The organism is Actinoplanes nipponensis (genome assembly GCF_016862275.1).
GTDB lineage: Bacteria > Actinomycetota > Actinomycetes > Mycobacteriales > Micromonosporaceae > Actinoplanes > Actinoplanes nipponensis.
Genome location: NZ_BOMQ01000011.1, coordinates 1 through 55,808 on the forward strand (window position 1 = coordinate 1; position 55,808 = coordinate 55,808).

Sequence of the window (55,808 nt, forward strand, 5' to 3'; positions counted from 1 at the left end):
CTGGTGCCCCGCGCGGTGTCCTGGATCGTCGTCACGCCCGCGGGCGGCGTCGCGGCCTTGTAGAGCGCCTGGTACTTCGCCGACGCCAGCGGCATGTTCACCGGGTTCCACAGCGAGTTGCGGCCGTCGTTGCCGTCGTTGCCGAAGTACGCCTCGTAGGCGATGTCCGCGGCGTTCTGCCGGAAGAAGTCGTACATGTGCTGGATGTAGCCGGGCTGGTCGCCGTGGCCGGGCGCCGCCTCGCCGTCCTCGTAGGTAGTGGTGTAGAGGCCCCATTCCGGGAAGGAGAGCTTCTTGCCGTGCCGGCGGGCGAACGCCAGCCAGGCGTTCATGCCCTGCTCGGGGTCGTTGAGCGCCCAGTTCCAGTCGACCCAGCTGTCGTAGGTGTCGACGCCGATGATGTCGACGTACTCGTCGCCCGGGTAGGCCACGTCCTGCAGCTCGGCGGTGTCCGGGATGCCGTTGCTCTGCCCCCGGTTGACGTTCCAGTCGAACTTGAGGTCCGGCGCGACCGCCCGGACCGCGGTGACCACTCGCCGGAAACAGTCCCGGTACGCCACGGCGTCGCCGCCCCAGCGGAACCAGGCGCCGTTCATCTCCCAGCCCAGGCGGATGACGGAGGAGCCCAGGCCGGCGTCGGTCAGGGTGTGGCCGAACGTCGTCCATTTCTGGTCGTACTCACCGGCCGCGCACCGGTCCAGGGACGCGTCCTCCTGCTCGGGAATGGGCGGGATGCCGTAGACCATGGTGTACGGCTGTCCGGTGAAACTCGAGTACGCCGGGCCCGGTTCGACGAAGTCGTCCCAGGTCGCCCGGGACGGAAAGGTCGAGACGAGGTCGAGTGGCCGCTGCCGGTACTGGCCGAAGGCGGCATAGCGCTGCGTGTCGTAGCCGGGAACGAATACGCCACTGGCCCAGGCGCCGCCGGATCGGCTCGGCATCTTGTAGCCGTCATTGCCGGCGGCCGCCGCGCTCGTACCGCCGAAGGCCGCACCGGTGGCCATCGCGGCGAGCGTCACGATCGCGACCAGCGCGCGCCGGGCGGACGGTTTCCTGCGTGAAGACATCAGGCTGCTCCTGGAGTGCATGAGGGGACGGGCGGCCGGCCGACATGCCCCTGTTGCCGTCATTCACCCCGGCCGGCTCGTGCTGCGGCGACAGCGTCGCAGGACCCGCCGACGGCTCGGCTGCGGAATTGCTGAGGTCCCGGCTGGGCAGGGCAGATGCGCCGGGGTCAGCTCGTGTACCGCGCCCAGTCCACGTGCGCGGTCACCTGATCGGGCGTGGCCGGATTCGGCGCCGGGACCGGACCCTCCGGTCCGGGAATGACCTGTACGTACAGGAACATCGGGACCGTCGGAATGGCCACCCGGGTGGGCAGGGTGCGGGTGTCGAAGATGACCGCGCCATTGAGGGAGACGGTGACGAATGTGGCCCGCCATTCGATGGCGTACGTGTTCCAGGCGGTGAAGTCCCCGGCCACCGCAGCGCCGTCGATCGGGCTGCCACCCGCGCCGCGCACGACCGGATACATGATTCTGCGCGCGCCGTCGTCGAGCCTGGCCAAGGTCAGGAAACCCCAGCCCGCGGTGTGCTCGTCCACCTCCGAGTACAGCCCGATGACCGGTGCGTAACCGGCGCCGGCGTCGAACTTGGCCCGCACCTCCCACTTTCCGTAGGTGCGTTTGACGCCGTGCTCCAGGCACCAGCACACCGAGCCGGCCATGTTGCCGGTCCCGGTCGCGCTGCGGCCCACCCCGTTGATCTGCAGCTCGCCCCCGCTGACCCGCACCATGCTGGGTGACCACGACGATCCGTTGTGCTGCTGCGTCTCGTGGGCGTCCCACTGCTGCGGCGCCAGCCCGGTGCCGGAGAAGTCCTCGGTGACGGTGAAGTGGTCCGGGCCGGGCGGGCCGGCGGGCCGGTCGGCCGGCCGGAGCAGGGCGACGGCGCCGAAGGCGACGGCGAGGGTGACCACCAGGGCGAAAGCCCCGGCGAGCAGGCGCCGCCGGGCGGGACGGGCCCGTGCCGGTTCCGCGGGCGCCGGGGTGTCCGGCGCCTCGGACTGCTTCGCCGGCGGGGCGGCGGCCGGCGGGGTGGCGGCCGGCGGGGCGTCGGCGCGCAGGATGCTCTCGTAGAGCTGCATCAGTTGCGGGCTCGGGTCGGTGCCGTACTCGGTGGCGAGAAGCTGCCGGTGCGAGCGGCACCGCTCCAGCGCCTCGGTCGGCCGGCCCGTCGCCGCCAGCGCCCGCACCAACGCCAGGACCAGCGGTTCCACCAGGGGATGGGCCTCGGCCAGCGTGGTCAGGGGGGCCAGCACCGCCGTCGCGTGGCCGGCGGCCACCTCCGCCTCGGCCCACTCCGCCCGGGCCGTCAGCAGTTCCCCGGTCAGCTGTTCACGGGTGCGCACCGCCCAGGCGCCCTGCACCCCGGTCAGCGGGTCGCCGCGGTGCAGCTCCACGGCCTGCCGCAGGAGAGCGGCGCGCTCCTCGGGCGTACCGGACGGCATCCGGGCCCGAACGACCAGCTCGCGGAAGCGGAAGAGGTCGACCTGATCCGGCCGGGCGGCCAGCCGGTAACCGCCCGGCTGGTTGATCACGGTGACCGTCGCGTCGACGAAGGAGGTCTCCAGCATCCGGCGGAGCCGGGTGATGTAGGTGCCCAGGGTCCGGGCCGCCTGCCCGGGCGGGCCGTCACCCCAGACCCGGTCGATCAGGGTCGTCGTCGACACCACGCGGCCCGCGTCGACCGTCAACGCCGCCAGCACCGCCAGGCGGCGCGGCTCGCCGGTGTGGACGACGCCGTCGTCGGCGACGACTTCCACCGGTCCGAGCAGCCGCAGCTGCGCCACCGTGCCACCTCCCCGTTCGAACCGCCGGAAGCCCGCACGGCCCGCGCCACCCTAGCAACCGGTGGACGGCGGGGGCCGGTCCCGCACCGCCGATGGTCGCGGCCGGGTCGGAGCGGTCGCTTGCGTTATTGACAAGCGGCAATGTGCATGCGTCATTTCACGATAGGGATGCGGCCGGGAAAAGTGTTACAGCGCATCCGCCGAGGAAGTCGGTAAAGCCTTTCCGACTGACGCTCTTGAATGTCTGGAAACATTCTGGCAATGTCCGGGTGCAGGCGTCACCGCTGTCGCCGCACCGTGACCTCGGCCCGGCCCGGCAGCGATGGACGGGCGTGTGACGGTGCCGCTCCCGATCCCCACCCTTTCCTCCGACCGGCCGGCACCGGCCCGCCGGGCAGCCACCCGCGCGGGCAGACGGCACCGCCGCGCCCCGATCCGACCACACCGAGCAGGGAGTACACATGAAACGCCGCTCCGCCTCCGGGCATACCCACCGTCGCTGGCGCCGGGTCGCGCACGGCATCGTCACCGCGCTGGCCACGGCGACCGGGATCGTCGCGCTGAGCATCACCGGCCTGGCCGGCCCGGCCGGCGCGAGCGCCGCCGCGCCGAGCGCCGCGGCGGTCTCCGAGGTGGCCACCGGTTACGGGCACACCTGCGCGATCCGCGTCGACGGCAGCCTGTGGTGCTGGGGCAGCAACTACCTGGGCGAGCTGGGCGACGGCGGCACCACGGCCCGGACCGCCCCGGTACGCGTCGGCACGGCCACCACCTGGGCCAGCATCGACGCCGGCACCAGCTACACCTGCGCGATCCGCGTCGACGGCAGCCTGTGGTGCTGGGGCAACAACTTCCGGGGCCAGCTCGGCGACGGCACCACCACGAACCGGACCAGCCCGGTACGCGTCGGCACGGCCACCACCTGGGCCAGTGTCAGCGCCGGCGACAGCCACACCTGCGCCACCCGCACCGACGGCACCCTGTGGTGCTGGGGCTTCAACCGTTTCGCGCAACTGGGCATCGGGTCCGACCCCTACTACGCCACTGCTCCGGTGCAGGTCGGCACGGCCACCACCTGGGCCGGTGTCACCACCGGTTATGCGCACACCTGCGCCGTCCGTACCGACGGCACCCTGTGGTGCTGGGGCAACGCCACGGACGGACAGCTCGGCCTCGGCGACCTGACCTACCGGGACACCCCCACGCGGGTCGGCACCGCGACCACCTGGACCGGCGTCACCGCCGGCTACGCCTACACCTGCGCGGTCCGCGCCGAGGGCACCCTGTGGTGCTGGGGCGAGAACGGGTACGGCCAACTGGGCGTCAGCGGCACGCACCAGGTCACCCCGATCCAGGTCGGCACGACCACCACGTGGAGCACCGTCCGGGCGAGCTTCGACACGGCCTGCGCGGTCCGGACCGACGGCAGCCTGTGGTGCTGGGGCAACAACTCGACCGGGCAGCTGGGCGACGGGACCACGACCCACCGGTCCGCCCCCACCCGGATCGGCACGGCCACCACCTGGACGCGTGACTTCGCGACCGGCTACCACATCTGCGGCTTCCAGGCCGACGACAGCCTGTGGTGCTGGGGAAACAACGCCAACGGGCAGCTGGGCGACAACACCACCACCCAGCGTCCGGCCCCGGGCCGGGTGACCCTCCCGGCCTGACCGGCGTACCCGCGTGAGCGGGCCCGGCCGGGCCCGCTCACCCACCCCGCTTCGATCCACCACCTCCGACGGGAGTCCGCTCATGTCCTCCTCCGCTTTCAGCCGCCGTCGCCTGCTCCAGGCCACCGGCGCCGCCGCGCTGGTCACCACGGCCGGCGCCGGCGTCGTGGACGCCCGGCCCGCCGCGGCCGCGGTCGTGCCGCCGGTCCGCCCGGACCTCGGCGCGGCGGCGTTCGCCTTCCAGCCGGGCGAGGTGCGGCTGACCGCGGGCCGGTTCCTGGACAATCAGACCCGGACGCTGAACTACCTGAGGTTCGTCGACGTCGACCGGCTGCTCTACGTCTTCCGGGCCAACCACCGGCTGGCCACCAACGGGGCGGCGGCCAACGGCGGCTGGGACGCGCCGTCCTTCCCGTTCCGCTCCCACGTGCAGGGCCACTTCCTGACCGCCTGGGCGCAGGCGTACGCGGTGCTCGGCGACACCACCTGCCGGGACAAGGCCGCCCAGATGGTCGCCGAGCTGGCCCGGTGCCAGGCCAACAACGCCGCCGCCGGATTCGCCGCGGGCTACCTGTCGGGCTTCCCGGAATCGGACTTCACCGCGCTCGAGGCCCGCACCCTGTCGAACGGCAACGTGCCCTACTACTGCGTCCACAAGACCCTCGCGGGCCTGCTCGACGTCTGGCGGCACACCGGCAACGACCAGGCCCGGACCGTGCTGCTCGGGCTGGCCGGCTGGGTCGACACCCGCACCGCGCGGCTCAGCGCCGCCCAGCTGCAGGCCATGCTGGGCACCGAGTTCGGCGGGATGAACGAGGTGCTGGCGGACATCTACCAGCAGACCGGCGACGCGCGCTGGCTGGCCGCCGCGCGGCGGTTCGACCACGCGGCCGCGTTCGACCCGCTCGCCGCCGGGGCCGATCAGCTCAACGGGCTGCACGCCAACACCCAGGTGCCCAAGTGGATCGGCGCGGCCCGCGAGTACAAGGCGACCGGGGTCACCCGCTACCGCGACATCGCGGCCAACGCCTGGGCCATCACCACCCGGGCGCACACGTACGCGATCGGCGGCAACAGCCAGGCCGAGCACTTCCGCGCCCCGAACGCCATCGCCGGCTACCTGAGCAACGACACCTGCGAGCACTGCAACACGTACAACATGCTGAAGCTGACCCGGGAGCTGTGGCTGCTTGACCCGGACAACGCCGGCTACTTCGACTTCTACGAGCGGGCGCTGCTCAACCACCTGATCGGCGCGCAGAACCCGGCCGACAGCCACGGCGGCGTCACCTACTTCACGCCGCTGAAGCCGGGCGGGCGCCGCGGGGTCGGCCCGGCCTGGGGCGGCGGCACCTACTCGACCGACTACAACTCGTTCTGGTGCTGCCAGGGCACCGGCATCGAGACCAACACCAAGCTGATGGACTCCGTCTACTTCTTCGCCGGCACCACCCTGACCGTGAACCTCTTCGTGCCCTCGACGCTGAACTGGTCGCAGCGCGGCATCACGGTCACCCAGGCCACGACCTACCCGGTCGGCGACACCACCACCCTGACCCTGTCCGGGGCCATGAGCGGGGCCTGGAGCATCCGGGTACGGATTCCGGCCTGGACGCAGAACCCGGTCCTCGCCGTCAACGGCGCCACCCAGGCGGTCACCGCGACGCCGGGCAGTTACGCGACCATCACCCGCACCTGGGCCGCCGGGGACACGCTGACGGTCACCCTGCCGATGCGGGTGGTCATGCGGGCGGCCAACGACAACGCGGCCGTCCAGGCGATCACCTACGGGCCCGCGGTGCTCTGCGGCAACTACGGCAATACCGCGCTGTCCTCGCCGCCGTCCCTGACCGTCTCGTCCATCACCCGGACCAGCTCGTCGAGCCTGGCCTTCACCGCGACGGCCGGCGGCACCACCGTGCCGCTCGGGCCGTTCCACGACGCGCACGGCTTCAACTACGCCGTGTACTGGAACACCGGCGACAGCACCGGGGGCGCCACGACCTACAAGCTGGTCAACGTCGGCACCGGGCTGGTCCTCGGGGTGAAGGACATGTCCACCGCCGACGGCGGGCTCGCCGTGGTGTGGGGCGACACCGGGACAGCCGACCACAACTGGGTCAGGGTCGCCGACGGCGGCGCCGTCCGGTTCCGCAACGTCCACAGCGGCCGGGTCCTCGGCGTCGAGAACATGTCGACCGCCGACAACGCCCGGGTCCTGCAGTGGTCGGACAACGGCACCGCCGACCACCGCTGGACGCTGATCGACCTGGGCGGCAACACCTACCGGATCCGCAACGTCAACAGCGGGAAGCTGCTGGCCATCCTCGACGGCGCGAGCGCCTGGGGCGCCCAGGTCGTCCAGGATGCCGACAACGGCACCGCCGACAACGTGTGGCGGCTGGTCCCCCTCGGCTGACCGGCGTCACGCCGAGCGGGACCGGCCGTCCGCGTCAGGCGCCGCCGGCGCGGAAGGCCACCCAGGCGTCGCTCATCCGGTCGGCCTGGCCGGCGGTGAACATGTTCATGCAGGAGTCCTGGGTGTAGTCCATGAAGTTGTGGATCGGGTCCAGGCCCGGCGCCGTGCAGGTGTCGGCGCCCACCGGGCAGTCGAACTGCGGCGCCGCCTCGGGGGCGGTGTCGGCCACGAAGTCGCCCGAGGCCGAGCAGCCGTGGGCGAACGTGTGCTCCAGCATGAGCCAGTGGCCGACCTCGTGGGTCAGGGTGTCACCCTCGGCGTACTTGCCGGCGGTGCCGCCGGGCATCGACTCGTCGAGCATCACGACGCCGTCGATGAAGTCGCGGCCGTTGTTGTAGGCCTTCGGGAAGTACGCCCAGCCGAGCAGGCCGCCGCCGATGTCGGCCGCGTACACGTTGAGGGTGCGGGCATCGCCGGTGTAGAGGGCGCTCTTCATGTCGCGCTCGTTCTTCCCCGGCTCCACGGTGTACCAGGCGCTGTTGACGGTCCACGTGGTGTTCGACAGGGCGAACCGGAACGGCGTGGCCGATGCGTTGGCCGCCGTGCGGCCCGCGTACGCGTCGTTCAGCACGGTCATCTGGTTGGCGATGAGGGTGTTCCACCGGTTCTTCTCGGCCGCGCTGAAGGCGTGGTCGGAGATCATGTGGAAGACCGTGGGGACGGTGACGCTGCCGTCGCGCAGGCGCGGCGAGTCCTTGATCACCCCGTAGGCGTTGGCCTCGTTCTTCGGGTAGAGCGCCGGCTCCTGGGCGGTGGCGCCCGCCTTCACCCGGGCCGCGCTGCCTTCGGCGCAGGGCGCGGCGCTGTCGGGCCCGGCAGCGGCGGGCGCCCCGCCGGTCGCCGCTACGGTCAGCACGGCCGCGCTCATCAGGGCGAGCCGCATCCTCAGGGTCGTGTGCATGGTGATCGCGCCTTCCGGCTGCACCGGCCGAACCGGTCAGCGCTGTTTCGACGGGCATCTTCCTTCTCGGTATCAGACCACGCGACCGGCACCGCGAAAACGGCCTTTCGGCTGATGACGGGCCGCAGGGCGCCCAGTTCGCTACGCAGTCGTAGCGTAAGCTGGGGGCATGTCCTCCGGTACCCGGCCCGCCGTTGAGCGCGTGCGACCCCCGAAAGCCCCCTACCGCGTGGTGAACCGCGTGATGAGGTGGCTCCTGTCCTCGCCCGGCCGCGCGCGAGGTGTCGGCCGGCACCTGATGCTGCTGCACGTCACCGGCCGCCGGTCCGGCCGCCGGTTCGTGTTCCCGGTGGCCTACCGCGACAACGGCGACGGCCGCCTGCTGGTGCTGACGAACTCGCCGTGGCGGGCCAACCTGCGCGATCGTCCCGACGTCGCCGTGACCCTGGGCGGGAGCCACCGCCCGGCCCGCGCGCACCTGGTCGAGGACCCCGACCGGGTGGCCCCGGTCTACCTGCGACTCATCGAGGAGGCCGGGCCCGCGAAGGCCGGCCGTCGCCTGGGCATCCGGATCAACGTGCCCCGCCCGCCGACCCTCGCCGAGCTGGCCGACGCGGTCCGCCGCGACGGGCTCGCGGTCATCTACCTGGACGTCGCCGACCGGCCATGACGGTCGTCCTCAGCCCTGGAGGTCCCGACGCCGGTAGCCCGCGGCGCCGGCCGCCACCAGCGCGACGGCGAGCGTTGTCATGATCAGGGTGGCGGCCCAGGCGACGGCGGTCAGCGGGACGGGGGCCAGGTGGGCGAACGGCGACAGCTGCCGCACCCAGCGCGGCGCGCCGGCGCTCTCGGCGATCACCAGCAGCAGGAAGCCCCCGGTGGCGGGCAGCGATCCGGCCAGGGCGGCCGCCCGCGGCGCCCAGCCGGTGGCCAGCACGGCCGCACCCAGGCTGAGGAGCACGATGGGCAGCGTGTTCCAGGCCCCGGCCAGGGCGGCGGGCAGCCCGAGCCGGCCCCCGGTGGCGGCGAGGCCGGCCCAGACGGCGACCCCGGCCACGGTGACCAGGGCGAGCGCGCCGCCGACGGTGGCGGCCAGCTCGGCGGCGAGCAGCCGGAGCCGGCTGATCGGCTGGGCGGTCAGCAGCGTCAGGTGGCGGCTGTTCTCGGCGGCGACGAAGGCCGACAGGCGGACCGCCACGAAACCGCCGACGGGCACGGCCAGCAACGCGAACAGGGTCGCGGCGAACCCCTCGACGGCGTCCAGGCCGGCGAACCCGGCCCGGGCCGCCTGACCGGCGAGGGCGGGGTTGTCCGCCAGGAAGCCGGTGACCGACCTCGTGGTGAAGCCGATGAGCAGGTAGTACGCGCCGACACCCAGGGCCCAGCCGGTCAGCGGCCGCAGCAGCCGCCGGGCCGCGAACGCCTCCACGCTGGTCAGCGAGCTCAGCCGGGGGCGCCGGCCGGCCGGGCCGGCCACCAGGCCACCCCCGGCATCGCGGCGGCCGGCGGCGGCGAGCGCCGCGCCGGTCACCACCGCGGCCGCGGCCAGCAGGAGCAGCAGCGGCAGGACCCGGTTCCGGCCGTACGGCTCGCTGAGGGCGAGCAGCCCGAACGGCGTCAGCCAGCGCAGCCACCCCAGCTCGGTGAGACCGTCGCCGACCATCCGCGCGAGCAGCCCGGCGCCCAGCACCGCCACGGCCGTGCCGGTCGCGGTCGCCCGGGCCGGGAACACCTGCGCCGCGAGCCCGGCGGCAGCGACGAAGAACAACCCGAGAACGCCGAGGCCCGCGCCGTGCACCACCGCGCCGGCCGGCTCGGTGCCGCTGAGCAGCAGCACGGAGGTCACCGCGGCCCCCGCGGCAACCGGGACGATCATGACCGCGGCGAGGTGCCGGGCCACCGTCGCGCGCAGGGTCACCCGCCCGGCCAGCAGCAGCGCCCACCGGCCGGCGTCCTCCTCGCCGCGGGTGATGCGGGTGGTGGCCAGGATCGCCCACGCGGCCAGCAGGACGGCGATGAAGGTGCCGACCCGCCACACCGTGAAGCCGCCGGCCCGGTCGAGCGCGACCGGCTCGCCGAACAGCGTACGGATGGCCGGGTTGGCGGCGAGCCGGCCGATGCTGCCCGCGGCGGCCGGATCGGCCATGACCCTCGTATAGGTGGCCGCCACCAGCGCCGGCAGGCCCGCGCAGAGTCCCACCACGAGGAGGCCGCCCCGGCGCACCTGGCGGACCGCCACCCCGGTGACCGCCGTCGCCGGGTTGGCCGGCCTTCCGGCGCTCATCGGCTTTCCGGCGTGCCGTAGTAGTCGAGGAAGATCTCTTCCAGGCTGGCCTCCCGGACGGCCAGAGCGGTGACCTCGGCGGCGGCGAGCGCCCGCAACGCGGGTGCCGGCGCGCCGATGAGCGAGAACCGCAGCCGGCCGGCGCCGACCTGCTCGACCGAGTCGACGCCGGGAACCGTGTCCAGTCCGGACGGTGGGGCGCCGGTGTAGGACACGGTCACCTCGGTGCGGTGCAGGCCCCGCAGCTGGTCGATGGCGGCGATCTCGGCCAGCCGGCCGGCCCGCAGGATCGCGACGCGGTCGCACACCGCCTCGACCTCGGCGAGCTGGTGGGAGCTGAGGAACACGGTCTGCCCGCGCTCACGGGCCTGGGCCACGGCGGCGCGGAACTCCCTTTCCATCAGCGGATCGAGGCCGCTGGTGGGCTCGTCCAGGACCAGCAGCGGCGCCCGGGTGGCGAACGCCGCGACGAGCGCGACCTTCTGCCGGTTGCCGCTCGAGTAGGTGCGGGCCGGCTTGCTCGGGTCCAGGGCGAAGCGTTCCACGAGCTCGGCGCGGTAGGACGGATCGATGCCGGGGCCGGTGGACGCCTGCAGGTGCAGGATCTCCGCCCCGGTCAGCTGCGGCCACAACGCCACGTCGGCGGGCACGTACGCCAGCCGCCGGTGGGCCCGGGCGACGTCGGCGGCGTCGGTGTCGAACACCCAGGCGCGGCCGGCGGTCGGGCGGGCCTGTCCCAGCAGCATCCGGATGGTGGTCGACTTCCCGGCGCCGTTGGGGCCGAGGAAACCGAACACCTCCCCGGCCGCCACCTCCAGGCAGAGGTCGTCGACGGCCACCACACGGCCGTACCGTTTGCCGAGATTGACGGTGCGCAGCGCAGCACTGCTCATGGCGGAGGTCCTTACCGGCCGACGTGGATATGACCGCCGACCAGACTTCCCGGCACACCAGGGCTCACCGTACCCCCCGGCCTCCACCCCGCGGGCGCGCCGGTCTATCCATCCACCGCCATCGAACCCTACTCTCCGGTACATGCCTCGAATCCCCAGTGCCCTGGCGGCCGTCGTCACCCTCGCCGGCGCCTGCGTCGCGGTCCTGACCGCCGCCCCGGCCGCCCTCGCCGCGAGCGGCGCCTTCACCGCGCTGACCTACAACGTCGCCGGGCTCCCGGAGGGCCTGTCCAGCGCGCCGACCCCGCGCGCCTCCGCGACCACCGCGATCGGCCAGCGCCTCGGGCCGTACGACGTCGTGCACGTCCAGGAGGACTTCAACTACCACGCCGCGCTGTACGCCGCGGACAGCCACCCCCATCGGACGCCGACCAGCGGCGGCGCCGGCATCGGCAGCGGACTCAACACGCTGTCCGGCCTCTCCTCCGACACGGACGACTTCGAGCGCGTGCGCTGGAACTCCTGCCGGCTCGACTCCGGCGACTGCCTGACCCCGAAGGGGTTCAGCTTCCAGCGCGCGCGCCTGGCCGAGGGCGTGTTCGCCGACTTCTACAACCTGCACACCAACGCCGGCACCAGCGCCGGGGACCAGGCGGCCCGGGCCGACAACCTCCACCAGCTCAGCGCGTTCATCGCGACGCACTCGGCCGGCAACGCCGTGCTGGTCATGGGTGACACGAACACCCGATACACGCGCGCCGCGGACACCATCGCCGAGTTCGCCGCGGCCAACGGGCTCACCGACGCCTGGGTGCAACGCGAGCGCGGCGGGGTGGCGCCGGCGAAGGGCAGCGACGCGCTGCTCTGCGACGAGAACGCGGTCACCGACGCCTGCGAGGTGGTCGACAAGGTCCTCTACCGCGGCAACCGGCTCGTCACGCTGAACGCCCTGGACTACCACAACCAGCACGCCGCCTTCCGGGACGACAACGGCCGCAGGCTGTCCGACCACGACCCGATCAGCGTCACGTTCTCCTGGTCGGCCAACCCCGCGTACCGGATGAGCGAGCAGTTCGGCGGCCCGCACGGCGGCTTCTACACCGACCTCGACCGCGTCCCGGCCGGCGCCCGGGCCACCTCCCTCAGCCTGCGGTCCGGCTCCCGGGTGGACCAGATCGGCCTCACCCTGAGCGACGGCGCCGTGCTCGCCCACGGCGGCGCCGGCGGGACCGCCGCGACCCTCGCCCTGGGCCCGGAAGAGTACGTGAGCTCGGTCCGGCTCTGCCGGGGCCGGCACGACAACACGACGCGGATCTTCTTCGCGCAGTTCACCACCAGCGCCGGCCGCACCCTGGCCGGCGGCGCCACGACCGGGGACTGCGTCACCCGCACGACGCCGGACGGCTGGGCCCTGGCCGGTTTCCACGGCCGCTCCGGCGACGAGGTGGACAAGCTCGGCCTCGTCTACACGAAGCGGCCCTGATGGCCATCAGGTGAACAGCCGCCCGCGGGGCTTGTCCGGGACAACAAGCTCAGTGATTATTGAGTCAATGAGCACTGAGCGGCAGCGGGTGGGGGAGCGGGCGCGGATCCACGCCGCGCTGGGTGACCCGGCGCGCCTGGCGATCGTGGACGCGCTGAGCCTCGGCGATGCCTCGCCGGGCGAGATCGCCCACGACCTCGCCCTGCCGACGAACCTGGTCGCGCACCACGTCAAGGTCCTGGCCGCGGCCGGGTTGGTGGAACGCACCCGCTCCGAGGCCGACCGCCGCCGCACCTACCTGCGGCTGCGCCCCGAGACCCTGGGCCTGCTGGCCGGGCCCCGGCTGCCCGACGCCGACCGGGTCGTCTTCGTGTGCACCCACAACTCGGCCCGTTCCCAGCTGGCCGCCGCGTTGTGGGCCGACCGCACCCACCGGCCCGCCGCGTCCGCCGGGACCCACCCGGCGCCGCGGGTCCACCCGCGGGCGGTCCGGGTCGCCCGCCGGCACGGGCTGCGGCTGAACCCGGCCGGCCCCGCGCACGTCGCCGACGTGGTCACCGACCAGGACCTGGTCATCGCGGTCTGCGACAACGCCCACGAGGACCTGACCGGCGCCGTCCGGCCGCGGCTGCACTGGTCGGTGCCCGACCCGGTGCGGGCCGGCACCGACGCGGCCTTCGAGGCCGCCTACGCCGACCTCGCCGGGCGCATCGAGCGTCTCGCGCCGCCCGGTCCGCCGGCCCCACCCGTACGTCCCGCCTGACCTGCCCACCACCTGGAGAAACCGTACTCATGAACCCTGTTGCGACCTGGCGGCGCCTGCTCGCCGAGTTCGCCGGCACCGCGCTGCTGGTGACCGCCGTCGTCGGCTCGGGCGTCATGGCGACCACCCTGTCGCCGGACGACGTCGGGCTGCAGCTGCTGGAGAACTCGGTCGCGACCGCGTTCGCCCTCGGCGCGCTGATCCTCACCTTCGGGCCGGTCTCCGGCGCGCACTTCAACCCGGTCGTCTCGGCCGCCGACTGGTTCCTCGGCCGCCGCGCCGGCACCGGCCTGACCGCCGGCGACCTCGGCGGCTACGCCCTGGCCCAGACCCTGGGCGCGATCGCCGGGTCGATCCTGGCGAACCTCATGTTCGACCTGGCCGCCGTCGACTTCTCCGGCCGGGACCGTTCCGCCGGTCACCTGTGGCTGGGCGAGGTCGTCGCCACCGCCGGGCTGATCCTGCTGATCTTCGCCCTGGCCCGCTCCGGCCGGTCCGCGGTCGCCCCGGCCGCGGTCGGCGCCTACATCGGCGCCGCGTACTGGTTCACCAGCAGCACCAGCTTCGCCAACCCCGCGGTCACGATCGGCCGCGCCTTCACCGACACCTTCGCCGGGATCGCCCCGGCGTCCGTGCCCGGCTTCGTCGTCGCGCAGCTCGTCGGTCTCGCGGCCGGGGCCGCCCTGACCCTGGCCCTCTACCCCGGCGTGGGCCAGGCGGCCGACGAGGTGGTCGTCGCCCACGACGGGGGCACCGCGCCCACCCACGCCGGCCGGCCCTGACCGCGCCGCCGCCCCACCCCGACAACCACACCAGGAGATGTCTCCGATGAGCAAGCCCAGCGTCCTGTTCGTCTGCGTGCACAATGCCGGCCGTTCCCAGATGGCCGCCGGCTGGCTACGCCACCTCGCCGGCGACACCGTCGAGGTCCGCTCGGCCGGCTCCGCGCCCGCCGAGGCCGTCAATCCGGCCGCCGTCCAGGCCATGGCCGAGGTCGGCATCGACATCACCGGCCAGACCCCGAGGAAGCTCGCCTGGGAGACCGCCGAATCCTCCGACGTGATCATCACCATGGGCTGCGGCGACGCCTGCCCGGTCTTCCCCGGCAAGCGCTACGAGGACTGGAAGCTCGAGGACCCGGCCGGCCGGGGCGTCGAGGCCGTACGCCCGATCCGCGACGAGATCAGGACCCGGGTCGAGCACCTGCTCACGGAGCTGGCCCCGGCCACCTGACCGGCCCGTGCCGCCGCGTGGGGTGTCCTGTCAGGGCTTCGACGTCACCCGGGGTGCGGATGCGGCTCACCGTCGCGTGGGTCTGCCGAGCGGGGCGATCCGGTGTCCTGTCCGGGTGGCGTGTACCGCAGGCAGACCAGGACGATGTCGTCGTCGGTGGGGGAGTCGTCGGTCATGCGCGCGACGATGCCGTCGGCGACGGCCGGCAGGGTCCGGGCGGTCAGACCGGCGGCGACCGTCTCGAGGCGGGCGATGCCGGCGGTGAGGGTGGTGCGGCGGCGTTCGATGAGGCCGTCGGAGTACATGACGATCAGAGCGCCGGGCTCCAGCGTGATCTCTGCCCTGGGGCGGCGCCGGGTGTCGCGGTCGTCGTGGTACCGGTAGATCGCGGGGGCCCGGGCGTGCTCGAGCCGTTGCGGGGGCCGGCCGGGGGCGAGCACGAGCGGCGGCGGGTGCCCGGCCGACGAGTACGTGAGCACGCCGGAACGCGGGTCGATGATGACGCAGACGGCGCTGACCAGCTCGGCGCCGCTCGGTCCGCAGGCGTACTCCTCGAGGGCGTCGAGAACGGCGGCCGGGTCGGCCGGGGTGTGGGGTACGAAGGCGGCGGTGACGGCCCGGAGCCGGCCCATGATGATCGCCGCGTCCATGGTGTGCCCGGCCACGTCGCCGATGACCACGCCGATGCGGCCGTCCGGCCAGGCGAACGTGTCGTACCAGTCGCCGCCGACCTCCAGGAGCTCGTCGCCGGCCCGGTAGCGGGCCTCGATGCCCAGGTGGGGATGGGACTCGACCCGGTCGGGCAGCATGGACCGCTGGAGCCGGACGGCGATGTCGTGTTCCCGCTGGCGGATGTGCGCCGACATCAGGACCACGCCGATGCGCCGGGCCAGGTCCTCGAAGAAGGCCAGATCGTCGGGCCGGTACGGCGCGCGCCCGGGCTCGCTGAGCCCGATCATGAGCGCTCCCGACTTCGCGTCGCTGAGCGCCAGTGGCACGGCCAGGTGCGAGCGGGTGCCCAGCCGGGCGAGCAGCTGGGTCGCGTCGGGGGAATACCGGGCGTACTCCGCGATCATGTCCGGGGCGATGCTCAGGAGCTGGGCAGTCCCGGCCGCGGCGGCGTGCAGCGAATCGGGCTGTCCGGCGCCGAGCCGGTGCTCGGTCCGCAGGCGGCGCAGGATCTGCGCCTTCTCATGGTCGCGGTGGGTGAGCGCGAGGAGGAAGTCGTCCTCGCCGGGCGCCTCCACCGTCGCGTAGTCGGCGACCCGGGGCACCAGGACATCGGTCAGAGCTTGCACCTGGGCCGCGACCGTGTGGTGGCGTTCCAGGGTGCTGAGCACGTCGACGACCAGTTGCGCACGAGCGTGCCGATCGTGCCGGGCCTGCTCCTCCGCGGCCTTGCGGATCGCCGCCCAGGTGCGCTCGGCGGCATCGGTGATCAGCGTCAGGTCGTCGGGAACCCAGCTCCGCGGCTCGAGGTCGTGCACCGCCACGGCGGCCACCGGGCGGTTCTGCCGCACCACGGGCACGACGACGTAGGCCCCGGCGCCGAAACCGGCGGGCGACTCGGGGCCGGCCGCGTCGACGACGACGGGCTGCCCGGCCCGGAACGCCGTCATACGGTCCGCCCCGTAGTCGTCCAAGGGGTGCCGGGTCCGCAGGCCGGGCAGGTCCGGACAGTGCTCGGCCAGCACGGTCGCGTACTCGACGTGCTCGTCGATCTCCAGGTAGCGGACCCGGCCGGCGCGCAGGTGCCGGGCCAGGGTCCGGGCCGCCCCGGCGGCGATCTGCGCCGGGTCCGTCAACGACTCCAGCACGTCGGCCAGCCGCGTGCGGAAGGCGTTGATCGCCGCGGCGGCGTTCAGCGTGAGCTGGGCCAGTTTCCGTTCGGTGACGTCGGCGCTGGTTCCGACGTAACCGAGGAACACGCCGTCCGGGCCGATCCGGGGGCTGCCCCACGATTCCAGCCAGCGCCACTGCCCGTCCGCGTGCCGGACGCGGACCTCGCCGTGGAAGGGGCGGCGTTCGGCGACGGCGGCGAGGAAGTCGCGCCCGTACTGCCGACCGTCGTCGGGGTGGGTCAGCATCTGCCACCGCTCCGCCCGCATCTGGTGGCGGCTGACGCCGAAGAACGAGCAGAAGGTGGCATTGACCCACTCCTGCCGGCCGGCGGAGTCGTGCTGCCAGATCAGCAACGGCAGGTTGTCGGCCATGGTGCGGAACCGTTCCTCGCTCTCCCGCAGGGCCGCCTGCGAGGCGAGGCGTTCGGAGACGTCGATGGACAGCCCGACGACGCCGACGAGCTCGTCACCGCGGATGATCGGGCTGTTGACGACCATCGCGGTGAAGGTGGAACCGTCCTTGCGCTGAACCTCGAACTCCCCGCGCCAGCTGTCGCCCCGGCGCAGCGCCGACATGATCGAGCGGGCCTGGTCCGCCGTCGTCAACGTCGGGGTCACCTCGATGATCGATCGCCCGATGACCTCGGCCGCCGTCCACCCGTACATGACCTCGGCGAAACGGTTCCAGACGACGATGCGCCCGTCGAGGTCGGTGGCGATGATGCCCTGTTCCGCCGCGTTCAGCAGGAGAGCCGCCAGTCCCGTGTCGGCCCCGCTCGCGGCGGTCCGCTCAGCTCCGAAGACGTCCATCTCAACCATGGCCCGACCCCTCCCCGCCCGCCGGTTCGCCGATGGCCATGGCGAAGCGGACCGTCGTGCCGTCGGCGGCGAAGCGGGTGCGTACCAGGTCGGTCATCAGGTTGACCAGCAGCAGCCCGCGCCCGGACAGTTGCGTGGGCGGCACCGGCCGCCGGCCCGCCAGCGGGTCGTCGAGCCGGCCCCGGTCGCGCACGTCGCCGGTCAACATCCCGTCGCCGGTCCAGATCCGGAGCGTTCCGCCGCCCCCGCCGTGCTTGATCGCGTTCGTGGCCAGCTCGCTCACCACGACAGCCACCGTGTTCACCCGGCGCTCGGGCATCCCGGAGCGGCGGGCCTGCGCCACGGCCGCCTGTCTGACCCGGCCCAGGTTGGCCAGATCGAACGACATGTGCAGCGCCCCGACCGGCTCGGGCAGGGGCCGGTCGGCAGCGGCCAGCACGTCCGTGGCGGCGTAGCGTTCGCTGCGGAGCAGGCCCTCTCCCTGGATCACCGTCGGGTGGGTGGCCAGCACGTCGGCCAGCGCCGCCTCGTCGAGCGCCGGCCGGGCGTAGGGGCACATGATGGCGATCGGGCGCTCGGCGAGCGCCAGGTTGACGAGAGCCTCGTGCTGCACGCAGGCGGCGAGCTCCTCGGGCGTGCGGCCGGGCCACACCGGCTCGCTGACGATGCGCACGCGGTCGGCGGGGAAGGCGTCGGCGAAGGCGTACAGCACCGCCGGGAGGATCCGTCCCGGATTGCGGCCGACGTCGGTCATGTCGATCAGGCGCACCCGGCCGGCGTCCCCGCGCAGGGCGTCCTCGATCATCACGAGGTGGGCCGGCGGCACGGCGACGGCGACCGGCTCCCCCGCGGCGAGTCCGCCGCGGACGAACCCCATCACCTCGACCAGGTATTCCTCGGCGCTCGCGTACAGCAGAGCCGAGTGACAGCAGACCTCGGACGGGGCCATGGCGGCAACGACCTCCTGCTCGGCGAACGCGGCGACCGCCGGGGCAGCGCCTGTCACCGCCGAGACAACCACAAAGGCCGCCGCAACCGCACACCTGGACGGCCCGCGGATGGCGCCACCGGCCGTTCCCGCCACCGGAAACGCACAGCGAGTCCGTTCCTCGCGCCGCCGGGCCGTCCTACCGTGGCGCTGACCATCGCTGTCGTCCCACGACTCCACCGGCGGCACGCGACCTCCACTACCGACTCGAGGCGACGTGCCTGAGCTACCCGAATCGATCCGATCCCCGGCGACCGCAGCCGTCGTTCCCCTGCTGGAGCGCACGTTCGACCGGAACGCCCTCACCCTCATCCGTCGCGAGCTGGGCCGCTACGGCCGGGCGGCGGGGCTCAACGACCGGCTGCTGTCGAACCTCATCCTCGCGGTCAACGAGATCACCACCAACGCCGTCCGCCACGGCGGCGGTGTGGGGCATCTGCGCCTGTGGCAGGACGGCACCAGCCTCTGGTGTGCCATCGAGGATCAGGGACCGGGCATCTCCGCCGAGCTCCTCGAACGCTCCTACCGGCGGCAGCCGGGGTACGTGGGCGGCCACGGCCTGTGGCTCACCCGGCACATCTGCGACGCGGTCGACATCCAGGCCATCTGGCCGCGGGGCACCTGCGTCACCTTGCGCTACGAACGGCCGGCGAAGCTCGGGTGACGGCGATGGGGGAGCAGCCGATGGACCCCACGGACGCGGTTCCCCTGCCGGAGGTGCGGTTCGGGCCCCCGGTGCGGGATGCGGGCGGCCTGCACATCAGCGTCGGCGGCGACATCGACATGACCACCGGCGACCTGTTCACCCGTACGCTGCACGACGTTCTCGTCGAGACCGACGTCGCCGCCGTCACGCTCGACATCGGGCAGCTCCACTTCATCGACTCCAACGGCGTCACCGCGCTCATCCGAAGCCAGTGGGCGGCCCGCGAGCGCGGCATCCGCCTGACGATCAGCAACGCCTGTGGTCCCGTCCGCGAGATCCTCGAGATGCTCGACGTCTACGAGACGCTGAGCGGGGGCACTCCACCGGCTCCGCACGAGCGGTGAACCGCTCGAGCCCGTCGCCGATCGGCTTCATCGGCCTGTAAGGATTTCGCCAGGGCGCTCGGACGTATGGTCGGTGCACCATACGCCGGACGAGAGGTGGCGGACGATCGTGATGCGCAGGCTGGTTCTTCTCGGCGTGGTCATGGCCGTGGTGCTGAGCGGCTGCGGCTCGGGCGGTGACCGCACCGGCCCGACGGGAGACACGGGCCCGAGCGGCGCGGCCGGTCCCGGAGCGGGCGGTTCGCTCCTCGCCTTCTCCGGCACCACCATCGACGGCAAACCGTTCGACGGGAAGTCGCTGGCCGGCAAGCCGGCGGTGCTGTGGTTCTGGGCGCCGTGGTGCCCCGTATGCCTGCAGCAGGCGCCGGGGGTACGGGCCGCCGTCGAGCAGTACGGCGACCGGGTCACCATCGTCGGGGTGGCCGGCCTGGACAAGGCCGCCGCGATGCCCGAGTTCGTCCGCCTGGCGAAGGTGGAGTCGATCACCAACCTCTCCGACGAGGCCGGCGCGGTGTGGAAGCACTTCGGCATCACCTCCCAGAGCACCTTCGTGCTGCTCGACGCGGCCGGGCAGCCGACCGGCCGGGGCGTGCTCAGCGCGGACCAGGTGCCCGGCAAGGTCAAAGAGCTGCTGGACGCCCCGTGACCGGGCGGGGCCCCGCGCTGCCGGTACGCAACGGCGATCCGACATGACCGAGGTGCCGTTCGCGCTGGCGGTCGCCGCGGGCACGCTCGCCGCGCTCAACCCCTGCGGTTTCGCGCTGCTGCCGGTGTATCTGACCATCCTGGTCACCGAGGACCAGCAGTCCCGGGCCAGCGCGGTGGCCCGGGCCGCGATCAGCACGGCGGCCATCGTGAGCGGGTTCGTGGCCGTGTTCGCGCTGTTCGGGCTGGCGCTCGCCCCGGTCGCCGGGGTCGTGCAGGCGCGGCTGCCGTGGTTCACGATCGTGCTGGGCCTGGCCCTGGTCGGGCTCGGCGGGTGGCTGCTCGGCGGCCGGAGCCTGCCCGGGATCAGCCGGCTGGCCCGGCGCGGGCCGGCGGCGACCCGGACCATCCCGGCCATGGCCGCCTTCGGCGCGAGCTACGCGCTCACGTCGCTGAGCTGCACCATCGGGCCGTTCCTGGCGATCGTCGTGTCCAGCTTCCGGGCCGGGTCGCCGCTGGCCGGGCTGCTGCTCTTCCTCGGGTACGCGGCCGGCATGGGCATGGTCGTCGGCATCGCGGCGCTCGCCCTGGCCCTGGCGCGCACCTCGCTGATCGGCCGGATGCGCCGGCTCGCGCCGCTGGTCTCGCGGGCCGGTGGCCTGGTGATCGCGCTCGCCGGCGCCTACGTCGCCTACTACGGCTGGTTCGAGCTGCGGGTGCTGCGTGGCGACCCGGCGGACGACCCGGTCATCGGGGCCGCCCTCACGGTGCAGGGGTGGTTCTCGGGCGCGGTCGCCGAGCTGGGCGTGCCGGTTGTCGTGATGGCCTTCGCCGCTGTGCTGGGGGTGGCGGGCGCTGCCGTCTGGCGGTCCCGGTCGCGCAGACGGGTACGGCAGCAGACCGGTTGACGACCGGTCGGCGGGCGCCCGCCGCCGCTGCTTGCCCGCTGATCGCCGTCCGCCGTCCGCCGTCCGCCGCTTGTTCGCCGCCGCCTGCTGCCCGTTGCTCGCCGCCGCCTGCGCGCCCGCCGCTGCCTGCCGCCCGTCACGCGCCGCTGCCCGCGCGCCCGTTGCTCGCCGCCGTCCGCCGTCCGCCGTCCGCCGCCTGCCGTTCGCCGCCGCCTGCCGTCCGCCGCTTGCTCGCCGTCATCCGCCGCGCGCGCCCGCCGCTTGCTCGCCGCCCGTCGCCGCCTGTAGCCCGCCCCCCTGTCGCCCGGCTTGCTCGCCGCCGCTCGCCCGCTGCTGTCGGGTCAGGTCTCGACCCGGGCGGATCCAGCGGGCCGACGCAACGATTTACATAGATGTCATTGATTGTTACCGTTCACAGCACTGGTGCTCAAGCGGAGGTGGCGGCATGGTCCGGTCACGAAGGTATGCGGGCTGGCGCACCGTGGTCGCGGCGGTCCCGATGCTCGCGCTCGCGGTGACGGCAGGCGGCGCGATGGCCGGCGAGGCGGCCGTTGCCGCACCCGCACCCCCCGTGGCCGCGCCGCCCGCGGTGGCCGCACCCGCGCCCGCTCCGGCGGTGGCCGCCGTGGCCACGCCTCCCATGGGCTGGGCGTCGTGGAACAGCTTCGCCGCGCAGATCAACTACTCCGTCATCAAGGCGCAGGCGGATGCGATGGTGTCCACCGGTCTCAAGGACGCCGGCTACCAGTACGTCAACATCGACGAGGGCTGGTGGCAGGGCACCCGGGACGCCGCCGGCAACATCACGGTCGACACCAACGAGTGGCCGGGTGGCATGAAAGCCATCGCCGACTACATCCACGGCAAGGGCCTCAAGGCCGGCATCTACACCGACGCCGGCCGCGACGGGTGCGGCTACTACTACCCGACCGGGCGACCGGCCGCGCCCGGCAGCGGCAGTGAAGGCCACTACGCGCAGGACTTCCTCCAGTTCTCCCAGTGGGGCTTCGACTTCGTCAAGGTGGACTGGTGCGGTGGCAGCGCCGAAGGGCTGGACGCCCGTACGGCGTACCAGGCGATCAGCGCGGCGATCGACCGGGCGGCGGCCCAGACCGGACGGCCCCTCGTGCTGTCGGTGTGCAACTGGGGCGAGCAGAGCCCGTGGACCTGGGCCCCCGCGCTGTCCACGATGTGGCGCACCAGCCAGGACATCATCTACTGGGGGCAGAGCCCGTCGATGGACCGGGTGCTCGGCAACTTCGACGCCGCGCAGCACCCCGCGGCCCAGAGCGCCGGGCACTACAACGACCCCGACATGCTCGTCGTCGGCATGCCCGGCTTCACCGCCGCGCAGAACCGGACCCACATGGGCCTGTGGGCCATCTCCGGCGCCCCGCTGCTGGCCGGCAACAAGCTCACCGAGATGAGCGGTGACACCCGTTCCGTGCTGACGAATCGGGAGGTCATCGCCGTCGACCAGGACCCGCTGGGACGGCAGGGCGGCAAGGTCGCGGAGGCGCAGGCGGGCCTGCAGGTGTACAGCAAGACGTTGTCCGGCTCCGGCCGGCGGGCCGTGCTGCTGCTCAACCGCACCGGTTCCTCGGCCCCCGTCACCGCCCGGTGGGCGGACCTGGGCCTCACCGGGCCGGCGGCCGTACGTGATCTCTGGCGGGCGGCCGACGTGGGCCGGTTCGACGGCAGCTACACCGCGACGGTGCCGGCGCACGAGGCTGTGCTGCTCACCGTGACCGGCACCGATGGCGGCGGGGGAGGCCAGACCGCCGCGCGCAGCATCGTGGGCGCCGTGTCGGGACGGTGCGTCGACATCAACAACTTCGCCACCGCCAACGGCACCCAGGCCCAGCTGTGGGACTGCAACAGCCAGTCGAACCAGGCCTGGACGTACACCTCGGCCGGCCGGCAGCTGACGATCTACGGCGCCAAGTGCCTGGACGCGTACAACCAGGGCCGCGCCAACGGCACCGCCGTGGTGATCTGGGACTGCAACAACCAGGCCAACCAGCAGTGGAACGTCAACACCGACGGCACCATCAGGGGCGTGCAGTCCGGGCTGTGCCTGGACGCGGCCAACGCCGGCACGGCCAACGGCACCAAGCTGGTGCTGTGGAGCTGCAACGGCTCGGCCGGTCAGCGGTGGACACTGCGGTAACGAACGCCCGGCGAACGTCGCTACCACACGGAGTTGCGCGCCGGCGGGTCTGCAACTGCTGCGCAGAAGGTTGACACCGGACGAGCGCAGAGTTCTTACGAACCTCTTGCGGCTTCATCGTTTACCGTGCGCGTCGCGTACCTTTCCCCGGAGCGACTCGCGGCGGTATGGAGGCTCGGATGCGTGGCTGCGGTTTGACCAGGTGGCGCCGGGCTCGTCTCCGGCGACGGCGAGGGCGCGCTCCCGGCCGCATCGGCGGCGAGACCGAGGAGCGGCACCTGATGGTCGACGCCTTCGACCGCGCTGCCGCGAGCAAGCCGCGCTGCCGCGAGCAGGCCGCGTCGGCGCGAGCAGGCCGCGCTGCCGCGAGCAGGCCGCGCTGCCGCGGCAAGCCGCGTCGGCGCGGGCCGGGAGCCGCGCCGCCGCCGGCCGGAAGCCGCGTTCGCGCCCGACGGACAACCGCCGCTCTCGCCCAGCAAGGATGCCGCACCCCTCCCGATGAACAACCGTCTCCTCCCGACCGACCGGTGGTGCCATGATCGACGCGAACCCTGACCCCCGTCAGCCCCGCCCGAGCGCGGCCCGCACCCTGGTGCTCGTGATGCTGGGGCCGGTGCTCCTGGCCCTGGCCGGCCTCGCCCACCCGAGCGGGCTGTCCGCCGCGACGGCGCAGCACTGGGTATGGCTGCACATCGTTCTGCTGCCGGTCTTCCCCCTGCTGGCGCTGGGGTTCGTGGTGCTGTTGCGCGAGCGGCCACGAACCCGTACCGCCGGGGTGGCCCGGATGGTCGCCTGGGTCTGCGCGGCGGTCTACGCCGCCGGCTACACCGGCCTGGACGCGGTGGCCGGGATCGGCGCGGGCACCGTCGCCGGGCAGCCGGGAGACCCGGCCGAGCTGCGACGACTGGTGCTGGCGCTCTACGACACGGGCGACGGGCTCGGGGCCGCCGGCGTGTACGCCTTCCTCGCCGCCACGCTGGCCGCGGCGCTGTCGCTGGGCAGCAGCCACGGCATCCGGGTGCTGCCCGGCACCGTGGTGCTGCTCGCCGCCGGCTGGTCCTTCATCGACAGCCACATCTTCGCGCCCCGGGGAGTGCTGACCATGCTCGCCATGGCCGCCGGGTTCGCGCTCTGGACCTGGGCCGGGCTGCGGCGGGCACCGAGCCGGCGCCCGCCGCAGGCGGTGACGATCGACCGTTGATCAGCCGCGTCTGTTCTGGTGGATCCCGCCGGTGTAGGTGACCGGGGTGCCGTCGGCTGTCCCGGCGTTGTCGCGTCGAGGCGTACGCCGGGGTGAGAGCGGGTGGCTGTGGCGGCGGGCGGCCGCCACAGCCGTCGCTACCCGGTCAGCGCCGGGTCCACTGCTGGTTGGTGGCGCCGGTGCAGGTCCACAGCAGGGTCAGTGTGCCGTTGGCGGTCTGGTTGTTGTTGACGTCCAGGCAGAGGCCGGACTGGTTGCCGCGAATGGTGCCGTTGCTCTGGAAGGTCCATTGCTGGTTGGCGCCGCCGTTGCAGTCCCACAGCTGCGCCTTGACCCCCGCGGTGGCGTTGGTCGGCGCGTCGAGGCACTTGCCCAGCGACTGCAGGGTCTGGCCGGAGGCGGTCCACTTCTGGTTGGCGGCGCCGTTGCAGTCCCAGATCACCGGCTGGGTGCCGTTGGTGGTGTTGCTGTTCGGCACGTCCAGGCAGCGCCCGGACGAGGTGCTGACCAGGCTGGTCGAGGAGGGCACCGGCGGCTCGCCGCCGGTGCCGCCGCTGACCCGGTAGACGACCGTGCCGTGGGCGGGCACGCTCGCGCTGATCGTGCCGCTGGTGGTCGTCGTCGCCCCGCTCCAGGCGTCGACCAGGTTGTACGACGACGCTCCGGTCCGGCCGATCGCGGCGGCCGTGGTGGAGATCGTCCGGGTGCCGCCGCTCTGGTTGAACAGGGCCACCGCGACATCGCCGTTGGCCAGCCGCTTGGCCAGCACCCGCTGGTTGGCGTCGCCCGCGACCTGGACGCCCTGCAGGCCGAGGCTGTCCTGGTTGATGGCGATGAGGCGGGGGTTCTTGAGGATCGTCTGGGTGGCGGCGCTCATGTTCCGGATGTCGTTGCCGGCGATCAGCGGCGCGGCCATGATCGCCCACATGGCGAAGTGGGAGCGCTGCTCGGTGTCGGTCAGGGTGCCCCGGCCGACCTCCATCATGTCCGGGTCGTTGAAGCCACCCGGTCGCGCGTACCCGGCCAGCGGCACGTTGACGTTGATGATGTTCTGGACGCCCATCGGGTAGTCGTTGACCTGGTTGGTGCTCCAGACCAGCTGGATGTCCTCGGTGGTGCGCCAGATGTTGGCCACGTCGCCCCAGTTGCGCTGCGGCCCGGTCTTCGAGTGGATGCTGTTGGAGTTGATGCTGTAGAGGATCGGCCGGCCGGTGGCGGCCAGCGCGTCGCGCATCCTGGCGAAGGTGGCGACCTGGTCGTTGATGGTGCCGGTGGGTGAGCACCAGTCGTACTTCAGATAGTCGACACCCCAGGCCGCGAACTGCCGGGCGTCCTGGGCCTCGTGGCCCTGGCTGCCGGTGGCGCCGGGGTAGGAGCCGAAGTACTGCGCGCAGGTCTTGTCCAGCGGCGCCTGGTAGAGCCCGAACTTCAGCCCCTTGCTGTGCAGGTAGTCGCCGAGCGCCTTCATGCCGCTGGGGAAGCGGGTGGGGTCGCCCTGCAGGTTGCCGCTGGAGTCGCGGTTGGGGTTCATCCAGCAGTCGTCGACCACCACGTACTGGTAGCCCGCGTCCCGCATGCCGGAGCTGACGATGCTGTCGGCCATGCCCCGGATCAACGATTCGCTGATGTTGCAGAAGAACGTGTTCCAGCTGTTCCACCCCATCGGGGGCGTACGGCCCACCCCGTTGTCCAGGGCCTGCGCCGGCGAGGCGGTCGCGACGAACGCGGTTCCCGACAGCAGCAGGAGCCCCGCGGCGAGCATGGTTCGGAGACGTCTCATGGGCTATCGACCTGACCAGACCTGGTTGGCGGCGGCGGTGCAGGTCCACAGCTGGACCAGGCTGCCGGCGGCGGTGGCGTTGTTCCTGACGTCCAGGCACAGGCCGGACGCCACGTTGCTGATCGTGCCGTTGGCGTTGCGGTTCCAGCGCTGATTGGCTCCGCCGGAGCAGTCCCACAGCTGCACCTTGACCCCCGCGGTGGCGTTGGTCGGTGAGTCGAGGCACTTGCCCAGCGACTGCAGGGTCTGGCCGGAGGCGGTCCACTTCTGGTTGGCGGCGCCGTTGCAGTCCCAGATGATCGGCTGGGTGCCGTTGGTGGTGTTGCTGCCCGGCACGTCCAGGCAGCGCCCGGAGCCGGCCCCGACCAGCGCGCCGCCGGTGGGGGTGCCGGTGGTCTCGCCGATGGTGCCGGGAACCGACCGCAGCGCGGCGTACCAGGTCGCGGCCATCTTGTCGTAGCCGCCGGCGGTGGGATGGATGCCGTCGATGAGGTCCGCGGTCGTCAATGCGGCGTGCATGTCGACCAGGTGGACCCGCTTGCCGCTGTTCACCTTGCCCTGCACGATGCCCGGAAGGGCGGCGTTGAAGGTGCGCGCGGCCGCCTCCTGGCCGGCCGACGCCAGCGGAATGATCGTCGCCACGAACACGTCCGCGGCGGGCGCGGCCGCGGTGATGTGGTCGAGCAGGGTGGAGAGCCGGCTCGGCGCGGAGGACACGTTGTAGTTCTGCAGGATGTCGTTGGTGCCGATGTGCAGCAGAACGGTACGGGGGCCGGTGGCGCCCAGCCACCCGGTGATGTTCGCGTCGATCTGGTCGATCCGCCAGCCCGGATGGCCCTCGTGGTCGTGGTCGCCGAGGGCGGCCGGGCCGTTGAACTGCGTGCCGACGAAGTCGACACGGTAGCCCGCGCCGGCCAGCCGCTGCCAGAGCCCGATGCGGTAGCCGCCGGGCACCTGGGTGCCCTCGGTGATCGAGTCGCCGAGCGGCATGACGCGGGTCCCGCCGTTGGACTCCGCCGCCGCGGGGCCGGCTTGCGTGACGGCGCCGGTCAGGGTGAGTCCCACGCTCAGGGCGGCGGCGAGGAGCCATCTTCTTCGTTTGGGCATCGCTTTCCTTTCGGCGGTCCGCCGTGTCCGCGGCGGCACCGGCAGGTACTGGGTGTGAACGTTAACAACGTAATTCTCAAGGTTGCCAGAATGTTTCCGGACATTCAAGAGTAGGAATTTGATAAGCGGGTGCCGACTTAGTGATGCGGCCGTGCATAACGCTTTTTCGGAATGAGCGACGGCGCCGGTGGTCGACCACGGCAGGCCGCGCCCTCCGAAAGTTTCGGGCGAGAAGATCGCAAGAGTGGCCGCAAGCTTGCGACTCGGGAGCGCACCAGGCGGCCACCTTAACCGCGTTGAACTGGGAAAATCGCTGGGGAGCGGGTTCTGAGCGTGGGTTTGAATTCCGGTGTGTTTCCGGAAGTTGTTGACTTTCGCGACGGCGTCCATCGATACTCGTGCCACTGATCGATCGGTCTGTATGTGCGCCCGGCCCGCCCGTCTTGCCCATCCCGCCTGGTCGCCCCGCCAGGCTTTCCCCGAGGAGGAAGTCCGCGATGCAAGAATCCCCGACGTACCCGAAGTCCCGCAGACGCGGCTTGATCAGAACGCTGTTCGGCGCCGGCTGCGCGCTGGCCGTCGCGGTCGCCGGCACGGTGATGACCGTCGATGCCAGCGCCGAGGCCAACCGGACCGTCACGTCGAACACCACCGGCAGCCACAACGGCTACTTCTTCTCGTTCTGGAAGGACAGCGGCAACGTCTCCATGACGCTGGGGCCGGACGGCAACTACACCTCCCAGTGGAGCAACGTCAACAACTGGGTCGGCGGCAAGGGCTGGGCGACCGGCGCCCGCCGCACGATCAACTACTCCGGCTCGTTCAACGTCAACGGCAACGGTTACCTGGCGCTCTACGGCTGGACCCGCAACCCGCTGGTCGAGTACTACGTGGTGGAGAACTTCGGCTCGTACAACCCGAGCACCGGCGCCACGCGGCTGGGCACCGTCACCTCCGACGGCGGCACCTACGACGTCTACCGCACCCAGCGGGTGAACCAGCCGTCGATCGAGGGCACCGCGACGTTCTACCAGTACTGGAGCGTGCGGCAGCAGAAGCGCACCGGCGGCACCATCACCACCGGCAACCACTTCGACGCCTGGACCCGGTCGGGCCTGCAGCTCGGCTCGCACGACTACCAGATCATCGCCACCGAGGGCTACCAGAGCAGCGGCAGCTCCAACATCACGGTCAGCAGCGGCGGCACCACGGTCCCGAATCCGAACCCGACGTCCACCACGAACCCGCCGCCGGGCGGGGGTGGCTGCACCGCCGCCCTGAGCGCCGGGCAGTCGTGGTCCGACCGCTACAACCTGAACGTCGCGGTCAGCGGCTCCAGCAACTGGACCGTGACGATGAACGTCGTGGCGCCGCAGAAGGTCCTCTCCACGTGGAACATCTCGGCGAGCTATCCCACCGCCCAGACCCTGGTGGCCAAGCCCAACGGCAGCGGCAACAACTTCGGCGTGACGATCCAGAAGAACGGCAGCACCACCTGGCCGAGCGTTTCCTGCCAGGCCGGCTGACCCGGCCGTCCGGATCCGAGAGGAGGCACGTCGTATGCGCACCCCAGCACGCCGGTGGAGAAAGTCGCTGACCGGCCTGACCGTCGCCGCGTTGGCCGTGGCGAGCGTCGTCGCGATCACCGTCGACGCCACCCCGTCCCAGGCCGCGACCTGCAACGGCTACGTCGGACTGACGTTCGACGACGGACCCTCGGGCAACACGCAGAATCTGCTGAACGCGCTGCGCCAGAACGGCCTGCGCGCCACCATGTTCAACGAGGGCCAGTACGCCGCGCAGAATCCCGGGCTGGTGCGGGCCGAGGTCGACGCCGGCATGTGGGTCGGCAACCACAGCTACACCCACCCGCACCTGACCCAGGGCAGCCAGGCCAGCATGGACTCGGAGATCAGCCGGACCCAGACGGCGATCGCGAACGCCGGCGGCGGCACGCCCAAGCTGTTCCGCCCGCCGTACGGCGAGACCAACGCGACCCTGCGGTCGGTCGAGCAGAAGTACGGCCTGACCGAGATCATCTGGGACGTCGACTCGCAGGACTGGAACAACGCGAGCACCGACGCCATCGTGGCGGCCAACGCGCGGCTGACCAACGGCCAGGTGATCCTGATGCACGACTGGGCGGCCAACACCCTGGCCGCCATCCCGCGCATCGCCCAGGGTCTGGCGAGCCGCAACCTGTGCGCCGGCATGATCTCGCCGTCGACCGGCCGGGCGGTGGCGCCGAGCGGGGGCACCGACCCGGGCCCCGGCCCGACGGCCACCACGCCGCCGCCCGGCAGCGGCAGCTGCACCGCGACGTTGTCGGCCGGCTCGAGTTGGAGCGACCGGTACAACCTGAACGTCGCGGTCAGCGGCTCGAACACCTGGACTGTGACGATGGACATTCCGGCGCCGGAGAAGGTCCTCTCCACCTGGAACATCACGGCGAGTTACCCGACAGCGCAACAGCTGGTCGCCCGGCCGAACGGCAGCGGCAACAACTTCGGCGTGACGATCCAGAAGAACGGCAGCACCACCTGGCCGAGCGTCTCCTGTCGCGTGGCCTGATCCCGGTGACGGCGCGGCGGCTCACCGGCCGCCGCGCCGTCGCTCGTCCCGGGGTGCGGCTCCACGGGCTGGCGGGATGCTGGCGACGGGTGCCATCGTTGCCCCATGAATCATCGGGTCGTGGTGCTGGTGCTGGACGGCGCGAAGCCGCTCGACGTCGGCATTCCCGCGCAGGTCTTCGCGAACCGGCCGACCATGCCGTACCAGGTCTTCGTGTGCGGGGCCGCGCCCGGGCCGGTGGCCGGCGGTGACGGGCTGTCGTACCACGTGGCCGAGGGGATCGAGGCGTTCGCCCACGCCGACACCATCTTCATCCCGGGCTACCGCGAGCCGGCCACGACCGAGCCGCCGGCCGCGGTGGTCGCCGCCCTGCGCGCGGCCCACCGGCGCGGAACCCGGCTCGCGGCCATCTCGACGGGCGCCTTCGCGCTCGCGGCGACCGGCCTGCTGGACGGCAAGCGGGCGACGACCCACTGGCACTACACCAGGGCCCTGGCCGAGAAGCATCCGCAGGTGCGGGTCGACGAGAACGTGCTGTTCGTGGACGAGGGCGACGTGCTGACCTCGGCCGGCGCGGCCTCCGGCCTCGATCTCTGTCTGCACCTGGTACGGCGGGACCACGGCGTCGGACTCTCCACCATCGTGGCGCGGCGCCTGGTCGCGGCGCCGTACCGCAGCGGCGGCCAGGCCCAGTACGTGCCCCGCAGCGTCCCCGAACCGCTCGGCGAGATGTTCGCCGCCACCCGTGAATGGGCCCTGTCGCGCCTGGACGAGCCCCTCACCCTGGACGCGCTGGCCCGCCACGCCCGGGTGTCGGCGCGGACCTTCTCCCGGCGGTTCGTGGAGGACACCGGGTACACGCCGATGCAGTGGGTGTTGCGGGCCCGCGTCGACCTGGCCCGCGAGCTGCTCGAAGTCACCGCCCTGGGCGTGGAGCAGGTCGCCGCCCGCGCCGGTCTGGGCACCGCCGCCAACCTGCGCCTGCACTTCCAGCGGATTCTCGGCACCTCACCGACGGAGTACCGGCACACGTTCGCCTCTTGATCTTGATGGCGAGATCCTTGCGCATAGCGGCGGTGCAGCCACTGTCGCCGGGCCGGCGGGCCACCGACGATGGGGCCATGACTCGCATCGCCATCAACGGATTCGGCCGCATCGGACGCAACACCCTGCGAGCCCTGCTGCGGCGCGACAGCAAGCTCGAGGTGGTGGCCGTCAACGACCTCGCCGCCCCGGAGACCCTGGCCCATCTGCTCAAGTACGACAGCGCACTGGGCCGCCTCGGCCGCCCGGTCGACGTCGACGGCGCCGGCCTGGCAGTCGACGGCCACCGCATCCGCGTCTGCGCCGAGCGCGATCCGGCCGCCCTGCCCTGGGCCGAGCTCGACGTCGACATCGTGCTGGAATCCACCGGCCGCTTCACCGGGGCCCGGGCCGCCCGGGCCCACCTGGACGCCGGCGCCCGGCGGGTGCTGGTCAGCGCCCCCTCCGACGGCGCCGACGTGACCCTGGCCTTCGGCGTCAACACCGGCGCGTACGACCGCGAGCGGCACCTCGTCGTCTCCAACGCGTCCTGCACGACCAACGCGCTCGCCCCGCTGGCCTCGGTGCTGGACGACCTGGCGGTCATCGAACACGGCTTCATGACCACCGTGCACGCGTACACGCAGGAACAGAACCTGCAGGACGGGCCGCACCGCGATCTGCGCCGGGCCCGCGCGGCCGCGGTCAACATCGCCCCCACGACCACCGGCGCCGCCAAGGCGATCGGCAAGGTCCTGCCCCGGCTCGACGGCAAGCTCACCGGCGACTCGATCCGCGTGCCGGTGCCGGTGGGCTCGCTGGTGGAGCTGAACACCACGGTCGCCCGCGCGGTGAGCCGCCAGGACGTGCTGGCGGCGTACCGGGCCGCGGCGGGCGGCGGACTGCACGGCATCCTCGAGTACACCGACGAGCCGCTGGTCTCCAGCGACATCGCCGGCAACCCGGCCTCGGCCGTCTTCGACGCCGCCCTGACCCGCGTGGACGGCCGGCACGTCAAGGTGGTGGCCTGGTACGACAACGAGTGGGGCTTCGCCCACCGGGTCATCGACACCCTCGAGCTGATGGCCGGCTAGTCGCGGCGGCTCAGCCGCCAGTCACCCGAGGCGCTCGCGCAGGAAGCGCAGGGCGCGCGCCTCGTCGAGGATGCCCCCGCCCTCGTGTCCGTTGTAGGGCCACACCTGTAGCTCCCGGTCCCCGCGGTACTCCTGGTAGGCCGCGTACACCGTGGACGGCGGGCAGATCGCGTCCATCAGCGCGACGGAGAACAGCGCCGGCGCGCTCGCCCGGCGGGCGAAGACGACCCCGTCGAAGTAGGCCAGGGTGCGGTGCACCCGGTCCACCCGCTCGCGGTGCACGGCCAGGTAGTCGGCCACCTCGCGGTACGGGTAGGCGTCGGTGATCCGGGTGGCCCGCGGGAAGTCACACAGGAACGGCACGAAGGACACCGCGGCCGCGAGGTCCGAGCGCAGCCCGGCCACCGCCAGCGCGGTGCCGCCGCCCTGGCTGCCCCCGACCACGGCCAGCCGGTCCGGGTCGACCTGGGGGAGCGACCGGGCCGCGTCGACCGCGCGTACGGCGTCGGTGTACAGCCGCCGGTAGTAGTAGTCGGCGGGATCGTTGATGCCCCGGGTGAGCACGCCGGGACCCTGCGGCGCGCCCGAGCCGGGGTCGGGGGTGTCCCCGGTGCTCCAGCCCGAGCCCTGGCCGCGGGTGTCCATGAGCAGGTGCGCGAATCCGGCCGAGGACCAGAAGAGGTTCTCCAGGGCGTTGCCGCGGCCGCCGCCGTAGCCGACGTACTGCACGACCGTGGGCAGCGGCCCGGCCGCGGTCGCGGGGAGCCGGAGCCAGGCCCGGACCGGCTGGCCGGCATAACCCCGGAAGGTGACGTCGTGGGTGGTCACGGTGGTGAGCCCGGTGTCGACCGGCCGCACGCTGACGTCGAGGTCGTGGGCGGCGGCCTCGGCCAGGGTCTTGGCCCAGAAGTCGTCGAAGTCGGCCGGCTCGGTCTGCGTGCTGCGGTACGCCAGCAGCTCGTCGCCGGAGAGGTCGGTCAGCACCGGTGGGTCCTCCTGCAGGTGGTGGCGGTGATCAGCCGAGGGCGCAGGCCACCGCGGGGCGGGTGTCGGTCCCGTTCGACGAGGCCAGGAAGCCGAACGTGGCGGAACCGCCGGGGGCCAGGACGCCGTTCCAGCCGGCGTCCCGCGCCCGGACGGCAGCGCCGCTCTGGGTCACCGTAGCGTTCCACGCCTGGCTGATCCGCTGACCGTCGGGGAAGGTGAAGGTCGCGGTCCACGCCGACGACGGCGCGGCCGAGCCGTTGCGTACGGTCACCTCGCCCTGGAAGCCGCCGGTCCATTCCGAGACCACCCGGTAGACCGCGTCGCACGCGCCGGCCGGTGTGGTCGGCTGCGGTGTGGTCGGTGGCGGTGAACTCGGCGGGGTCGTCGGTGACGTGGTGGGCGGGGTCGGCGCCGTGCCGGCGAGGACGTTGGTCAGCACGGGATACCAGCGGTCGGCCATCTTCTGGAAGCCGGTGCTGTTCGGGTGGACCCCGTCGACGTTGTCCGCGACCGCGTCGTACCCGGTCCACAGGTCGGCGACGACGATCGGCGAGCGGGCCGTCGTCAGGCCCGCGGCCCAGCCCGGAATCGCGTTGTTGAGCGCGACGACGTCGGCCGGGCAGGTGGCGCAGGCCGCGGCGCTCATCGGGATGATCTGGGCGACGATGATCTTCATGTCGGGGTTGTTCGCGCGCATCTGGCCGACCAGCTTGGTGAACGCGGCCAGCTTGTCGGCCAGCGGGAGATACCCGCCCCACATGTCGTTGGTGCCCAGATGCATCATCACGACGTCGGGCCGGGCCGCGGCCAGCCACGGCGGCAGCTGGTCGTTGGCCGCGATGCCGGTGGCCGAGTAGCCGCCGTGGCCCTCGTGGTCGGTGTCGTAGGAGTATCCGGGGTTGCACCCCCCGCCGTCGGACACCCCGCCGACGAAGTCGACGCCGGTCTGGCCGGCGGTCTGCAGCCGGTGCCAGAGAACGGCCCGCCAGCAGCCGGGCCCGGCGGTGATCGAGTCGCCGAGCGGCATGATCCGGACGGGGGCGGCGGCCGAGCGCGCGGGCTCCGCCGCGGCGAGTATCGGCGCCCCGGCCACGGCGGCCAACGCGGCGGACAGCAGCAGCGAGCGGAACCTTCGCGACATGGTCGTTCCTTCCCGGTGGTGGCGGGCCGGGGCCGGCCCGCCACGATCCGTCGGGTTACGGGTTGACGGTGAGCAGGTGGGCCTTGAACCCTTCGCCGTACGTCTTGGTCGGGGTGCCGTTCCAGTCCTCGATCAGGACGTTGCCGCCGCTGGCGCAGCCGCCCCACGGGTTCCAGGTCCAGGCGGTGTAGCCCACGCCGTTGGCGTCGGCCCAGGCCATCACCTGGTCGATGTAGTCGTGGGCGCAGGTGTCCTGGCCGATCTCGCCGGCGTGCACCGGCACCTGCGCGGCCACGGCGCCGATCTGGCTGTTCCAGCAGGCGGTGGTCACACACGCGTTGAAGTTGTAGGAGTGCCACGAGGCCATCAGGTTGCCGGTGGGGTCGGTCGGCTTGTACGCCAGCCACTGGCTCAGGTCGTTGGTCCAGGTCAGGCCGGCCGACATGACGACGTTGGTGGCGCCGGTGGCCCGGACCGCGTCGAGCAGGTCCTGCATGCCGGCCACCTCGTAGCCGATGCCGGTGCAGGTGCCGCCGTCACGCAGGCACTTCCAGGCGGCGGTCATGTCGGACCAGTTGTTCGACGCGTCCGGGTAGGGCTCGTTGAACAGGTCGAAGACCACCGCGTTGTTGCCCTTGAACATGGTGGCCACGCCGGTCCAGAACTGCGGCGTGTACTGCATGCTGGGCATCGGCTTCTGACAGGTCGCGTTGACGTCCGAGCAGGCCGAGATGTTGCCGGTGTACTGCCCGTGGGTCCAGTGCAGGTCGAGGATCGGGTTGATCCCGTTGGCGACCAGCGCGTCGACGAACGTCTTGACCTCGGTGCGGTACGCGGCGCCGCTCGGCGAGCCGGACAGGCCCAGCCAGCAGTCCTCGTTGAGCGGGATCCGCACGGCGTGCACGTTCCAGGCCTTCATCGCGGCGATGCCGGCCTGGTCCGCCGGCGCCCCGTCCCACATGCCCTTGCCCTGCACGCAGGCGAACTCGCCGCTGGACCGGTTGACCCCGAGCAGCCGGTAGGGCTTGCCCGCGGCGGTCACGAGCTTGTTGCCCGACACCCGCAGCGCCGGGGCCACCCCACCCGCGGGCGGCGTCGACGGCGGCGTGGACGGTGGGGTGGACGGCGGCGTGGACGGTGGCGTCGACGGCGGGGTGGACGGCGGGGTGGAGGGGGACGTGCCACCGGTGCAGGCCACCCCGTTGACGCGGAACGAGGTGGGGACCGGGTTGCTGCCGCTGTACGAGCCGGTGAAACCGAGGGAGGACACGGCGCCGCCGGTGGGCACGCCGCCGTTCCAGCTCAGGCTGGTCGCGGTGACGTGCGCGCCGGACTGCGACCAGGTGGCGTTCCAGCCCTGGGTGACCTTCTGGTTGACGTCGGGGAGGTCGAACTCCAGCTTCCAGCCGGTCAGCGGGTCACCCAGGTTGGTGAAGGAGACACCGCCCTGGAATCCGCCCGGCCATTGACTGACCACCGTGTACGTGGCCGAGCAACCGGTGGTGGCGGCCGACGCGGTGGACGCCGCCGCCGCTCCGGCTGCGACGAGCAAGCCGGCCGACATTGCCACCAGGGCAACGCGGTGTTTCATCGCGGCTCTCCTCTCGGGAAGCGATGCATGGATGTCGATAGTTGGGAGCGCTCCCACAGCGTCCGGCATGTTTCTTAGGTAAGTCAAGATATGGCTGGGCGGATGTTCAGCCGCGCAGCGACGACTGCAGGACCAGCGCGGCCGCGCCGGTGGCGGAGGCGGTGGCCGCGGCGAGCGACACCGTGACCGAGACGCCCCGGCGCCAGGTGCGGGCGTCGGCCGCGGCGATGCGCTCGGTGATCGCGGGGCCGTACACGAACGACGCCGCGGCGAAGCCCGGACCGGTGAGCACCAGCAGGTTGACGTCCAGCAGGTTGACCAGGGACTCGGCGGCCGCGGCGACGTAGCGGGCCGAGCCGTTCAGCAGCGCCCGGCAGGCCGGCGCGCCGGCGCGGGCCGCGCGGGCCACGGCGGCGAAGTCGGCGACCGTGCTGCGCCGTACGGCCGGGTCCAGCCCCGCCTCCCCGGCGGCGACCGGATCGGCCAGCGCCGCCGCCACGACGACCGGGGGACCGGCCAGCGCCTCGAGACACCCCCTGCTGCCGCACCAGCAGAGCGGGCCGTCCACCTGCAGGCACAGGTGGCCGAACTCGCCGGCGTGGGCGTGCCGGCCGCGCAGGGCCACCCCGTCGAGAACGATGCCGGCGCCGATGCCGCCGGCCATGTAGAGCGCCGCGAACGGCCGGGCGGCCTCGACCCGGGCCACCCAGTACTCGCCCACCGCGGCGGCGGTCGCGTCGTTCTCGAGCAGCACCGGCCAGTCCGTGGCCCCGGCCAGCCGACGGGCCAGGTCGTCGCGGTACCGGCCCGCCGGGTGCGGGTCGCCGGCCGACGCGGCCGGGCGGGCGCTCGAACCGGACCACACCAGCCCGATGCCGAGGCACCGGGCGCGGTCGATGCCCGAGCCGTCGACCAGCCCCGCGATGTCGGCGACCAGGCGGGCCAGCGTGGCCTCCGGGCCGGCGCCGGCCGGTGTGGGCCGGTTCATCCGCGCGATGATCCCGCCGGTCTGCCCGGTGAGCACGTACGTCGTGACGTCGTCGTCCAGGTGCACGCCGACGGCGATGCGCGCGGCCGGATCCAGCCGCAGCATCGTGCGGGGCTTGCCGCCGCTCGGAGCCCGGCCCGTCTCCACGACCAGCCCCTCGTCGAGCAGCCGCCGTACGGTGGTGGAGACCGACGCCTCGGTCAGGCCGGTCGCCGCGGACAGCTCCACCCGGCTCAGCGTCTCGGCCGCCCGGATCGCATCCAGGATCGCCTCGCGGGCCCCGGGACGGCGGCCGCGCCCGGTGGCGATGCCGGCCACCGGGGCGGGGGCGTCGTCGCTCACCGTCGTGATCCGTTGACGGCCTCGTTCACCTGCCTAAGATAATGGATCGAGAAAGTTCACCGGGTTCTCCGCCGGCCCCGGCGGCGTGCCGGGCCCGCCCCGCACGGCGACGAGAGAGAGCGTGCAGGCATGCCCGAGGTCCTCCGCGCCGGCGACCGGCGATGACGGCCGGACCCGCCATGACCCGCGGGATGATCGGCCTCGTGCTGACCGCCGGCGCCCCGCCGGTCGGTGTGGAGCCGTTCTTCCTGGAGCTCGTCTCCGGCCTGGAGGAGGTGCTCGCGCCGGCCGGCGGGACCGTGCTCCTGCTGGTGGTGCGCGACCTGGACGCGGAACTGGCCACCTACGCCCGGTGGGCGGGCGAGGGCGCCGTCGACGCCGTGGTCGTGGTGAACCTGGTGCACGACGACGTACGCCCCGGCCGGCTGGCGCAGCTCGGCCTGCCCGCCGTCCTCGCCGGACGGTACGCCGGGCCGGCCGCGCTCAGCAGCGTGGTCTCCGACAACGCCGGCGCCATCGGCGCCGCGATGGACCTGTTCCGCGGCCTCGGCCACCGGCGGATCGGCCGGGTGACCGGACCGGCCGAGCTGCTGCACACCGCCGAGCGCTCGGCGGCCATGCTCGCCTGCGGGCAGCGGCTGGGCCTGGACGTGCGCATCGCCGAGGCGGACTACAGCGCCGAGGCCGGCGTCCGGGCCGCCCGCCGGCTGCTGGCGGAGCCCGGCCCGCCCACCGCGCTCATCTTCGACAACGACGTCATGGCCGTGGCCGCCGAGGAGGACCTCGTGCGCTCGGGCGTCGCGGTGCCCGCGCGGGTCAGCCTGCTCGCCTGCGACGACTCCGCCCTGTGCGAGCTGGCCGTGCCGCCGATGTCGGCCCTGAGCATCGACGTCCACGAGCACGGCGTCACCCTGGGCCGGGCCGTGCTCGACGGGCTGCGCGGGGACCGGCCGCGGGTCTATCCCGGCCCGCCGATCCGGATCCGGCGCCGCGGCAGCACCGGCGCGGCTCCGGCCGGCCCGGTCCACGGCCGCTGAGCTCCGGTCCGTCCCGGGCGGCCGGGGGCTCACCCACCCGATCCACCGGCAGCGTGGGCGATGCCCGCGATCTGGGTGTTGAAGGGCACGAACGGCGTGTGCAGCCGGTACGGCCGGAGGTCGACCCGGGCGAACCCGGCGGCGCGCAGCAGACCGGCCAGGTCCCGTTCGCACGAGCACCCCTCGAAGGTCCAGGCCCACGGCCGGCGCAGCACGCGCTGGACGACGCGGGTGGCGGTGCCGGCCGGGGCGGCGACGTGTTCCACGAACCGGAAGGTGCCGCCGGGACGCAGGATGCGCCGCACCTCGGCCAGGACGGCGACGGGGTCGTCGACCGTGCACAGCACGAGCGAGGAGATCACGGTGTCCACGCCGGCGCCGGGCAGGCCGGTGCGCTCGGCGCGCCGGTCACGCAGGTCGAGGTGCACGCCGTGGCGCTCGGCGGCGGCCCGGAGCCGCCGGTGCATCGGACGGTTCGGTTCGATGGCGACGAGCGTCGCTCCCGGGCGCAGATACGGCAGGTTGGCGCCCACTCCGGGGCCGAGTTCGACCACCGTGGAGGGCAGCTCGGCGAACACGCGCCGCTTGTGCTGCCGCAGGCTCCGTTCGAGATAGGGGCCCATCGCGCTGAAGAACGCGGCGTTGAAGGGCCCGCGCGCCCGGTGCACCGGGAAGCCGGTCGCCGGGGTCATGGTGTCGTCGGTCATGGCAGTCCTTGCCTCGCTGGGTCGGTACCGGCACTCTGCGCCGATCGCGGCGGCGAGTCAGGCGGGGAAATACCCCACTGTCGGCAACCGTTCAGATCAGGTCGCGCCGGGCGCCGTACCAGGCGGCGATCTGGGCGCGGGACCGGAAACCCAGCCGCAGCCGGATCCGTTCGACGTGACCCTCGGCCGAGCGCTCCTCGATGCCCAGGCGCGTCGCGATCTCGCGGTTCGTCAGGCCCCGGCTCACCAGCTCCGCCACCTCGCGCTGGCGCGCGGTCAGCCCGTCGGCGCGGCGCCGGGGGAGGGGCAGGCCGAGGAACCGGCGGACCACCCGCACCAGCTCGTCCCGGTCACCCGCGTACGGCAGGTGCGACCGGCCGGGCAGCAGCGCCAGCTCGGCGCCGGCGATGCCGGCGGCCAGGACCTCGGCCTGGGCGACCGGCGCCGCACGGTCGCCGGTGCGGTGCACCACCAGCGTGGGCGCCCGTACCTGGCCGAGGCGGTCGGTGACGTCGAGCTCGTAGCTCAGCGCCAGCAGCGCCCGGGCGGTCGCGGCGCTCGAGCACGCGCGCTGGTAGCGGGCCAGCTCGGCCCGGGTCGAGCGGTCGGCGTCGGGGGCGAAGATGTCGGTCAGCACGTCCGAGCCCAGCCCCCAGTGGGCCTCGACCAGACCCAGGACATGATCGCGTACGGGGGCCGGGGACAGGTCGCCGCCGCGCGCCCAGCCGCCGTAGAGCACCAGCCGCCGCACGGTGCCGGGATGCGCCGCCGCCCACGCCACGGCCACCGGAACGCCCATCGACGTGCCCATCAGATCGAACGGCTCGCCCAGCGTGCCGGCGACCGCGGCCAGCTGTTCGAGCTCGAACGCCAGCGACGCCGGGCGGGCCACGGCCGCCGACAGCCCGCACCCGGCGCGGTCGTAGCGCACCAGCCGGCAGTCCTGGGCCAGCGCCTCGTAGAGCGCCCGCTCGGCCGGCAGCTCCCAGCTCAGCCGGAGATGGGTGAGCCAGCCCATCACGTAGACCAACGGCCGGCCCGCGCCGACCGAGGCGTACGCCACGACGGCGCCGTCGGCCGACACCACTCGAGTGAGCCGCTGCTGCACCCCGCGATTGTCGCTCACGCCCGCAGCGGCCGGCTCCCGCGCACCGGTCCCGGCTTCTCGCGCCAGGTGAGGGCGGCCGCCAGAAGCAGGCCGGCCAGCAGCGCCGCGCCGTGGATGTTGCGGGCGGCCGTCAAGGTCACCGCGGTCGCCACGCAGACGCCCAGGACGAGGAAGCCGAGACCACCCCACCGGGCCTGGATCAGGCGTGGGGTCACGGCGGCCGGGACCGCGCCCAGCACCACCAGCGGCACGTACCAGGTGGTGAAGAGCACGCCGCACCAGACCAGCGTCGCGGGCGCGGCGATGGCCGGCACCGACCGGGGCCGGCGCACCAGCGCCCAGGCGAGCACGGCCGCCAGGCCACAGACCGCCACGGAATTGCCGCCGCCGGTGGGCTGCCACGAGTAGCCGGCGAGCTCACCGATCAGCCCGGTGCCGAAGTACGCCAGCAGCCAGCGCGGGCGCGACGTCACACTCTCCGCCACGGCGCCCAGCACGAGCAGGAACACCAGATTGGACAGGGTGCCCAGGACGCCGCCGTCCTGCACGAACAGGGACGCGAACGTCCGCCACCAGTCGCTGTGCAGCCCGGCCGACGTGCGCTCCAGGGACCGGAGCAGCCGCGGATCGACGGTGAGCTGAATCAGGTTCACCGTGGCCGTGACGGCGAACACGCCGAGCGTCAGCCACGGGCGCCGGATCATCCGCGGCATGCCCATCGTGCCCCTTTCGGTGGTGTCCGGCCGGATCGGTGCCGTCATTATGCCGACCTCGCCTCGAAGATCGTTGGCGTCCCGCCGGGAGGCCTGCTCTGCCGGGCTTCGAGACGGTCTCGAAGCCCGGCCAGCACGGTGACACCTGACGGCGGAGCCTCCGGAGGTTCCCACCGATGAGCCCGTGGAGGTGGAGCTGATGAGCGAGTCGCAGGAGCTCATCCTGGAATCGGTCCGCAAATACCACCGCGAGCAGCAACGCGAGACATCGTTCGTGCCGGGGGTCACGCCGCTTCTTCCCTCCGGGGCGGTGATCGACGAGGACGACCGGGTCGCGCTGGTCGGCGCGGCGCTGGACCTGCGGATCGCGGCCGGCGTCAGCTCGCGGCGCTTCGAGCGGGAGTTCGCCAAGGTGCTGGGCCTGCGCAAGGCGCATCTGACCAACTCCGGATCGTCGGCCAATCTGCTCGCCCTCACGGCGCTGCGGCAGCGTGAGCTCGGCGACCGCCGGCTGCGCCCCGGCGACGAGGTGATCACGGTCGCGTGCGGCTTCCCGACCACCGTGTACCCGATCCTGCAGAACGGCCTGCTGCCGGTCTTCATCGACGTGGAACTGGGCACCTACAACACCACGGCCGAGCGGGTGGCCGCCGCGATCGGGCCGAGGACGCGGGCCATCATGATCGCGCACGCGCTGGGCAACCCGTACCCGGTGGCGGAGATCGCCGCCCTGGCCGAGCGGCACGGGCTGTTCCTGATCGAGGACAACTGCGACGCGGTCGGCTCGCTGTACCAGGGGCGCCCGACCGGCACCTTCGGGCACCTCACGACCGCCAGCTTCTACCCGGCGCACCACCTGACCATGGGTGAGGGCGGCTGCGTCCTGACCGACGACCTGCGGCTCGCCCGGATCGTGGAGTCACTGCGGGACTGGGGCCGCGACTGCTGGTGCGAGCCGGGTGAGAACGACACCTGTCACAAGCGTTTCGGCCAGCAGCAGGGCGGATTGCCGTACGGCTACGACCACAAGTACACGTTCTCGCACGTCGGCTACAACCTGAAGAACACCGACCTGCAGGCGGCTCTGGGGCTCAGCCAGCTCACCAAGCTGCCGGAGTTCGGGGCGGCGCGACGGCGCAACTGGGCGCGGCTGCGCGCCGGGCTCGACGGCGTGCCCGGCTTGCTGCTGCCGGAGGCGACGCCGGGCAGCGACCCCAGCTGGTTCGGCTTCGTGCTCACCGTGGCCCCGGACGCCGGGTTCACCCGCGCGCAGCTCGTGGCGCACCTCGAGGCGCGCCGGATCGGCACCCGGGTGCTGTTCGCCGGCAACCTGACCCGGCACCCGGCCTTCGCCGACCAGCCGTACCGGGTGTCCGGCGAGCTGACCAACAGCGACGTGATCACCGAGAACACCTTCTGGATCGGTGTCTACCCCGGTTTGAGCATCGAGATGCTCGACTACATGGCCGCGTCCGTCCGCGACTTCGTCGCGGCGAGGGGCTGATCCGATGCGCTGGAACAGCCTGTACATCGCGGGGCTGGGCAGCCGGCTGGCCCCGCCCACCGCGGCCCGGGAAGCCGTGGACGCCGGCCTGCTCGACGCCGAGCGCTTCAAGACCCTGGGCTACCGATCGATCTGCGTCGACGAGGACACCGCGCCGCCGGACATGGCCGTGCAGGCGGCCCGGGTGGCGCTGGCCCGCGCGGACGTCGCCGGCCGGGAGCTGGCGATCGCCCTGCACGGCAGCCTGTGGTTCCAAGGGCTCGACATCTGGCCGGCCGCGTCCTATGTGGCCGCGGCCGCCGGCGCCCGCTCCGTGCCCGCGTACGACGTCCAGCAGCGGTGCAACATCGGCCTCGGCGCCGTCGAGCTGGCGGCGGCTCACCTGGCCGTCTCCCGGGCCCCGGCCGCGTTGATCACCACGGCGGACCGGTTCGCCGGCCCGGCGATCGACCGGTGGAACGCCCACGACTTCAACGTCTACGGCGACGGCGGCACCGCGCTGGTGCTGTCGTCGCGCAGCGGCTTCGCGCGCGTCCTGGCGACCGCCACGGTCGCCGACAACACCCTGGAGGGCCAGGCGCGCGGCGCGGAGACCTTCTCCGCCGCATCGCGGGCCGGGCAGTGTCCGGTCGATCTCCAGGCCCGCTCCGCCGCGTACGCGACAGCCCACGATCCGACGCAGACCAGCATCCGGATCGGCCGGGTGATGATCGCCGCCCGGGCCGCGGTGCTGAAGGCCGCCGGGCTGCCGATGGAGCGCGTCGCCCGCATGGTGACCCCGGCGACCGGCCGGCTCAAGGGGGACTACCAGGTGCACCACCTGCTCGGCGTGGCCGAGGAGATGACGACCTGGGACTTCGGCCGCACCACCGGCCACGTCGGGGCGGGCGACTGGGCGGCCGGGCTCGAACACCTGGTCACCACGCGCGCGGTCGAGCCGGGCGACCACGTGCTGCTGTTCGGCGGTGGCGCCGGCTACACCTGCACCACCGCCGTCGTGGAGATCCTCGACCGGCCGGAGTGGACATGACCGTCATGGAGCACGTCCGTACCGGCCTCGTCGTCGACGACCTGCTGCGCGAGGCGGTCGCTCGCCGGCCGCACGCGCGCGCCGTCAGCGACGCCACCGGCGGCTGGACGTACGCCGAGCTGGACGCGGCCGCCCGCACCGGCGCCGCCTGGCTGGCCGCCCACGGGATCGGCCCCGGCGACCGGGTGGTGTGCCGGGCGGGCAACGTGCGCGAGTTCGTGGCCCTGCTGTTCGCGACACTGCGCCACGGGGCGATCTTCGTGCCGATCAATCCCGGCATGCGCCGGTACCACCTGCGGAGCGTGCTCGCCGACGCCGACCCGAGGCTGGTGGTGACCGGCGACGACGACGCCGTCACCGTGCGGGAGGTGACCGACCGGCCGGTCGTCGGCCTCGGCACCCTCCGGGCGGCGCTGTCAGGACCGTCGCTGCCGCCGGCCGGACCGGCCGGACCGGCGCCGAACGGCGACGCGACCGCGTTGTTGATCTACACGTCCGGGAGCACCGCCGCGCCGAAGGCGGTGGTGAGCCCGCACGGCACGGTCGTGTTCGCGGCCCGCGCGATCGCCGACCGGCTGCGCTACCGCGCGGACGACGTGGTGCTCTGCGCCCTGCCGCTCGCCTTCGACTACGGGCTCTACCAGGTCTTCCTCAGTGTGCTGGCGGGCGCTCACCTGGTGCTCGGGGAGCCGGCGGCGCACGTGCGGCTCATCTCGACGATCCGCGAGCACGGGGTGACGGTGGTGCCCGTCGTGCCCAGTCTGGCCGAGATGCTGGTGCGCCTGGCCGCCCGGCACAGCAGCGTGCCGGCGGTCCGGCTGTTCACCAACACGGGCGCGGCGCTGACCGCGCCGATGATCGCCGCACTGCGGCAGCGCTTCCCGGGCGCCGGCATCGTGGCGATGTTCGGCATCACCGAGTGCAAGCGCGTGACGATCGCCGAGTGCGACGGGGACCGCGGGCGTCCCGGCTCGGTGGGCACGGCGCTGGACGGCACCCAGGTGCTGATCCTCGACGACGCCGGGCATCCGCTGCCGCCCGGGGAGTGCGGCGAGATCGCGGTCCGCGGCCCGCACGTGATGGCCGGCTACTGGCGGGCGCCGCAGCTGAGCGCGCAACGGTTCCGCCGCGACCCGGACACGGGCACGGTGACGCTGCACACCGGCGACTACGGGCGGCTCGACGCCGACGGCCACCTCTACTTCGAAGGCCGGCGCGACGACATCTTCAAGCGCCGGGGGCTGCGGGTCAGCGCTGTGGAGATCGAGGCGGCCGCCTGCGACGTTCCCGGGGTACGCGCGGCCGCCGTGCTGCCCCCGACCGGCCGCCGTGACGTCGCCCTGTTCGCCGTCACCGAGCTGGCGCCGGCCGACGTGCTGCGCGCCCTGGCCGAGCGGATCGAGGACGGCAAGCTGCCGCCGGCCTGCCACGTGCTCCCGCAGCTGCCGCTGACCGCCAACGGCAAGACCGACAAGCGGCGCCTGGCCGAGCTGCTCGACCAGCCGCAGGAATGAAGGAGGCACCCATGACCACTGCTCCCGAGTGGGACACCCGGTTCGAGACGGTCCTGCGCGGCATCCTGCCGCTGCCGCCCCGGCTGGCCCCCGACACGTGCCTGCGCAGCCACGGGCTTGACTCCCTGGCCTCCATCGAGGTGCTGATGGAGCTGGAGGACGCCTACGCGGTGCGGCTGCCGGACTCCTTGCTGACCGGCGACACGTTCGCCACCCCGGCCGCGTTGTGGCGGACCCTGACGCAGGTGCGGTCCGCGGACGCCGTGTCCGCGCCGCCGGTGACCGGGCGATGAGCGTCGACCTGGCCGGTCGGGTGGTCCTGGTCACCGGCGCGGCCGGCGGTCTCGGCGCGGCCCAGGCACGGCTGCTGGCCGGCTGCGGCGCGAAGGTCGTGCTCGCCGACACGGCGGAGGTCAAGGCCCTGGTCGACGAGCTGAACGACGGTCACGCCGAGCCGGTCGCGGCCGGGGTACCGCTCGACGTCCGCCAAGCGGAGCAGTGGGCCGCCGCGGTGTCCCGGTCGCAGGCGGTGTTCGGGCATCTGGACGGCCTGGTCAACAACGCCGGGGTGCTCGGCGTCGGCGCCGTCGCGGACCTGCCCGAGGCGGAGTTCCGCCGGATCGTCGACGTCAACCAGGTGGGCGTGTTCCTGGGCATCCAGGCCGTCGTCCCGGCGATGCGGACGGCCGGCGGCGGCACGATCGTCAACATCTCCTCGATCGACGCGATGATCGGCTTCCGGTACCTCTCGGCGTACTGCGCCTCGAAGGCGGCGGTGTCGGCGATCAGCCGCACCGCCGCGATGGAACTCGGCCCGGACGGGATCCGGGTCAACGCGGTCTGCCCCGGCGTGATCGGCACCCCGATGACCGAGGAGCTGGACGCCAACGTCTCCGGCTGGCTGCACCGCACCCTGCCGTTGCGCCGGCTCGGCACCGCACCGGAGGTCGCCACCGTGGTCGCGTACCTCACCTCGGCGGACTCGTCCTACGTCACCGGCACGGAGATCGTCGTCGACGGCGGCCTGCTGGCCGGCTTCCTCTTGCCGTGAGCGCCGCGATGCGGGTCCTCTTCTCGGTGTCGGCGTGGCCCGGGCACTACTTCCCCATGGTGCCGCTGGCCCGCGCGCTCGGCGCCGCCGGGCACGAGGTACGAGTGCTGTGCGCCGCCTCGCAGGCCACCTCCGTACAGGCCGCCGGATTGCCCGCGGTCCCGGTCCTCGACGGGCTGGACATGGTGCTCCAGGCCCGGTTGAGCCACTTCTGGCAGGCGCAGGCGGGGGACTGGCCGTACCCGTGGCTGCCCGTGCACCCGGTCACCGGGCAGCACCTGAGCCGGCTCGAGGACTTCGACTCGGCGGCGTACCGGGCCGAGCACCGGGCGGCGGCCCTGGCCGCGACCGCGCGCAGCTTCGACGCGGCGGTGCGGTTCGCCACCGGGTGGCGCCCCGATCTGGTGGTGCACGACCGGCTCAGCCTGGAGGGCGTGCTGGCCGCCCGAGTGGTCTCGGTGCCGGCCGTGGCGCACCTGTGGGGTCCGGTCGGCACCGCCGAGGAGGGCGCGCTGCGGCTGGTGCCCGGCGACCCGACCCGGTCGTTCGCCCGTCACGGCGTGGCGGAGCTGGGTGACCCTCCCTTCCGTACCGTGATCGACCCGTGCCCACCGGCGTTGTGCCCGCCGGTCGGTGCGGCGCACCGGCTCGACGTGCGCTATGTGCCGTACGCGGGCGGGTTCGGCGGCAGCTGCCCGCCGCGTCCCCGGGTGAGCGGCCGTCCGCGGGTGTGCGTGGTCTGGGGCACCTCGCTGACCGCCATGGCGGGGGCGCGGTCGTTCGTCGTGCCCGAGATCCTGGCCGGGCTAACCGGCGCCGGGCTGGACGTGACCGTCCTGGTGAGTGCGGCCGACGCGGCAGCGCTGCGGGTGCCGCCGGCGACGACGGTGTTCAGCGACGTGGCCCTGGCGTCGGCGCTGAGCGGCGCCGACGTCGTCGTGCACCACGGCGGCGCCGGATGCGTGATGACGTCCGTGGCTGCGGGAGTGCCGCAGGTCGCCGTCACGTTCGCCGCCGAACAGGCCGCGAACGCCGACCGGGTGGCCGCGACCGGCGCGGGCCTGCATGTGCGGGGTGGCGACTTCGACGCCGGGGCCGTGCGGGCCGCCGTCACCGACGTGATCGCGGACCTCGCGTACGGGCGGGCGGCCCGCTGGTTGCGCGACCAGAACGATCGGCGACCCACCCCGGCCGGCCTGGTGGCCCGGCTCGAGGACCTCGCCGGTGCGCGGGCTCCGGCGTCCGGCTGATCCGCTGCCTGGCGCGCTCACGAGCGGTCAGGGGCGCTGATGATCTCGAAGACCGCGCAGGACCAGGTGAAACCGCCGCCCACGCCCATCAGGGCGATCAGCTCGCCGGAACGCAGCCGGCCGGTCCGCGCCAGGTGCGCCAGGCCGGCGAACTGGTCGCCCGCGCCGAGATGGCCCACCGAACGGCCCCACGGCCAGGTCGTGCGCGCCGGATCGATGCCGAACGGGCGGAAGAAGCCCGGCTCCATCCGCCGCGCGCCGAAGTTGGGCAGCACGAACCAGGAGATGTCGGCGATCGTGGCGTCCGCCTCGGCGAGGGCCTGCTTCGCCGCGGCCCGCTGACCGGCTGCCATTCGCTGCGCCACGAAGGAGCTGCCCACCCGGCGCAGGAAGTCGCGGGTGGTGTGCCGGACGTCCAGCGGGGCGCGCGCGGTCAGCGGACCGGGATGCCAAGGGTCGTCGCCTCGGTGCATCGTCTCCAGCTCGCTCCCGCTGACCAGCGCCAGCCCGCGCAGGCGGGCGAAGCCGACGCCCCGGGTCAGCACCGCGGCGGTCCCGCCGTCGGCGAACACGGTGCCGGGGTCGCTGCGCCAGCGGTCGATGCCGGGCAGGCAGAACCGGTCCCCGGTGGTGAGCAGCGCGGCCCGGCCGGTGGGCAGGGTCGCCAGCTGCCGCGCGGCCAGATACAGCGAGGCCATCCCGCCGTTGGAGGTCTGCCGCACGTCGATGGCCAGACACGGGTCGCCCACCGTGTGTCGCTGCACGTACGACGCCGGCGCCCACATGTCGTGGCCCTGGTAGTAGAGCGCGCTGTGCAGCAGCAGGTCTATGCCGTCGATGGACGGCCCGGCACGGCGCAGGGCCTGCCTCGCGGCGGCCACCGCCAGCTGCGGGCCGGACACCGGTGCGTCGCCGTCCTCCGCGACGACGGTGACCGCCCGCATCTGCTGGCTCGCGGCGTACACCGGGTCGCACAGGCCCAGACCGGCCGCCTCGGACGCGGACATCTCCGGCGGCAGGTAACTGCCCAGCGCGGCCAGGCGGATGTCGTCCAGGAGCATGGCGTCACCTCTCGGTGCGGCTGAGGGCCTCCCGGGCGTCGTCGCGTACGCCTCGTGGGCGAGGCGGCGACGCCCGGGATCGGCGCCGGGTGGCGGGCGGATCGCGCCATGGCTGTCACCCTCGCGGGCCGCGCTCGACGGTCGCTGGAGAACCGGTCGACGTCCGGTGCGACCCGTCGTCGAACCGGTCTCGAAGTCCACCGGCGACGGTGTGGTGGTCGTAGCCGGGCACGCCCGGCGCCATCCGCCGAGGAGGCCGTCCGATGACCCAGCTCGACGTCGCCGCCCGGGCGACGGCCACCGGGACGCCACCCTCGTCGCGTCCGGTCGTGCTGATGTTCCCGGGCCAGGGCGCGCAGCAGACCCGGATGGCCGCCGGCCTCTACCGGGCCTGCCCGGTCTTCACCGCGGCCGTGGACGAGGTGCTGAACTGCTTCGGCCCCGCCGCGTCCGGGCTGCGCGCCGACTGGCTGGCCGACCGCCCGCGGGTCGGCATCGACGACGTGAGCCGGGCGCAGCCGCTGCTGTTCGCCGTCAACTACGCGCTCGGCCGGATGGTGCTGGACTGGGGCGTACGACCCGCGGCCCTGCTGGGCCACAGCGTCGGGGAGGTCGCGGCGGCCACCCTGGCCGGGGTGTTCCGGGTCGCCGACGCGGCGCGGCTGCTCGCCGACCGGGTCGAGCAGGCGGCGCGGGCTCCGGCCGGCGGCATGCTCGCGGTGGCGGCGAGCGTCGCCGAGGTCCGGCCCCATCTGGCGCCGGGGGTGGCGGTGGGCGCCGTCAACGCACCTCGCCAGACGATGCTGGCCGGGCTCGACGCCGCGCTGGCCGAGACGACGCGACGGCTGCACGCGGCGGGGCTGGTGTGTCGCCGGCTGGGCAGTTCGGTGGCGTTCCACAGCCCTGCCGCCGCCCACCTGGTCGACGAGGCGCTGCCCGGCCTCGCCCGGATGACGTTGCGGGAGCCGCTGCTGCCGCTGTGGTCGGCCTACACGACTCGGCCGCTGACCGCCGACACCGCCCGCGATCCCGGGTTCTGGGCCGGTCACGCCGCCACACCGGTGCGCTTCTGGCCCACGCTGGACCGGCTGCTCGGCGCCGGGGACGCGCTGCTGGTCGACGCGAGCCCCGGGCAGTCGCTGGCCGCGGCGGCGCGGCGGCATCCCGCGGTGGCGGCCGGCCGCAGTGCGGTGGTCGGGCTGCTGCCGGCCCGCCGGGGCCGCGACGAGGCGGACCGCGCCGCCACGATGGCCGCTGCCGAGCGCGTACGCGCCGAAGGGCACGACATCGCCGTGCCGGACCTCGCGACGGCCGTGCCGCAGCCGTCCATCGCCACCGATCCGCCGGGCCGCCCCACGGCCGGCGGCCCACCACCGCGAAGGAGCCGACCATGACAGCGGCCGCCATCGAGACCCATGACCTGCGCAAGTCGTACGCCTACGGCCCGCACACCATCAACGCGGTCAACGGCATCGACCTCCTCGTCCGGCCGGGCCGGTTCTTCGGGCTGCTCGGGCCGAACGGCGCCGGCAAGTCCACCACCATCGGCATGCTCACCACCCGGATCCGGCCCACCGGTGGCCGCGCCGTCGTGGCCGGCGTGGACGTGCAGCGCAACCCCGTCGAGGTGCGCCGCCGCGTCGCCGTGGTGACCCAGCGCAACACGATGGACCGGCAGATCTCCGTGCTGGAGAACCTGGAGTTCCGGGGGCGCTACTTCGGGCTGGGCCGCAAGGAGTCCCGCCGGCGGGCCCTGGCGCTGCTGGAGGAGTTCGGCATCGCCGACAAGGCCGACGCGTCCCTGGACGAGGTGTCCGGCGGCCAGGCACGGCGGGCGATGATCTGTCGCGCGGTGATGCACCGGCCCGAGGTGCTGGTGCTGGACGAGCCGTCCGCGGGCGTCGACCCGCAGACCCGGCTGCACCTGTGGGAACTGCTCGGCCGGCTGCACGCCGAGGGGCAGACCGTCCTGCTGACCACGCACCACCTGGAAGAGGCCGAGACGCTGTGCGACCGGATCGCCATCATCGACCACGGCCGGGTGGTGGCCGGCGGCACGGTCGACGAGATCAAGACCGCGTCCGGGGCGGAGTCGGTGTTCACCGTGGTCTTCGACGGCGAGGCCCAGCCCGCCGCGGAGACCGCCGGCAAGCTGCCCGACGTGTCGCGGGCCGAGGCCGACGGCCGGCGGCTGCGGGTGCACGCGGCCGATGCGGCCGGCCTGGTCGGGGAGCTGGCCTCCATCGGCGCCGACCACGGGCTGTCCATCCTGGACGTCTCCACCCTGCGGCCCAGCCTCGAGGCCGCTTTCCTCAACCTGACCGGACGGGAGTACCGGGAATGAGCGTTGTCGCACTTCCCCAGTCGACGATCAGCACGCGGCGGATCGCGTGGCACACCTTCCGGGCGATGCTGGTCCGGGACCTGCGGGTGCTGCGCGGCCAGCTCGGATCGCTGCTGACCCGCTCGGTGATGCAGCCGCTGGCGTTCACCTTCGTGTTCACGTACGTCATGCCCAAGATCGGCATGGCCGGCACCCCCGGGGTCGACGGACGCGGCTTCGCCACCATCCTGGTCCCCGGCCTGGTCGCGATCACCATCGCGATCCAGGGCATCATGGCCGTGACGATGCCGCTGCTGCTCGAGTTCTCCTACAACCGGGAGATCGAGGACCGGGCGATGGCTCCCGTGCCGATCTGGCTGATCGGCGTCGCCAAGATCACGTCTGGGGCGTTGCAGGCGCTGGCCGCCGGGGCCCTGGTGTTCCCGATCGTGCTGCTGGTGCACGCCGAGGATCAGGCGCCCTACGTGCACGTGTACAGCTGGCCGTTGTTCATCGCCGTGGCCCTGCTCTCCGCGCTGCTCGGCTCGGCCAGCGGGCTGCTGCTGGGCACGGTGATCGACATCAAGCGCGCCCAGCAGTTCTTCGCCGTCGTCGTGACGCCGATGACCATGCTGGGTTGCGTCTACTACTCCTGGTCCACGCTCGGCCCGCTGCCCTGGCTGCAGTACGCCGTCCTGCTCAACCCGGTCGTCTACATGAGCGAAGGGCTGCGCGCGTCGCTGACCCCGCAGCTCGCCCACATGCCGGCGATCGCCTTCATGTCCGCGCTGGCCGGCGGCACGGTGATCGTCGGCTGGGCCGCGGTGACCCGGTTCGTCGCCCGAGTGGTCGACTGAGGCCGGCGATGACCGTCAGTGTGATCATCCCGACCGTGCTGCGCAGCCCCACGGTGACCCGGTGCGTCCGGGCCGCCGCTGACTCGGCGGCCCGCTTCCACCCCGACGCCGAGGTGCTGCTGGTGGTCAACGGGCCGGCCGCCGCGGCCCCGCTGCCGCCCGTCGACCCCCGCGTACGGGTGGTGCGCTCGGCCGCCGCCTGCGTATCCGCCGCCCGCAACGAGGGGGTCCGGCTGGCCCGCCACGACGCCGTGCTGTTCACCGACGACGACCTGGTGGTGCCGCCGCGGTGGTGCGCCGAGATGGCCCGGCCCTTGCTGGGCGGCGGCCACGCGGTCGCCGCCCCGGTACGCACGGTCGTGACCGGGCCGGTGACCGCGTTCCTGCACCACGAACGGGTCTTCGACGCCGCCCCGCTGACCGCGGACACCGCGCACGCGCTGGTGACGGCGAACGCCGGATACCGCCGCGACCTGATCGCGGGCGAACCGTTCGACGTGGCCCGCTATCCGCACTTCGCCGAGGACACCGACCTGGGGCTGCGCATCAGGCAGGCCGGCGGTGTCATCCACTGGCTCGGCGCCGCCCCCGCGCCGCTGCACGAGGTGGACGAGGAGCCCGCTTCCCTGGTACGCCGCGCCCTGCGCCAGGGCATCGGCACCGCCCAGGTCTTTCTGCAGCGCCGCGACCTGCAGTACTACTACCCGAGCCCGGTGGCGGCCTACCGGCGGTGCGTCGACACGAGCGCCCCGATCGCCCGGCGCTACCTGGAGGTCGACGATCCCGGGGCGCGGACCGTCTTCGCCGCGCTCGGCATGATCCGCCGCGCGGTGCTGCTGGCGGGCTACCTGAGCGGCATCGGTGCGGCGCACGACGTCGCACTGGTCCAGCTGGACGAGGACGCGCTGACCGCCGGTATCACGACGGTGTTCGAGGAACTGCTCGCCATCGTGCCGGCCGTGCGGTGGGACGCCGTCCCGGTGCGCTTCCGGCCCGCCCCGGCCGATGCGGCGCCGGTGGACCCCGCGCTGGCGGCCACGGCGGCCGGGCTGGCGAAGGTGTTGTCCCGGGCCGCCCCGCCGGTGCCGACGGCGGCGGCACCGCCGGCCGCATCCCAGGACGATCTGACGTGGCTGGCCCGGGACGCGGTCGTCCGCGACCGGGTGAGCCGCGCGGGGACCAGCGGCACCGAGCCGGACGAGCGCGAGGTGGAACGCGCCGCCCGTGCCGGCGGGGTGGCGTTCGGTCGCGCCTGCGAGATCCGCGAGACCCACCGGGCGCATGCGACGCGGCGCTGGCCCGGCGCCGGCGTGCCGATGGCGCGGGCCGCCGGCCCGGCCCGCGGCGTCGCCTGAGCGGACGACGGAGGAGCGTACGTGCGATTCCTGATCAGCACCCTCAACGCCAGCTCCCACCTGCGCGCCCTGGCCCCGGTCGCGGCCGCCGCCCGGGCCGGTGGGCACGACGTGGTGGTGGCCGGCCCGCCGGAAGCGGGTGCGGAGGTGCGCCTCGACTACGGCCTCGACTTCCGGCCGGTCGGCGTCGACTGGGCCGCCGACGAGGACAGCGCCGGGACCATCGGCCGGCATCTGGCCCTGGGGGCACACCGGGCGTACACGGACGCGCTCAAGGAGCGGGCCTTCTTCGGCGACCCGGCCGTGCGCGCCGCCGCGGACATCCGGGAGCTGGCGGTCGAGTGGAACGCCGACGTGGTGGTGCGGGTGGCCGAGGAGTTCGGCGGTTACCTCGCCGCCGAGGCGCTCGGCCTGCCGCACGTGGCCGTCGCGTCCGGCTGTACGCACCTGCTGGAGGCCGGCGCCATCAGCGCCGAGCTGCGGCGGCTGCGGGCGGCGTTCGGGCTGAGCGACCAGGCCCACCCCGATCCGTACCGGTATCTGCTGGCCGGCTTCACACCGCCCGGCTACGGCGACGGGACGGACGCCGCGACGTTGCGGCACTACCGGCAGGAGCAGCCGGCCCGCGTCGGTGAGCACGCCCCCGCGTGGCTCACCGAGCTGCCCACCGACCGGCCCCTGGTGTACGCCGCGTTCGGGTCGGTGCTCACCGGACAATCCTGGAAGTTGGCACCGCCGGCCGCAGCGCTGGTCCGTGCTCTGGGCGAGGTGCCGTGCACCGCCGTGGTCGCGGCCGGGGACACCGCCGAGCAGCTGCGGGACGCGGCGCCGCCGAGCGTTCGCGTGGTCGAGACGGTCGCGCAGCCCCTGCTGCTGGAGGCGGCCGACCTCTTCGTCACCCATGCGGGCTTTGGCAGTGTGCGGGAGGCGTTGCGGGCCGGCACGCCGATGCTCGCGCTGCCGGTGATCGGGGACGAGCCGTTCCACGCCGCCCGTTGCGCCCGGCTGGGAGTCGCCAAGGTGGTCCCGGTCACGGCCGGGCCCAGGGCTCTGGCGCGGGCGTGCGTCGAGGTCCTGGACACTCCGTCGTACCGGCAGGCCGCCCGCCGGGTGGCTCGTACCGTGCTGGCCCTACCCGGCCCGGACCGGCTCGTGGCCGACGTCCGGGACCTCGTGCACAGGTGTCGCGGCGTCGCATGAGCGACCGCCGGGAGAGGAGCAGAAGATGAGCGGACGTGGATTGCGGCTCGTGACCGGGGCGCTCGGTGTGCTGGCCGTGGCCACCGGGACGCTCGCCGTCGCCGAGGGGCCGGCGGGCATGCTGGACGGCCAGGTCACCACGCCGACGGTGGACAGCGAGGTGCGGTTCCTGGGCACCTACTGGCTGGCGTACGGCGTGGTCACGCTGGTGCTGGCGCCGCGCGTCGCCGCGGCTCCGGCGGCGCCGGCGTACCGCGGGTGGCTGGGGGTGATGGCGGCCAGCGGGCTCGCCCGGGCGGTGTCCTTCGTGGTGGCCGGCCCGCCGCACCCGGTGATGGCCGCCGCGATGGTGGTCGAGCTGGTGGCGCCGCCGGTGCTGTGGGCCTGGCACCGGCGGGTCGTGTCGGCCGCGGCCGGCGGTCGTGACCCTTCGCCGGTCGCGGCCGCGGTCGCGGAACGCAGGTGACGCGGCCGGCCCCGGCCTCACTCGCCGGGGCCGGCCCGCCGTCAGGCGTCCTTGCGGGCCGCCGACCGCCGGTACGCCCAGACCGCGAACGCGGCGAAAGCCAGCGACCAGGCGCCGAGGACGGCGGCGTCCAGGCCGGCCGGGTCGCTGTTGAAACCGACCACCCGCAGCGCCATGTCGGCGTAGCCGTGCGTCGGGGTCAACCGTCCCAGCCGGCGCAGCCAGGCCGGGAAGGTCTGCAGCGGCAGCCACAGCCCGCCCAGCAGCGACATGCCGAAGTAGCAGACGAAGTTGGCCGGCTGCACCGTCTGCGCGGTGCACAGGTACCCCAGGCCCAGGCCCAGCAGCACGAACGGCGTGGCGCCGAGCCACATCAACGGGACCAGCGCGCACCACTGGCCGCCACCCAGCCGGACGTGGTTGACCAGCACCGCGGCCAGGCACAGGGCGAGCACCGGCGGCACCGCGAGCAGCATCCCGGTCAGCCCCTTGCCGAGCACCACCCGCAGCGGCGACAGCGGGGTAAGCCGCAGGTGGCGCAGCCAGCCGCTGGTACGGTCCGCGACCACGGACGCGCCGTAGTTGAGCAGCGCCCCGACCGCACCGAAGCCACCGACGCTGATCATCGCGTACAGGGCGGCGTCGCGGCTGTGCCGGCCGGTGACCGTGCCGAGGTTGGTGAACACCAGGTACATCACCAGCGGCATGGCCACGGTGAAGATGACGAAACCCGGCGTGCGCAGCGTCCGCCGCAGCTCCAGGCGCAGATATCCCCGCATCAGCGCACCTCCGTGATGGACAGGAACGCGTCCTCGAGGCTGCCGGCGCCGACCTCGATGTTGCGCAGCAGCCCGCGTTCCGCCAGCGCCGTGACGGCGGCGTCGGCATCGGTGCAGCGCAGCTCGGCCCGCCCGGCTGCCACGGTCGCCGAGGCGACCCCCGGCAGAGTCCGCAGCATGGCCTCGTCGGGGCCGTCGCGCGTCACGTCCACGGCGACGGTGCGATCGGCGACGGTGCGCCGGATCTGCGCCGGGCTGCCGTCGGCGACGATCCGGCCGGCCGCCAACATGACCACCCGCCCCGCGTGCTCGTCGACCTCCTGGAGGTGGTGGCTGGCGAACAGCACGGCCCGCCCGTGCGCGGCGTAGCCGTCGATCGCGCGCCAGAACTCCCGGCGCGCGCGCACGTCCAGTGCGGCGGTGGGCTCGTCGAGCACCAGCAGGGAGGGGCGACCGACGACGGCCAGCGCGAACCGGACCCGCTGCGCCTGGCCGCCGGACAGCCCGTCCGTGGTGCGACCCAGCAGGTCACCGACGTCGGCCAGGCCGGCCACCTCGTCCAGCGACATCGGCTCCCGGTACAGGCCCCGGGTGAAGTGCAGCAACTCCCCGACGGTCGCGCGGGGCAGCAGCTGATTCTCCTGCAGCATCGCGGCCACCAGACCGCGCCGCACCGCCTGCTCCGGGCCGAGCCCGAACAGGCTGACCCGGCCGGCGGCCGGCGTGAGCAGGCCGAGCAGCAGGCCGATGGTGGTCGACTTGCCGGCGCCGTTCGGACCGAGCAGGGCCAGCACCTCGCCGGGTTCGACCCGGAGGTCGAGACCGTGCACGACCGGATCGCGACCGTAGCCGAACGAGACGTCGTGCAGGCGCACCGCCGGGCCCGCGGGCGGGTCTGCCGGGGCGGCGCCGTCCGGCCGGCTCAGGGCCGTGGCGGTCACCGGGCCACCGCCACGGCGGGGCGCAGCAGGGGACCGACGGCGGCCCGATGCACCGCGCTCACCGCGGCCCGCAGCGCCGCCTCGGCGGAGTCGCCGCCCAGGCCGA

The 55,808-nt window shown here is 73.4% G+C and carries 50 protein-coding genes (1 of these 50 running past the window's edge); 30 read left to right on the forward strand and 20 right to left on the reverse strand.

What is annotated here, in order from left to right:
* Positions 1 to 1,067: glycoside hydrolase family 26 protein (locus Ani05nite_RS04210; RefSeq protein ID WP_203765219.1), on the reverse strand; the 1,067-nt coding region annotated here is incomplete at its 3' end.
* Between the two features lie 167 nt (positions 1,068 to 1,234).
* Complete coding sequence (locus tag Ani05nite_RS04215; RefSeq protein ID WP_203765232.1) at positions 1,235 to 2,851, reverse strand: BTAD domain-containing putative transcriptional regulator; 1,617 nt, start codon at positions 2,849 to 2,851, stop codon at positions 1,235 to 1,237.
* A 461-nt stretch (positions 2,852 to 3,312) separates the two neighbouring features.
* Here Ani05nite_RS04215 and Ani05nite_RS04220 point away from each other — a divergent pair, with 461 nt between their 5' ends.
* Both Ani05nite_RS04220 and Ani05nite_RS04225 read left to right on the forward strand, forming a co-directional pair.
* The gene (locus Ani05nite_RS04220) at positions 3,313 to 4,524 is read left to right on the forward strand and encodes an RCC1 domain-containing protein (RefSeq protein ID WP_203765235.1); all 1,212 of its coding nucleotides are present in this window, start codon (positions 3,313 to 3,315) and stop codon (positions 4,522 to 4,524) included.
* A gap of 82 nt (positions 4,525 to 4,606) precedes the next feature.
* Positions 4,607 to 6,943, forward strand: coding sequence for a beta-L-arabinofuranosidase domain-containing protein (locus tag Ani05nite_RS04225; protein WP_203765238.1), 2,337 nt, complete (start codon positions 4,607 to 4,609; stop codon positions 6,941 to 6,943).
* Positions 6,944 to 6,977: 34 nt separating this feature from the next.
* On the opposite strand, the gene Ani05nite_RS04230 is transcribed toward Ani05nite_RS04225, so the two are convergent.
* Positions 6,978 to 7,904, reverse strand: a complete 927-nt coding sequence (locus Ani05nite_RS04230) for a zinc metalloprotease (protein WP_203765242.1) — start codon at positions 7,902 to 7,904, stop codon at positions 6,978 to 6,980.
* Positions 7,905 to 8,148: 244 nt separating this feature from the next.
* Here Ani05nite_RS04230 and Ani05nite_RS04235 point away from each other — a divergent pair, with 244 nt between their 5' ends.
* Positions 8,149 to 8,574 carry a nitroreductase/quinone reductase family protein gene (locus tag Ani05nite_RS04235; protein ID WP_239129296.1) on the forward strand — a complete coding sequence of 142 codons (426 nt, stop codon included), beginning with the start codon at positions 8,149 to 8,151 and terminating at the stop codon, positions 8,572 to 8,574.
* 9 nt (positions 8,575 to 8,583) lie between these two features.
* Here the strand turns inward: Ani05nite_RS04235 and Ani05nite_RS04240 are convergent, their stop codons facing one another.
* Together Ani05nite_RS04240 and Ani05nite_RS04245 are read right to left on the reverse strand one after the other, a co-directional pair.
* Entirely contained in the window at positions 8,584 to 10,188 is a 1,605-nt protein-coding gene (locus Ani05nite_RS04240) for an efflux permease Rv1217c-related protein (RefSeq protein ID WP_203765254.1), read from the reverse strand.
* Entirely contained in the window at positions 10,185 to 11,081 is an 897-nt protein-coding gene (locus tag Ani05nite_RS04245) for an ABC transporter ATP-binding protein (RefSeq protein ID WP_203765255.1), read from the reverse strand. Before Ani05nite_RS04245 ends, Ani05nite_RS04240 begins: the two co-directional genes overlap by 4 nt.
* Before the next feature lie 142 nt (positions 11,082 to 11,223).
* On the opposite strand from Ani05nite_RS04245, the gene Ani05nite_RS04250 reads away from it, so the two are divergent.
* From Ani05nite_RS04250 to Ani05nite_RS04265, 4 genes are all read left to right on the forward strand, one after another.
* Positions 11,224 to 12,564, forward strand: coding sequence for a jacalin-like lectin (locus Ani05nite_RS04250; protein WP_203765257.1), 1,341 nt, complete (start codon positions 11,224 to 11,226; stop codon positions 12,562 to 12,564).
* A 67-nt stretch (positions 12,565 to 12,631) separates the two neighbouring features.
* Positions 12,632 to 13,327, forward strand: a complete 696-nt coding sequence (locus Ani05nite_RS04255; protein ID WP_203765259.1) for an arsenate reductase/protein-tyrosine-phosphatase family protein — start codon at positions 12,632 to 12,634, stop codon at positions 13,325 to 13,327.
* Between the two features lie 29 nt (positions 13,328 to 13,356).
* A complete protein-coding gene (locus tag Ani05nite_RS04260; RefSeq protein WP_203765262.1) occupies positions 13,357 to 14,109 on the forward strand; it encodes an aquaporin in 753 nt (250 codons plus the stop codon).
* A gap of 46 nt (positions 14,110 to 14,155) precedes the next feature.
* Positions 14,156 to 14,560 (forward strand): arsenate reductase ArsC, encoded by a 405-nt coding sequence (locus Ani05nite_RS04265; RefSeq protein WP_203765265.1) that lies wholly within the window; start codon positions 14,156 to 14,158, stop codon positions 14,558 to 14,560.
* Between the two features lie 44 nt (positions 14,561 to 14,604).
* Here the strand turns inward: Ani05nite_RS04265 and Ani05nite_RS04270 are convergent, their stop codons facing one another.
* On the reverse strand, positions 14,605 to 17,220 hold the full coding sequence (locus Ani05nite_RS04270) for a PAS domain S-box protein (RefSeq protein WP_203765267.1): 2,616 nt from the start codon (positions 17,218 to 17,220) through the stop codon (positions 14,605 to 14,607).
* Positions 17,213 to 18,226, reverse strand: a complete 1,014-nt coding sequence (locus Ani05nite_RS04275) for a sensor histidine kinase (RefSeq protein ID WP_203765270.1) — start codon at positions 18,224 to 18,226, stop codon at positions 17,213 to 17,215. Before Ani05nite_RS04275 ends, Ani05nite_RS04270 begins: the two co-directional genes overlap by 8 nt.
* 199 nt (positions 18,227 to 18,425) lie before the next feature.
* Here Ani05nite_RS04275 and Ani05nite_RS04280 point away from each other — a divergent pair, with 199 nt between their 5' ends.
* The 6 genes from Ani05nite_RS04280 to Ani05nite_RS04305 all read left to right on the forward strand — a co-directional run bounded on the left by Ani05nite_RS04280 (position 18,426) and on the right by Ani05nite_RS04305 (position 24,182).
* Positions 18,426 to 18,872 (forward strand): ATP-binding protein, encoded by a 447-nt coding sequence (locus Ani05nite_RS04280; protein WP_203765273.1) that lies wholly within the window; start codon positions 18,426 to 18,428, stop codon positions 18,870 to 18,872.
* A gap of 20 nt (positions 18,873 to 18,892) precedes the next feature.
* Positions 18,893 to 19,258, forward strand: a complete 366-nt coding sequence (locus Ani05nite_RS04285; protein ID WP_203765275.1) for an STAS domain-containing protein — start codon at positions 18,893 to 18,895, stop codon at positions 19,256 to 19,258.
* A 112-nt stretch (positions 19,259 to 19,370) separates the two neighbouring features.
* The gene (locus tag Ani05nite_RS04290; protein ID WP_239129297.1) at positions 19,371 to 19,904 is read left to right on the forward strand and encodes a TlpA family protein disulfide reductase; all 534 of its coding nucleotides are present in this window, start codon (positions 19,371 to 19,373) and stop codon (positions 19,902 to 19,904) included.
* A gap of 43 nt (positions 19,905 to 19,947) precedes the next feature.
* Entirely contained in the window at positions 19,948 to 20,811 is an 864-nt protein-coding gene (locus Ani05nite_RS04295) for a cytochrome c biogenesis CcdA family protein (RefSeq protein WP_203765285.1), read from the forward strand.
* Between the two features lie 445 nt (positions 20,812 to 21,256).
* On the forward strand, positions 21,257 to 22,981 hold the full coding sequence (locus Ani05nite_RS04300) for a glycoside hydrolase family 27 protein (protein WP_203765294.1): 1,725 nt from the start codon (positions 21,257 to 21,259) through the stop codon (positions 22,979 to 22,981).
* A 535-nt stretch (positions 22,982 to 23,516) separates the two neighbouring features.
* On the forward strand, positions 23,517 to 24,182 hold the full coding sequence (locus tag Ani05nite_RS04305; RefSeq protein ID WP_203765296.1) for a hypothetical protein: 666 nt from the start codon (positions 23,517 to 23,519) through the stop codon (positions 24,180 to 24,182).
* Positions 24,183 to 24,327: 145 nt separating this feature from the next.
* Here Ani05nite_RS04305 and Ani05nite_RS04310 read toward each other — a convergent pair whose 3' ends face one another.
* The gene (locus tag Ani05nite_RS04310; RefSeq protein ID WP_203765297.1) at positions 24,328 to 25,962 is read right to left on the reverse strand and encodes a glycoside hydrolase family 27 protein; all 1,635 of its coding nucleotides are present in this window, start codon (positions 25,960 to 25,962) and stop codon (positions 24,328 to 24,330) included.
* A 3-nt stretch (positions 25,963 to 25,965) separates the two neighbouring features.
* Complete coding sequence (locus Ani05nite_RS04315; RefSeq protein ID WP_203765300.1) at positions 25,966 to 27,069, reverse strand: ricin-type beta-trefoil lectin domain protein; 1,104 nt, start codon at positions 27,067 to 27,069, stop codon at positions 25,966 to 25,968.
* A gap of 497 nt (positions 27,070 to 27,566) precedes the next feature.
* Between Ani05nite_RS04315 and Ani05nite_RS04320 the strand changes: the two genes are divergently transcribed.
* The 4 genes from Ani05nite_RS04320 to gap all read left to right on the forward strand — a co-directional run bounded on the left by Ani05nite_RS04320 (position 27,567) and on the right by gap (position 31,757).
* Positions 27,567 to 28,595 (forward strand): glycoside hydrolase family 11 protein, encoded by a 1,029-nt coding sequence (locus Ani05nite_RS04320; protein ID WP_203765303.1) that lies wholly within the window; start codon positions 27,567 to 27,569, stop codon positions 28,593 to 28,595.
* A gap of 34 nt (positions 28,596 to 28,629) precedes the next feature.
* Positions 28,630 to 29,640, forward strand: a complete 1,011-nt coding sequence (locus tag Ani05nite_RS04325) for a polysaccharide deacetylase family protein (RefSeq protein WP_203765311.1) — start codon at positions 28,630 to 28,632, stop codon at positions 29,638 to 29,640.
* A 105-nt stretch (positions 29,641 to 29,745) separates the two neighbouring features.
* The gene (locus Ani05nite_RS04330; RefSeq protein WP_203765320.1) at positions 29,746 to 30,684 is read left to right on the forward strand and encodes a GlxA family transcriptional regulator; all 939 of its coding nucleotides are present in this window, start codon (positions 29,746 to 29,748) and stop codon (positions 30,682 to 30,684) included.
* A 77-nt stretch (positions 30,685 to 30,761) separates the two neighbouring features.
* A complete protein-coding gene (gene gap / locus Ani05nite_RS04335) occupies positions 30,762 to 31,757 on the forward strand; it encodes a type I glyceraldehyde-3-phosphate dehydrogenase (RefSeq protein ID WP_203765331.1) in 996 nt (331 codons plus the stop codon).
* A 21-nt stretch (positions 31,758 to 31,778) separates the two neighbouring features.
* Here the strand turns inward: gap and Ani05nite_RS04340 are convergent, their stop codons facing one another.
* The 4 genes from Ani05nite_RS04340 to Ani05nite_RS04355 all read right to left on the reverse strand — a co-directional run bounded on the left by Ani05nite_RS04340 (position 31,779) and on the right by Ani05nite_RS04355 (position 36,806).
* Positions 31,779 to 32,741 carry an acetylxylan esterase gene (locus tag Ani05nite_RS04340; RefSeq protein ID WP_377881736.1) on the reverse strand — a complete coding sequence of 321 codons (963 nt, stop codon included), beginning with the start codon at positions 32,739 to 32,741 and terminating at the stop codon, positions 31,779 to 31,781.
* Between the two features lie 31 nt (positions 32,742 to 32,772).
* Positions 32,773 to 33,885 carry a cellulose binding domain-containing protein gene (locus Ani05nite_RS04345; protein WP_203765336.1) on the reverse strand — a complete coding sequence of 371 codons (1,113 nt, stop codon included), beginning with the start codon at positions 33,883 to 33,885 and terminating at the stop codon, positions 32,773 to 32,775.
* A 55-nt stretch (positions 33,886 to 33,940) separates the two neighbouring features.
* Entirely contained in the window at positions 33,941 to 35,476 is a 1,536-nt protein-coding gene (locus Ani05nite_RS04350) for a cellulase family glycosylhydrolase (protein WP_203765340.1), read from the reverse strand.
* A 106-nt stretch (positions 35,477 to 35,582) separates the two neighbouring features.
* Positions 35,583 to 36,806, reverse strand: a complete 1,224-nt coding sequence (locus Ani05nite_RS04355; protein ID WP_239129256.1) for an ROK family transcriptional regulator — start codon at positions 36,804 to 36,806, stop codon at positions 35,583 to 35,585.
* 161 nt (positions 36,807 to 36,967) lie between these two features.
* On the opposite strand from Ani05nite_RS04355, the gene Ani05nite_RS04360 reads away from it, so the two are divergent.
* Positions 36,968 to 37,843 (forward strand): LacI family DNA-binding transcriptional regulator, encoded by an 876-nt coding sequence (locus Ani05nite_RS04360; protein ID WP_239129266.1) that lies wholly within the window; start codon positions 36,968 to 36,970, stop codon positions 37,841 to 37,843.
* A gap of 29 nt (positions 37,844 to 37,872) precedes the next feature.
* Here Ani05nite_RS04360 and Ani05nite_RS04365 read toward each other — a convergent pair whose 3' ends face one another.
* The 3 genes from Ani05nite_RS04365 to Ani05nite_RS04375 all read right to left on the reverse strand — a co-directional run bounded on the left by Ani05nite_RS04365 (position 37,873) and on the right by Ani05nite_RS04375 (position 40,419).
* Positions 37,873 to 38,550, reverse strand: coding sequence for a class I SAM-dependent methyltransferase (locus Ani05nite_RS04365; RefSeq protein ID WP_203765343.1), 678 nt, complete (start codon positions 38,548 to 38,550; stop codon positions 37,873 to 37,875).
* A 91-nt stretch (positions 38,551 to 38,641) separates the two neighbouring features.
* Entirely contained in the window at positions 38,642 to 39,676 is a 1,035-nt protein-coding gene (locus Ani05nite_RS04370) for an alpha/beta fold hydrolase (protein WP_239129270.1), read from the reverse strand.
* Complete coding sequence (locus Ani05nite_RS04375; RefSeq protein ID WP_203765344.1) at positions 39,673 to 40,419, reverse strand: rhomboid family intramembrane serine protease; 747 nt, start codon at positions 40,417 to 40,419, stop codon at positions 39,673 to 39,675. Before Ani05nite_RS04375 ends, Ani05nite_RS04370 begins: the two co-directional genes overlap by 4 nt.
* A 148-nt stretch (positions 40,420 to 40,567) precedes the next feature.
* On the opposite strand from Ani05nite_RS04375, the gene rfbH reads away from it, so the two are divergent.
* The 6 genes from rfbH to Ani05nite_RS04405 are packed head-to-tail and all read left to right on the forward strand — an operon-like array spanning position 40,568 to position 46,720.
* Positions 40,568 to 41,875: a lipopolysaccharide biosynthesis protein RfbH gene (gene rfbH / locus Ani05nite_RS04380; protein WP_203765575.1), complete on the forward strand. Its 1,308-nt coding sequence runs from the start codon at positions 40,568 to 40,570 to the stop codon at positions 41,873 to 41,875.
* A 4-nt stretch (positions 41,876 to 41,879) separates the two neighbouring features.
* Entirely contained in the window at positions 41,880 to 42,905 is a 1,026-nt protein-coding gene (locus Ani05nite_RS04385) for a ketoacyl-ACP synthase III family protein (protein WP_203765345.1), read from the forward strand.
* A complete protein-coding gene (locus Ani05nite_RS04390) occupies positions 42,902 to 44,419 on the forward strand; it encodes a class I adenylate-forming enzyme family protein (protein ID WP_203765346.1) in 1,518 nt (505 codons plus the stop codon). The genes Ani05nite_RS04385 and Ani05nite_RS04390 overlap by 4 nt, the downstream gene beginning before the upstream one ends.
* An 11-nt stretch (positions 44,420 to 44,430) precedes the next feature.
* Positions 44,431 to 44,712 (forward strand): phosphopantetheine-binding protein, encoded by a 282-nt coding sequence (locus tag Ani05nite_RS04395; protein ID WP_203765349.1) that lies wholly within the window; start codon positions 44,431 to 44,433, stop codon positions 44,710 to 44,712.
* Positions 44,709 to 45,470: an SDR family NAD(P)-dependent oxidoreductase gene (locus Ani05nite_RS04400; protein WP_203765350.1), complete on the forward strand. Its 762-nt coding sequence runs from the start codon at positions 44,709 to 44,711 to the stop codon at positions 45,468 to 45,470. The genes Ani05nite_RS04395 and Ani05nite_RS04400 overlap by 4 nt, the downstream gene beginning before the upstream one ends.
* The gene (locus Ani05nite_RS04405; RefSeq protein WP_239129272.1) at positions 45,467 to 46,720 is read left to right on the forward strand and encodes a nucleotide disphospho-sugar-binding domain-containing protein; all 1,254 of its coding nucleotides are present in this window, start codon (positions 45,467 to 45,469) and stop codon (positions 46,718 to 46,720) included. The genes Ani05nite_RS04400 and Ani05nite_RS04405 overlap by 4 nt, the downstream gene beginning before the upstream one ends.
* Positions 46,721 to 46,737: 17 nt before the next feature.
* On the opposite strand, the gene Ani05nite_RS04410 is transcribed toward Ani05nite_RS04405, so the two are convergent.
* A complete protein-coding gene (locus Ani05nite_RS04410; RefSeq protein ID WP_203765353.1) occupies positions 46,738 to 47,781 on the reverse strand; it encodes a ketoacyl-ACP synthase III family protein in 1,044 nt (347 codons plus the stop codon).
* A gap of 263 nt (positions 47,782 to 48,044) precedes the next feature.
* Between Ani05nite_RS04410 and Ani05nite_RS04415 the strand changes: the two genes are divergently transcribed.
* From Ani05nite_RS04415 to Ani05nite_RS04440, 6 genes are read left to right on the forward strand one after another with little or no spacing between them, the layout of a single operon-like run.
* Positions 48,045 to 49,175, forward strand: a complete 1,131-nt coding sequence (locus tag Ani05nite_RS04415) for an acyltransferase domain-containing protein (protein WP_203765354.1) — start codon at positions 48,045 to 48,047, stop codon at positions 49,173 to 49,175.
* Complete coding sequence (locus Ani05nite_RS04420) at positions 49,172 to 50,125, forward strand: ABC transporter ATP-binding protein (RefSeq protein ID WP_203765355.1); 954 nt, start codon at positions 49,172 to 49,174, stop codon at positions 50,123 to 50,125. Before Ani05nite_RS04415 ends, Ani05nite_RS04420 begins: the two co-directional genes overlap by 4 nt.
* On the forward strand, positions 50,122 to 50,961 hold the full coding sequence (locus Ani05nite_RS04425) for an ABC transporter permease (protein WP_203765356.1): 840 nt from the start codon (positions 50,122 to 50,124) through the stop codon (positions 50,959 to 50,961). The genes Ani05nite_RS04420 and Ani05nite_RS04425 overlap by 4 nt, the downstream gene beginning before the upstream one ends.
* A gap of 8 nt (positions 50,962 to 50,969) precedes the next feature.
* Positions 50,970 to 52,316, forward strand: coding sequence for a glycosyltransferase family 2 protein (locus tag Ani05nite_RS04430; RefSeq protein WP_203765357.1), 1,347 nt, complete (start codon positions 50,970 to 50,972; stop codon positions 52,314 to 52,316).
* A gap of 21 nt (positions 52,317 to 52,337) precedes the next feature.
* The gene (locus Ani05nite_RS04435; RefSeq protein WP_203765359.1) at positions 52,338 to 53,516 is read left to right on the forward strand and encodes a glycosyltransferase; all 1,179 of its coding nucleotides are present in this window, start codon (positions 52,338 to 52,340) and stop codon (positions 53,514 to 53,516) included.
* Positions 53,517 to 53,541: 25 nt separating this feature from the next.
* On the forward strand, positions 53,542 to 53,982 hold the full coding sequence (locus Ani05nite_RS04440; RefSeq protein ID WP_203765361.1) for a DUF4345 domain-containing protein: 441 nt from the start codon (positions 53,542 to 53,544) through the stop codon (positions 53,980 to 53,982).
* Positions 53,983 to 54,023: 41 nt separating this feature from the next.
* On the opposite strand, the gene Ani05nite_RS04445 is transcribed toward Ani05nite_RS04440, so the two are convergent.
* The 3 genes in view from Ani05nite_RS04445 to leuA are tightly spaced (each overlapping or abutting the next) and all read right to left on the reverse strand, a layout consistent with a single transcriptional unit that may run on beyond the window.
* Positions 54,024 to 54,761, reverse strand: a complete 738-nt coding sequence (locus Ani05nite_RS04445) for an ABC transporter permease (protein ID WP_203765366.1) — start codon at positions 54,759 to 54,761, stop codon at positions 54,024 to 54,026.
* A complete protein-coding gene (locus tag Ani05nite_RS04450; protein WP_203765372.1) occupies positions 54,761 to 55,702 on the reverse strand; it encodes an ABC transporter ATP-binding protein in 942 nt (313 codons plus the stop codon). Before Ani05nite_RS04450 ends, Ani05nite_RS04445 begins: the two co-directional genes overlap by 1 nt.
* Positions 55,699 to 55,808 carry the 3' portion of a 2-isopropylmalate synthase gene (gene leuA, locus Ani05nite_RS04455; protein WP_203765374.1) on the reverse strand. 1,636 nt of this gene lie beyond the right edge of the window, so only the last 110 of its 1,746 coding nucleotides appear in the window; its start codon lies off the right edge, out of view; its stop codon occupies positions 55,699 to 55,701. The genes Ani05nite_RS04450 and leuA overlap by 4 nt, the downstream gene beginning before the upstream one ends.

What these genes read in the sequence shown, in the direction of transcription:
- Ani05nite_RS04325 (WP_203765311.1), top strand. Translation starts at nt 28,630, where the DNA reads ATGCGCACCCCAGCACGCCGGTGGAGAAAGTCGCTGACCGGCCTGACC.
- Ani05nite_RS04375 (WP_203765344.1), bottom strand. Translation starts at nt 40,419, where the DNA reads ATGACGGCACCGATCCGGCCGGACACCACCGAAAGGGGCACGATGGGC.
- Ani05nite_RS04350 (WP_203765340.1), bottom strand. Translation starts at nt 35,476, where the DNA reads ATGAAACACCGCGTTGCCCTGGTGGCAATGTCGGCCGGCTTGCTCGTC.
- Ani05nite_RS04235 (WP_239129296.1), top strand. Translation starts at nt 8,149, where the DNA reads ATGAGGTGGCTCCTGTCCTCGCCCGGCCGCGCGCGAGGTGTCGGCCGG.
- Ani05nite_RS04320 (WP_203765303.1), top strand. Translation starts at nt 27,567, where the DNA reads ATGCAAGAATCCCCGACGTACCCGAAGTCCCGCAGACGCGGCTTGATC.
- Ani05nite_RS04445 (WP_203765366.1), bottom strand. Translation starts at nt 54,761, where the DNA reads ATGCGGGGATATCTGCGCCTGGAGCTGCGGCGGACGCTGCGCACGCCG.
- Ani05nite_RS04245 (WP_203765255.1), bottom strand. Translation starts at nt 11,081, where the DNA reads ATGAGCAGTGCTGCGCTGCGCACCGTCAATCTCGGCAAACGGTACGGC.
- Ani05nite_RS04300 (WP_203765294.1), top strand. Translation starts at nt 21,257, where the DNA reads ATGGTCCGGTCACGAAGGTATGCGGGCTGGCGCACCGTGGTCGCGGCG.
- Ani05nite_RS04395 (WP_203765349.1), top strand. Translation starts at nt 44,431, where the DNA reads ATGACCACTGCTCCCGAGTGGGACACCCGGTTCGAGACGGTCCTGCGC.
- Ani05nite_RS04290 (WP_239129297.1), top strand. Translation starts at nt 19,371, where the DNA reads ATGCGCAGGCTGGTTCTTCTCGGCGTGGTCATGGCCGTGGTGCTGAGC.
- Ani05nite_RS04220 (WP_203765235.1), top strand. Translation starts at nt 3,313, where the DNA reads ATGAAACGCCGCTCCGCCTCCGGGCATACCCACCGTCGCTGGCGCCGG.
- Ani05nite_RS04400 (WP_203765350.1), top strand. Translation starts at nt 44,709, where the DNA reads ATGAGCGTCGACCTGGCCGGTCGGGTGGTCCTGGTCACCGGCGCGGCC.
- Ani05nite_RS04440 (WP_203765361.1), top strand. Translation starts at nt 53,542, where the DNA reads ATGAGCGGACGTGGATTGCGGCTCGTGACCGGGGCGCTCGGTGTGCTG.
- Ani05nite_RS04415 (WP_203765354.1), top strand. Translation starts at nt 48,045, where the DNA reads ATGACCCAGCTCGACGTCGCCGCCCGGGCGACGGCCACCGGGACGCCA.
- Ani05nite_RS04360 (WP_239129266.1), top strand. Translation starts at nt 36,968, where the DNA reads ATGACGGCCGGACCCGCCATGACCCGCGGGATGATCGGCCTCGTGCTG.
- Ani05nite_RS04295 (WP_203765285.1), top strand. Translation starts at nt 19,948, where the DNA reads ATGACCGAGGTGCCGTTCGCGCTGGCGGTCGCCGCGGGCACGCTCGCC.
- Ani05nite_RS04425 (WP_203765356.1), top strand. Translation starts at nt 50,122, where the DNA reads ATGAGCGTTGTCGCACTTCCCCAGTCGACGATCAGCACGCGGCGGATC.
- Ani05nite_RS04225 (WP_203765238.1), top strand. Translation starts at nt 4,607, where the DNA reads ATGTCCTCCTCCGCTTTCAGCCGCCGTCGCCTGCTCCAGGCCACCGGC.
- Ani05nite_RS04420 (WP_203765355.1), top strand. Translation starts at nt 49,172, where the DNA reads ATGACAGCGGCCGCCATCGAGACCCATGACCTGCGCAAGTCGTACGCC.
- Ani05nite_RS04365 (WP_203765343.1), bottom strand. Translation starts at nt 38,550, where the DNA reads ATGACCGACGACACCATGACCCCGGCGACCGGCTTCCCGGTGCACCGG.
- Ani05nite_RS04345 (WP_203765336.1), bottom strand. Translation starts at nt 33,885, where the DNA reads ATGTCGCGAAGGTTCCGCTCGCTGCTGCTGTCCGCCGCGTTGGCCGCC.
- Ani05nite_RS04285 (WP_203765275.1), top strand. Translation starts at nt 18,893, where the DNA reads ATGGACCCCACGGACGCGGTTCCCCTGCCGGAGGTGCGGTTCGGGCCC.
- Ani05nite_RS04270 (WP_203765267.1), bottom strand. Translation starts at nt 17,220, where the DNA reads ATGGTTGAGATGGACGTCTTCGGAGCTGAGCGGACCGCCGCGAGCGGG.
- Ani05nite_RS04315 (WP_203765300.1), bottom strand. Translation starts at nt 27,069, where the DNA reads ATGCCCAAACGAAGAAGATGGCTCCTCGCCGCCGCCCTGAGCGTGGGA.
- Ani05nite_RS04430 (WP_203765357.1), top strand. Translation starts at nt 50,970, where the DNA reads ATGACCGTCAGTGTGATCATCCCGACCGTGCTGCGCAGCCCCACGGTG.
- Ani05nite_RS04265 (WP_203765265.1), top strand. Translation starts at nt 14,156, where the DNA reads ATGAGCAAGCCCAGCGTCCTGTTCGTCTGCGTGCACAATGCCGGCCGT.
- Ani05nite_RS04410 (WP_203765353.1), bottom strand. Translation starts at nt 47,781, where the DNA reads ATGCTCCTGGACGACATCCGCCTGGCCGCGCTGGGCAGTTACCTGCCG.
- Ani05nite_RS04250 (WP_203765257.1), top strand. Translation starts at nt 11,224, where the DNA reads ATGCCTCGAATCCCCAGTGCCCTGGCGGCCGTCGTCACCCTCGCCGGC.
- Ani05nite_RS04240 (WP_203765254.1), bottom strand. Translation starts at nt 10,188, where the DNA reads ATGAGCGCCGGAAGGCCGGCCAACCCGGCGACGGCGGTCACCGGGGTG.
- Ani05nite_RS04385 (WP_203765345.1), top strand. Translation starts at nt 41,880, where the DNA reads ATGCGCTGGAACAGCCTGTACATCGCGGGGCTGGGCAGCCGGCTGGCC.
- Ani05nite_RS04305 (WP_203765296.1), top strand. Translation starts at nt 23,517, where the DNA reads ATGATCGACGCGAACCCTGACCCCCGTCAGCCCCGCCCGAGCGCGGCC.
- Ani05nite_RS04310 (WP_203765297.1), bottom strand. Translation starts at nt 25,962, where the DNA reads ATGAGACGTCTCCGAACCATGCTCGCCGCGGGGCTCCTGCTGCTGTCG.
- Ani05nite_RS04230 (WP_203765242.1), bottom strand. Translation starts at nt 7,904, where the DNA reads ATGCACACGACCCTGAGGATGCGGCTCGCCCTGATGAGCGCGGCCGTG.
- Ani05nite_RS04390 (WP_203765346.1), top strand. Translation starts at nt 42,902, where the DNA reads ATGACCGTCATGGAGCACGTCCGTACCGGCCTCGTCGTCGACGACCTG.
- Ani05nite_RS04260 (WP_203765262.1), top strand. Translation starts at nt 13,357, where the DNA reads ATGAACCCTGTTGCGACCTGGCGGCGCCTGCTCGCCGAGTTCGCCGGC.
- Ani05nite_RS04330 (WP_203765320.1), top strand. Translation starts at nt 29,746, where the DNA reads ATGAATCATCGGGTCGTGGTGCTGGTGCTGGACGGCGCGAAGCCGCTC.
- Ani05nite_RS04255 (WP_203765259.1), top strand. Translation starts at nt 12,632, where the DNA reads ATGAGCACTGAGCGGCAGCGGGTGGGGGAGCGGGCGCGGATCCACGCC.
- gap (WP_203765331.1), top strand. Translation starts at nt 30,762, where the DNA reads ATGACTCGCATCGCCATCAACGGATTCGGCCGCATCGGACGCAACACC.